Consider the following 57,671-nt stretch of genomic DNA (forward strand, 5'->3'; position numbering starts at 1 on the left):
CGGCAAATTGCCTCCGTACCTTCGGAAGAAGGAGGCCCCACATCAAGGCAACTTTTTGTGGGGGGCACAGGCCAGGGGGTAGCGACTGTTTAGCAAAAACACAGGGCTCTGCTAAGTCGGCTTCAAGACGACGTATAGGGCCTGACGCCTGCCCGGTGCCTGAAGGTTAAGAGGAGGAGTGCAAGCTCTGAATTGAAGCCCAGGTAAACGGCGGCCGTAACTATAACGGTCCTAAGGTAGCGAAATTCCTTGTCGGGTAAGTTCCGACCTGCACGAATGGCGTAACGACTTCCCCACTGTCTCCAGGATATGCTCAGCGAAATTGAATTCTCCGTGAAGATGCGGAGTACCCGCGGTTAGACGGAAAGACCCCGTGCACCTTTACTGCAGCTTCAGAGTGGCATTAGGAAAGAACTGTGTAGCATAGGTGGGAGGCTTTGAAGCGATGACGCCAGTTGTCGTGGAGCCATAGGTGAAATACCACCCTGTTGTTTTCTGATGTCTAACCTCGCACCGTTATCCGGTGCAGGGACCCTCTGTGGCGGGTAGTTTGACTGGGGCGGTCGCCTCCTAAAGAGTAACGGAGGCGCGCGATGGTGGGCTCAGGACGGTTGGAAACCGTCTGTTAGAGTGCAATGGCATAAGCCCGCCTGACTGCGAGACTGACAAGTCGAGCAGAGACGAAAGTCGGTCATAGTGATCCGGTGGTCCCTCGTGGAAGGGCCATCGCTCAACGGATAAAAGGTACGCCGGGGATAACAGGCTGATGATTCCCAAGAGCTCATATCGACGGAATCGTTTGGCACCTCGATGTCGGCTCATCACATCCTGGGGCTGGAGCAGGTCCCAAGGGTTTGGCTGTTCGCCAATTAAAGTGGTACGTGAGCTGGGTTCAGAACGTCGCGAGACAGTTTGGTCCCTATCTGCCGTGGGCGTCGAAATTTGAGAGGAGTTGACCCTAGTACGAGAGGACCGGGTTGAACATACCTCTGGTGTACCTGTCGTCCTGCCAAGGGCGCAGCAGGGTAGCTATGTATGGACGGGATAACCGCTGAAAGCATCTAAGCGGGAAGCCTCCCTCAAGATAAGATTTCTTCGAGCGGTCGTAGACCACGACCTTGATAGGCCGGATGTAGAAGTGTGGTAACATATGGAGCTAACCGGTCCTAATTGCTCTGATCGCGCCTGAGAGTCCCACCATCAATGACAATGCTGGAAACAGCGTCAGCGTGGCGGTGATGACCTCAAGCCAGATAACAAATAGACTTACCAATAGTGCACGGCATCGATTAACAACCCAAAGCGCAAGCTTCATTGCTTGGTGACCATAGCGTCTGTGACCCACCCGATCCCATCCCGAACTCGGCCGTGAAACCAGTCTGCGCCGATGGTACTGTGGCTCAAGCCCCGGAAGAGTAGGGCGTCGCCAGGCATTGAAGCTTGCGCTTTAGGAAATAAAACCCATCACATGTCTCACAAAAGGGCGGCCCATAAAGCCGCCCTTTTGCCTTTGGTGACGCGGGATGGAGCAGCCCGGTAGCTCGTCAGGCTCATAACCTGAAGGTCGCAGGTTCAAATCCTGCTCCCGCAACCAAACGACATCAAACGCCCCCCGGAGAAACATCCCCGGGGGGCTTCGTCGTTTATGTGGCGCGCGAACCCAAGGGCAACACATTCGCGACCACTTCTGCCGCGGGTCCATCGGGTCCTGCGGGATAGATCGTTATGACGTACCCCCCGCCTTTCATCCAGCGGCAACCAGAGACTGGCCATTATTGTCGCGCAGGAGCGCGGTTGAAGTAATTGGCGGGTTTAAACCCAGCCATTGCTTTTCGAATTCGGCGGCGAACGCCGCCGGTGTGGCATAGCCGAGCGAAGAGTGCGGCCGCTCGGTGTTGTAGTCATCGACCCAGTTGGCGAAGATCGATCGGGCCTGACGAACCGTGAAGAACAGCGTTTCTTTGAGAAACTCGTCGCGCATGCGGCCATTGAAACTCTCGACGAAGCCGTTCTGCGTGGGCTTGCCCGGCGCGATATAGTGCCACTCGATGCCGACATCGCCTGCAGGCAAGCACTGCGTTCGATGTCAATTCGGTTCCGTTGTCGCTGCTGCGCCAACTCGCGCAACCGCGACCGCAAATCGGCATCATCGGGGCGGCACGAGCGATAGCGCATGCTCTTGCGATCCGCTGAAATCACCCGGCACGCGCGCCGCTCGCTCATCCCCAACGTCATTTGAAGATGCGCGACCGCCTCGCGGTGTGCGGCGGGCGTCACCACTTTTTTGACAGCAGGTCTTTCAACCCCGCATTGTCCAGCATCGTGTCTGCGAGCAACCGTTTGAGTCTGGCGTTCTCCTTCTTCAGCGCCCGCCGTCGCTTCGCGTCCGACACCTCCAAACCGCCATACTTGGCCTTCCACGCATAATAGGTCGCGCTCGACATGCCGTGTTTGCGGCATAAATCCGTCACAACAGCACCCGCCTCGGCTTCCTTCAAAATGCCGATAATCTACTCTTCCGAAAACTGCTTCCGCTTCATTCCGTCCGTCCGTCCCTTCGTTCGGTCGGACGCTAGCGCCAACTGGAGGAGAAATCGGGGGTCACGTCATTTGGAGTCCCCGCCGAAATTTACTCCGCGCAGGATTACGTGAGGGCCTGCACGATCGCGGAAGGTCGTCCCATCGACATCGATTTGCTAACCATTGATGTCATCGGATCGAAAGCTGCGCCATGGCTTTCGAATAGCGCTTCGCCTCAACGGATGCCGCGAATGAAGAATGCGCTGACCCCCGCAGCGAGCGCCATCACGGCGCCGAACAGATAGAGCGCGTTATAGCCGAAGGTGAGGATCAGGGTCCCGGAGATGGCAGGCGACACAAGCTGCGGCGCTGCTGTTGCGACCGCCAGCAAACCCATGTCGCGGCCGGCCGCCTCTTCTTCGGGCAGAACAAAGGACATGAGCGCCATGTCGATTGCCATATAGGTGCCGAAAAAGATGCCGTTCAATATGGAGTAGAGCAGCATGCCATGCCAGTCGGGCGAGATGATCGGCACCATCAGCGAAAGTCCCATACCGATGGCGGAGATACCGACGATCAACTTGTGCCGCTGAAGCCGATCGGCCAGCCAGCCAGACAAGAAGATTGCGCCGATCCATGATATCATGTTGACGGTGCTCAATATGCTGATCGCGACCTTCACGCTTCGTTGCGGCAGGGTCGCTATGCCGACGCGATCCTGGACGAAATAGAACAGAAAGCCGCTTACCGAAAAATAGGCGATGAAGAGCAGTGCGCGAGACAGGAATGCGAAGGTGAAATCGGGCGAGCGGAAACTGGCGAAAAAGTTGGCGATACGGCGCGACAGTCCCAGCTTTTTCACCGCTGGGACGACCTTTTCCGACCAATAGGGTCCTTCCGGCGCGCAAATAAGAAAGGTGGCGGTTAGCGCCACGAGTGCCGCGGCGATGATAGCATAGCTTGCGGTTGCGTCGGCACGCGCGGCAATATTCACGCCAAGAACAATCCCCAGAGGTACGCTGAGGCCGACCATGGCCGAGGCGATGCCCCGCTTTTCGGGTGGGATACGATCCGGAAGCACGGCGGTAAGCGCGCCCTGGTAAAAATTCGCCGTGAACCACAGCGCGATATAGATGAGGGCGAACGTTACTAACGAAACCGCCTGGCTCATCAGGATCATCAACAGCGCGGACGCCAGTGCCATTGAAGCAAGCCAGGGCGTGCGGCGTCCCCAGCGGGAGCGCGTGCGATCCGACACCGCGCCGCCCATGGGCAGTGAAATTACGGCAGATATGGCACTGAGCGTCGTCAAGAGGCCAAGATTGGCCACCTTATTGGCGGGGTCCATCGCCTCCATCTGGGCAGGGATCAGTATCTGTTGCAGCCCCTGAAAGGTCGCGTACATCGCGACACCGGGCAGGATCAGCAGACCAATCAGGCGCCGATCAGCGCCCTTTGATGTAGCGCGGGCGGGATGGTCGGGGCGCGGGCCTGCATTGGCCGGTTCGATCACGGCACCCTCATTCCGAACCTGGCTGTGTCCGACAGTCATAAACAGATTTTCCTTGCACCGCTTCAGACAGCTTGTCCGCCCCTGTTCCGCGACTGCGTAGAGCTAATCATTAATTTGTGTTGCGCGCTGGCTGCCTGACGCGGCTGCGCGCAACACAAGCTATGCCGGAGAGAATTTAACTGCCTCCCCGATTTGTCTAGAGCGCGCTGGGTTTAATCGGATGCAGGTCGCGCGCTCCAGTTTTTTGTTATCGCATCCTTTCAAGCGCAAAACCGGTTCCCACTTTTGCGCACGATGCTCTAGAAATTACGTTTCACGGTAACGCCATATTCGCGCGGATCGCTCCACCATGCGAAGGCAATGCCGAAGGCGGAGTTGTACAAATCATTTGCCCACAACTTGTACCGCTTGTTGGTGAGGTTCCGGACATAGCCGGAAATCTCCCAGTCGTCGTTGTCAGATTTGTAGGATAGGCGGGCGTTGACCAAGCTAATCGCATTTTGCGTATTGTAGTTGGTCGGTGTGGGATTGAACGCAACCTTGTCCCGGTAGGAATAATCAACGCGCGCGACGACTGCGCCGTTCAGCGATGGCGCAGGGATAGTATATTGTGCACCCACTGAAGCTGTCCATTTGGGCACGAACGTCACGACGCTATCAAGCGTGATGTCGGTCACCGACGGATCGATGTCAGTAAACTTTGCGTCGGTATAGCCGACATTGGCCTCGATCTGGAATTGCGGCGTCAGCAGTGCCGTCAATTCAGCTTCGAACCCTTTTATATCCACGGCGGCCGCATTCGCGACAATCGGCGCAAAAGTGGTGGTGCCGGGTACGAACCGAAGGATGGTTTGCTGCCGGTCCTTATAGTCTGACTTGAACGCCGCCAGATTGAGCCGGACGTTATTGTTGAAGAACTGCGATTTCAGACCGAGTTCGTAGCTCCAAACATATTCCGGGTTATAAGGCGTGCTGACTGCGAGGACTGATTCCGCACGGCCATTAAACCCGCCCGACCGGTAGCCCCGCGATGCGGAAGCGTAGACAAGCGCATTGGGGCCGACCTTGTAATCGAGGCCGAACTTCGGCGTCCAAACACCCCAGCTGGCGGGAGTGGTAGTCAGTGGAACCTGATCGAATGTGAGAGAATTGACCGACTTGCGACCGCCGGTGAACAGCTTCTTGTCCTTTGTATAACGAATGTCGGCGGTAACCCGTAGCGCGTCCGTAACCGCGTAACTTGTGTGGAGGAAGCCAGCATAGGACTTCGAGACTTGTCGATTGTCATGCTCCCAGCCGCCGGTGCCGCCCAAGCCGTCGAACACATAGGGGACCAGTACGGATTCGAAGGTCGAACCCCGTTCCCAGAAATAATAGATGCCCGCGACATAATCGAGACGGCCATCCAATGCCTTGCCGTCCACGCGAAGCTCTTGGCTGAACTGCCGGGCTTTGGTGAAGCTGGGCACTTCGGCATATTCGGCCCGCGACCCGTCGGAATTTTCGATCGAACGTGCGCTGACACGGCGGAATGCCGAAATCGAATGCAGCGTCGCGCCGCCAAGTTCATATTGAAGATGCAAGGAGGCGCCAAACCCGTTGAGGGTAGCATCCGTTGGCTGATTGCCTTCAGTCGCGTAAGGATTGCTCGACGCGATTTCCGGATTGCTGTTCAGCAATTGAGGCCCCGGTGCCGTCCCTGCAATCACCCTGGCATTATAGTCCTGAATGCCCGCGGCATCGGGATTATAGGCAAGGATGCCATGGGGCAGGGCATGCTGGCGGCTGCGCGTCACATCAAGGATGAGATCGGCTGTAAAGGCGCCTTCCGGCTTGTATCGCAGAAAGGTTCGGCCCGATTGGATCGAGGTATCGCCATAGCAAGCGCGGTCGCTCGCGCGATTATAAAGGCATCCGCGATTGCGTGAAAGGCCGCTGACCTTTACCGCGAGACCATCTGCAAGGCCGATATCTACCGAACCTCCGGCATCGATGCGGCCATAATTGCCTGCCGTCAGCGACAATTGGCCTGAGCCGTCGCCAACCGGTGCTCGGCTTACAATATTCACGGCGCCGCCGATCGTGTTCTTGCCGAACAAGGTGCCCTGCGGCCCGCGCAGCACCTCCACGCGTTCCAGGTCGAGCAGGTCCATGATGCCGCCCTGCGAACGACCGTAATAGACGCCGTCCACATAAATTCCGACGCCTGGATCACCGGTGATCATGCCTTCGGCCTGGCCGATGCCGCGAATGAACACCGCCGACTGGTGCGGGCTTGCAGAACCGATGTTGGAAAAGTAGACGTTCGGCGTGAACCGGCCCACGTCACGCAGATCGGCCATCGACCGGCTTTCCAGGTCTTCGCTGCTGAGGGCGGTAATGGCGACCGGAACGTCTTGTAGACGTTCTTCCGTCTTGCGCGCAGTAACGACAATGTCGGACAGGCCCGTTGATGAGGCGGTATCCGTTGCTGCCGTCGTTTGTGCAAAGCCGGAAACCGGCAACATAGCAGAGCCGACCAACAGCGCCGCCTTTAGCCCCAAACCCATATGGTTAATTATTTTCTGCGTCATCCCCTACACCTCTCCCAAAGCGTATTTTTTACGTGGTTCAGAATATATAAACCGAATAACGAATAAATGGAAGTACAATTCTCATTTCCGACGCTCTAAACCATCATTTTTGAGGAAAGGGGCGCGCATGATGGGGGTGTGGCCGAGATGGAATGATATTTGGAATTCAAATATTCCATCAGGTGGATCGAGAATATCGCCCACTCGCCAAGGTGCTTTCAGCGATCGGGCGCCAGATAATGGTGGCCTTCGACGGGGGATGCGGACGAGATGCGCCGATTCGGCGCGTCGGCCTGGTTAGGAGTCGATCGATGAAAAATGCAGATGCAATGTATCGACCGCTTTGACCGCCCGGATATCGATCTTTCATCGGAAAGCTGGAATTGTTTTTTACGCCGGGAAATGTAAATTCCAGGCAAGGATCCATGAAGGGCATTAACGATATGGTCCCGAACGGTCCAATACCGATATTCCAGGAGAAGGGCGTCAATGCCAGAGAATATAGTACAGCCGCGCGAGCTGGAGGAGTTTCTTGAAGCGATCCGGGCGCGCTATGATGAACTGAGCGATCGTCTGCAACGCATAGCTCGCCATATTCTCGACGAGCCCAATGACATCGCGTTCGAGACGCTGGCAGTGATCGCGGAGCGCAGCAACGTGCAGCCCTCCGCCATCGTCCGCTTTGCCCAGGCTTTCGGTTTTTCCGGCGCCAGCCCGATGCAGCGCCTCGTCCGCGACGGTTTGCTGCGCGAGGATCGATCTTTGGGTTATGCTGAGCGCATCAGGCAGCATCGCTACTCCGTGTCCGGAGAGGCGGAAGGGCCGCGCGAGTTGCTCTCGGAATTTGTCCAAGGCAATATTTTTGCTTTGGAAAATCTAAATCATGCACTGGGGCCGAGAGAACTGTCTGAAGCGATAGATTTGCTTCATCAGGCGGACACCGTGTTCATTGCCGGTTTTCGCCGGTCCTTCCCGGTTGCAAGCTATCTCGCCTACATGTTGGGGCAGGCGGGTAAGCGAACCGTCCTTGTCGATGGACTGGCCGGCCTGCACATTCAGCAGATCGGCGGGCTGCGCGCCAGCGACCTGATGCTCGCTATCAGTTTTTCGCCCTATAGTCAGGAGACGTTGAGTCTCGTGGAGGCGGCGAAGGGCCACTGCCCACTTATAGCCATCACCGACAGCGTTATCAGTCCGATCGCCAAAGAGGCAGATCTCATCCTTCAGGTGCGCGAAGCGGAGGTGCGGGGCTTCCGGTCTCTTGCCGCGTCCATGTGCCTGGCGCAGTCGCTTGCCATCGGCATGGCCGCACGGCGTGACGAAGCGACGCTCGCAGATCAATCGATAAAAACTTCCTCACCCTCCACTTGACCGCTTGCATATGGCATTCCGAACATATATCACATGGAACATAATTTCCATGGGAGAGGAATGGTGGGGCAGCGGATTGGCGTTGGCGCTGATATTGCGGAGAATGTTGGAGCTGCCCCAGTCACGGATTGGCGGCCGGTGGACGCTCTCTTCGAAAAAGCCATAGAAGCCGGGTTTTTGGCCGGTGCGGTAACGGCGGCCTGGCGTGGTGATGCTGCTGCTCATGGCTCCGCGATGGGATGGCGAGATGTGGCTGCGCGCGATCCAATGCGGGCGGACAGTATCTTTCGGCTTTATTCTATGACCAAGCCGGTGACAGCAGTCGCGATGATGATCCTTTGGGACGAAGGCAAATGGTTGCCTTCCGACCGGATCGCCGATCATCTGCCGGAGCTTGCCGATCTCAAGGTGCTGGAAGCAGGATCAACCGCCAATGCTCCTGTGCTGGTGTCTGCTGCCGTCCAGCCGACGCTGGAGCATCTGATGACGCATCAGGCTGGCTTCACCTACGGTTTCACCGACGAAGCCGTAGATTGCCTGTTCCGCGCGGCGCAGGTGCCGATCATTCCGCATGATGTCAGTGCCGAGGATTATCTGGGGCGGCTGGCGCGTGTGCCGCTGGCTTTTCAGCCTGGCACGGGGTGGCGTTATGGCGTTTCGATGGACATCCAGGGCATCATCGTCGAACGTCTGAGTGGCATGAGCCTTCAAGACTTCATGCGCGAGCGCATCTTTGAGCCGCTGGCTATGGTTGATACCGACTTCATCGTGCCGGAAGAAAAGCGTCACCGGCTTGCCACGCTCTATACGCTCTCGGGCGATGCGCTGGTGGCGATGGACCGTAATGCGGAGAAGCTGGAATATGAAAATGTTGCCGCTCTATCCCCGCGCGACTTGATCCCTCCATTGGATCGCGTGCCCCTGCTGGCTTCGGGTGGAGGAGGCCTTGCCTCGACAGCGGCCGACTATCTGCGCTTTGGTCGCATGCTTCTGGGGCAAGGCGAACTGGACGGACAGCGGATCATCAGCCGCGAAGCAGCTGGCTTGATGATGCGCAGCCACACCCCGGACCATCTGTTGACCGGAGGATTTGGCACCGCTCCGCACTGGCTTCGTCCTGGCTATGAATATGCCTATAACGGCATAGTTATCACCGATCCGGAAAAGGCGGATGTGCGTCTTGGGAGCGGCACCTATTTCTGGGATGGTGCGGCAGGTTGCTGGTTCTGGTCCGATCCGCAGAATGACCTTGTTTTCGTGTGCATGGTTCAGCTGTTGACGGATGCCGAACGGCTGGCGCTTCAGTTCCAAAGTCGGGGGATCGTCGCCGATGTTTTGGAAGGGTTGGACCGGCCGGAAGCTGCATCAACCACTACGATCCACGTGGCAGGTGAGCAATGAGCGGGGGAGCAAACAGCGTGCGCGCTCTGGACCTCATCACTCTGGGCCGATCGGGTGTGGACCTGTATGGCGAGCAGGTCGGCGGCCTGCTGGAAGATATGGGCTCTTTCGCCAAATATGTGGGCGGCAGTCCGACGAACAGCGCCATTGGCGCGGCGCGGCTGGGGTTGGATACCGGCATCATTACCCGGGTCGGTTCGGATCATATGGGGCGTTTCATCCGCCATCAGCTGGAGGCGGAGGGCGTTGACGTTGCGGGCATCGTCGATGATCCGGATCGGCTGACGGCGCTCGTCATTCTGGGCATCCGCGATCCGGAAAGCTTCCCGCTGATCTTCTACCGCGAAAACTGCGCCGACATGGCGTTGTGCGAAGAGGATATCGATCCTGGCTATGTGGCGTCTGCCCGGGCGTTGCTGATTAACGGCACCCACCTGTCGCAACCCAATGTCCGCGCCGCGACGCTAAAGGCAGTGCGGGCGATAAAGGATGCGGGCGGGCGCGTCGTCTTCGACATTGATTACCGCCCGGTTCTGTGGGGCCTGGCGACGAAGGATAATGGCGAGGACCGTTTCGTTTCCAGCGAGCAGGTCACGCAGCAGCTTCAGCAAGTCCTGCCGCTATGCGATCTGATCGTTGGAACGGAAGAGGAAATCCATATCCTGGGCGGAACGACCGATACGGTCGCCGCCTTGCGCAAGATCCGCGAGAACAGCGGCGCGCTGCTGGTGTGCAAGCGAGGTCCCGATGGATGCGTCGCTTTCCCGGCGGCGGTGCCCGATCAGTTGGATCAAGGTGTTGTCGGCAAGGGCTTTGCGATCGAGGTTTTCAACGTTTTGGGCGCTGGGGACGCGTTCATGGCTGGGTTCCTGCGCGGCTGGCTGCGCGACGAGAGCATTGAGCAATGTTGCACCTATGGCAATGCGTGCGGCGCCATCGTGGTGTCACGCCATGGCTGCGCTCCGGCTCAGCCGAGCGCGGAGGAGTTGCGCGTGTTTCTCTCCCGCAATGACTGGCCGCTGCGGTTACGCGACAGCGCGGCGCTGGAACATGTCCATTGGGCGACCAATCGTCTGACCGGCTATGATGAGCTGACCGTGCTGGCGATCGACCATCGCGCCCAGTTCGATGAGCTTGTCGAAGAGCTTGGCACCAACAATCTGGATCGCGTGACCGAGTTCAAGGAACTGGCGTTGCGCGCCATGGCGCAGGTTGCGGAGGGCGAAGACGGCTTCGGCCTGCTCGCTGACGGACGTTATGGCCGGTCCGCGCTGGAGAAGGCCGCTGGCGGCCGCTACTGGATTGGCCGTCCGATCGAGCTGCCGGGGTCGCGACCGCTGCGGTTCGAAGGCGGGCAGGAAGCCGCGACGATCCTTGCCGACTGGCCGCTCGACCATGTCGTCAAATGTCTGGTCTTCTATCATCCCGACGATCCGGCGGACCTTCGCGCGGAACAGGATCGGCAAATCTTGCGCCTGTTCGAAGCGTGCCGGGCAACCCGTCACGAGCTGTTGCTGGAGGTCATTGCGTCCAAGCACGGCCCGGTCGGAATTGATACCATCGCGCAGGTGATCGAACACATATACGGCCTGGGCGTTTATCCCGATTGGTGGAAGCTGGAACCCGCGGTCGATCCTGCCACCTGGACGGCGATTGAAAAGGTCATAGCGGCGAACGACCCCTATTGCCGGGGCATATTGCTGCTAGGGCTGGCATCTGATGAAAAGTCGCTGCTGGCCGGCTTTGCCGCAGCGGCCGGCAGTCCGATGGTCAAGGGCTTTGCCGTTGGCCGCACCATATGGGTGGAGCCCGCCATGCGTTGGTTCAAGGACGAGATTGACGACGACACGGCCATCGCCCAGATGGCGGCCAGCTTCAGCGTGCTGGCGCGGGCATGGCGCGACGCAAGGCAGGACCCAGCATCATGAGCGGAGAAACCATTAGGTTGACGATGGCGCAGGCGCTGGTCCGATGGATGGCGGCGCAGCGTGTCGAGATTGACGGCACGGAGCAACCCTTCTTCGCCGGGGTGTGGGCGATCTTCGGACATGGCAATGTCGCGGGCGTCGGAGAGGCGCTGGCGGAGATCGGCGACGCCCTTCCCACCTATCGCGCGCATAATGAGCAGGGGATGGCCCATGCCGCCATCGCCTTTGCCAAGGCCAACCGCCGCCAGCGCGTGATGGCGTGCACGACGTCGATCGGGCCGGGCGCCACGAATATGGTGACCGCCGCCGCACTCGCGCATGTGAACCGCTTGCCCGCGCTGTTCCTGCCCGGCGACGTCTATGGCAGTCGCCTGCCCGATCCGGTGCTTCAGCAGATCGAGGATTTCGGTGACGGCACGGTGAGCGCAAGCGACTGCTTCCGCCCGGTCAGCCGCTATTTCGACCGCATCACCCGGCCTGAACAGATATTGGACGCCGCGCCGCGTGCCATGGCAGTGATGATGGACCCGGCCCGGTGCGGCCCGGTCACGCTGTCGCTTTGCCAGGATGTTCAGGTGGAGGCTTTCGACTGCCCGGTCAGCTTCCTTGAGCCGCGCGTGTGGCGGCAGCGGCGTCCTCATCCGGACGTGGGCGAGTTCAGTGCGCTGGTGCAGGCAATCCGCGCGGCGCAGCGGCCGCTGATCGTCGCGGGTGGCGGTGTTCTTTATTCCCGGGCTGAAGAGGCGCTCGCGGCGCTGGCGCAAGCCACCGGCATTCCGGTCGCGGAAACTCAGGCGGGCAAGGGCAGTCTGGTCGCCAGCCACGCGCAGGCGCTGGGATCGATCGGCGTTACCGGCACCAGCGCCGCAAATCGCGCGGCGCGGGAGGCTGATCTGGTGATTGGCCTTGGCACCCGGTTGCAGGATTTCACCACCGGATCGCGCACGTTGCTTCCGGCGCAGCTGTTTCAGGTCAATGTGGCCGCGCACGATGCGCACAAGCATGGGGCCAAGAGCGTCGTAGGCGATGCGCGCGAAGTGATAGAGGAGCTGGCATTATCGCTGGGCAAGTGGCGTGTGCCACAGGCTTGGGAGGACGCTAACGAAACCGCGCGGGCCGAATGGAACCATGCGGCGGACGCTGTCATGGCGTCCTCCGACGCGCTGCCTTCCGATGCGCAGGTGATCGGCGCCGTTACCCGCAATGCGCCCGACAACGCCGTGGTGGTCTGTGCCGCTGGGGGTCTGCCGGGTGAACTGCACAAGCTGTGGCGCGTTCGCAAGCCGGGCGGTTATCATGTCGAATATGGCTTTTCCTGCATGGGCTATGAGATTGCGGGTGGCCTGGGCGTCAAGATGGCCGATCCCAGCCGGGAGGTCTTCGTACTCGTCGGTGACGGCAGCTATTTGATGCTGAATTCCGAGTTAGCGACTTCGGTCATGCTGGGAATGAAGATCACCGTCGTGCTGCTCGACAATGGCGGTTATGGCTGCATCAACCGCTTGCAACAGGCGACTGGCGGCAGGCCGTTCAACAATCTGCTCGCGGATTCCAGGCAAGAGGTTCTGCCGCCTGTCGATTTCGCCGCCCATGCCCGCAGCCTGGGCGCGCAGGCGGAAAAGGTGTCGGGCATCGCGGCGCTGGAAGAGGCGCTGGGTCGCGCCGCCGCGTCACGCAGCAGCTATGTCATCGTGCTGGAAACCGACCCCGCAATCACGACGCAATCGGGGGGGCACTGGTGGGATGTCGCGGTGCCGCAGGTGTCGGCTCGCGCGGAAGTCATTGAGGCGCGTGCCCGCTATGAGGATATGAAGAAGAGGCAAATGCCATGACGATACGTTGGGGCGTTAGCCCGATCGCCTGGGCGAATGACGACATGCCCGAACTTGGGGGCGACATCACGCTGGACACGCTGCTGAACGAAGTACGGCAGATCGGTTTCGAGGGGGTGGAACTTGGCTGCAAGTTCCCGCGTGATGCCGCCACCCTTCAGCCTATCATGGTATCGCACCGGCTGAAAATCATAGGCGGCTGGTATTCCACCAATCTGCTGGTCCGGGATGCCGACGCCGAGATCGAGGCGATGGCCGACCACCTCGCCCTGCTGGAGGCGATGGGGTCACAGGTCTTCATCGCAGCCGAGACATCGAACGCGATCCACTGCGATCGCTCCCGGCCGCTCGACGCCCATCCCCGGATCGACGATCAGGCGTGGGAACAGTTTGGAGCGCGGCTGAACGCTGTCGCCGCCTATGTGAATGAGCGCGGGCTGCGTTTTGCCTATCATCATCATCTGGGCACGGTGGTGGAGACAGGCGATGAACTGCGGCGCTTCTTCGAAGTGACGGGCGATCATGTCGGCCTGACGCTCGACACGGGTCATTCTCTGTGCGGCGGCATCGATCCGCTGAAGGTCATAAGCGAACGGCCCGAGCGGGTGAGCCACGTCCATTGCAAGGATGTGCGGCGGAACCGGTACAATCGCCTACGGGCTGGCGGCGCGAGCTTCCTTGATGGCGTGGTGAGCGGAATGTTCACGGCGCCCGGTGATGGCATCTATGATTACGAGCCGTTCCTCGGCGCTCTCGCCAGCGTGGGCTATGATGGCTGGATCGTCATCGAGGCGGAACAGGATCCGGCTCTGGCCAATCCCTATACTTATCAGCAGCTGGGCCTGCGTACGCTGCAAAATATCGCGGCCGAAGTGGGGCTGGCGGCATGAGCCTCAAGGTCCCAAGCCATGAGCCTGATGCACAGGGCGTGGTGCTCGACATCACGCCGGAAAGCGCGGGATGGCGCTATGTTGGCTTCAAGGTTGTTCGTCTTGCCGCGGGGCAAGTCTATGATGGGGGTGAAGAAGGCCGCGAAGCATGCCTGGTCATCCTGTCCGGCATCGTTGATGTGACCGCCGGAGAGGAGCGGTTCGAGCGGATTGGTGGGCGGGTTGATGTATTCGCCGGACCTGCGACCTCGGCCTATGTCCCCGCAGGGACCATCTACAGCATCCGGGCAGCGAGCGATGCGGAAGTCGCGATCTGCACTGCTCCGGGCGGTGGCAATCATCGTCCGCGTGTCATCGCGCCCGAAGACGTAAGGTTGGAGACGCGAGGGCAGGGCACAAACCAGCGCTTCGTGCGCAACATATTGGATGACGCAGGCGACGCGGAAAGCCTGCTGGTCGTGGAAGTCATCACTCCCGGCGGCCATTGGTCGAGCTATCCGCCGCACAAGCATGATCGAGACGCCTGGCCGCAGGAAACCTTCCTTGAGGAAACCTATTATCACCGCCTGTCGCCGCCGCAGGGCTTTGCCTTCCAGCGAGTCTACACCGACGACCGCTCGATCGACGAGACCATGGCCGTTGAAGACGGTGACGTGGTGCAGGTGCCGCGCGGCTATCATCCCGTCGGCGCGCCGCACGGCTACGACCTTTATTATTTGAACGTCATGGCTGGCCCGCGTCGCGACTGGGTGTTCGCCAATGACCCCGCGCATGAGTGGATCGCGCGCGGCGCGCCGTCAGGGCCTGACACGGGAGAATGAGTTGCTGACCTTCGTTCGTGTGCTTGCCGGGCGAAGTGAACCAAAAGTTTTGACGTCTATCGCCTGTCCAGCCCCGCCGGTGGAGATCTGCACTTTATCCATGGCGGTGGCTGGGCGTCCGTGAGGGCAGGGAGCATCCCCGCCCTCAATCTACGCGACGGCGTTGTGCAAGATGATGAGGAAGATTTGACCATGACCGTAGAAGCCGAAACGCGAAACATTCCCCACTTCATCGGGGGGCGTGCGGTGACTGCTACCGCGTCTCGCACCAGTGATGTGTTCGACCCGAATAGCGGACAGGTGCAGGCACGGGTGGCGCTGGGAACCGCCAGCGAATTGCAGCAGGCGGTCGATGCCGCTCAAGCGGCGCAGCCCGCATGGGCGGCCGTCAATCCTCAGCGCCGGGCTCGCGTCATGTTCGAGTTCAAGCGGCTGGTCGAACGCGACATGGACGATCTCGCCCGCCTGCTGGCCTCCGAACATGGCAAGGTGGTCGCCGACGCCAAGGGCGACATTCAGCGCGGCCTTGATGTCGTGGAGTTCGCTTGCGGCATTCCCCATTTGCTTAAGGGTGAATATACGCAGGGCGCTGGCCCCGGCATCGACGTCTATTCGATGCGCCAGCCCATCGGCATCGGTGCAGGGATCACCCCCTTCAATTTCCCGGCGATGATCCCGCTGTGGATGAGCGCGGTGGCGATGGCCTGCGGCAACGCCTTCATCCTGAAGCCGTCCGAACGCGATCCGTCGGTTCCGATCCGGCTCGCCGAACTCTTCATGGAGGCCGGGCTGCCTGCGGGCATTTTCCAGGTCGTTCAGGGCGACAAGGAAATGGTGGATGCCATCCTTGATCATCCGGCGATCAGCGCGGTCAGCTTCGTCGGTTCTTCCGACATCGCCCATTATGTCTACCGGCGCGGGGTCGACAACGGCAAGCGGGTGCAGGCCATGGGCGGCGCCAAGAACCACGGCATCGTCATGCCCGACGCCGATCTCGACCAGGCGGTGGCTGATCTTTGCGGAGCGGCCTTTGGGTCGGCGGGCGAACGCTGCATGGCTTTGCCCGTCGTGGTTCCGGTTGGGCAGGACACAGCCGAGCGACTGAAGGCAAAGCTGGTCCCCGCCATGGAGGCCCTGCGTGTGGGCGTCTCCACCGATGCGGAGGCGCATTATGGTCCTGTAGTGACCGCGCAGCACAAGGCGCGCATCGAACAGTGGATTCAGACCGGCGTGGATGAAGGGGCCGAACTGGTTGTCGATGGGCGCGGCTTCTCGCTTCAGGGGCATGAGGACGGCTTTTTCGTTGGCCCGACCCTGTTCGATCATGTGACGCCGGACATGAGCGCTTACCGGGAGGAGATTTTCGGCCCCGTGTTGCAGATGGTTCGGGCCGACAGCTTTGAAGACGCGCTGGCTCTCCCGTCCAGACATCAATATGGCAATGGCGTTGCCATCTTCACGCGCAATGGTCACGCCGCACGGGAGTTTGCCGCGCGGGTGAATGTCGGCATGGTTGGCATCAACGTGCCGATCCCGGTGCCGGTCGCCTATCACAGCTTTGGCGGCTGGAAGCGTTCGGGCTTTGGTGACCATAACCAGCATGGCGAAGAAGGCGTGCGTTTCTGGACGAAGGTGAAGACCGTGACGCAGCGCTGGCCGAACGCATCGGGCGCCGCTTCGGGATCGTCGCTGTCCGATGCCTTCATGATCCCGACGATGAAATGACGTTTCCGCAGGCCCGGTTCACGCCGGGTCGGCAATCAGGTGGAGCAGCTTCTCATGACCACGCAAGAACTCAGCCAAGTTGTCGGAGCTTCGGAGCCTTGCCTGCGTGACGACACGATCGGCGAAGCACTCGACCGCGCCGCACAGCGCTGGCCGGATGAGGATGCGCTCGTCGCACGGCACGACAACGTCCGCTACAGCTGGTCGGAACTGAAGGCCGCCACGGATGACTTCGCCGCAGGCCTGCTCGCGTTGGGGGTGAGGCCGGGCGATCGGGTTGGCATATGGGCGCCTAACTGCGCCGAATGGACCATCGCGCAGCTGGCGACTGCCCGTGCGGGTATGATCCTGGTCAATATCAACCCGGCCTATCGCGTCACGGAGTTGGAATATACGCTGGCCAAGGTGGAAGTGACGGCGCTGATCTGCGCGGCCTCGTTCAAGACCAGTGATTATCTGGCCATGACGGAGACGTTCGTCACGCACTTTGGCGAGCGACCGGGAGAGATTGTGTCGGTTGGCCTTCCAGCGTTCCGCTATGCCATCAAGATCGGCGGTGATCCGCGTCCGGGCTGGTTGGATTTTAGAGAGGTTGCGGACCTGCGGACAGCAGCGTCTGAAGCGGAACTCATCGGTATCGCTGCAACGTTGAAGGCGGACGATCCGATCAACATCCAGTTCACCAGTGGAACCACAGGGGCGCCAAAAGGCGTGACCCTTTCGCACCACAACATTCTCAACAACGCGTTCATGTGTGGCCGTGAGATGGGCCTGGTGCCAGGCGACCGCATTTGCATAGCGGTGCCGCTTTACCATTGCTTTGGGATGGTGATGGGCAACCTTATGAGCATGCTCCACGGCGTCACCATGGTCTATCCCTCACCCGGCTTCGATCCGCTCGCGGTGCTGGAAACCGTGGAAGCGGAACGCTGCACGATATTGCACGGCGTGCCCACGATGTTCATCGCGGAACTGGAGCATCCTGAATTTGCGCGCTTCGATCTGTCCTCCTTGCGAACCGGGTTGATGGCAGGCTCGCCCTGTCCAGAAGAACTGATGCGCAAGGTGATGACGCGGATGCACATGCGGGACATCGGCATCGGCTACGGCATGACGGAAACCAGTCCGTTGAGCTTTCAGACCTCGCTGGACGATCCGGTCGAAGCCAGGGTCGCCACGATCGGGCGCATTCAGCCCCATATCGAAGCCAAGATCGTGCATCCCGAAACCGGCGAGATTGTCGCGCGCGGGGAGCCGGGTGAGCTTTGTATTCGCGGCTATTCCGTGATGCTCGGCTATTGGGGCGATCCTGAAAGGACGGCGGAGGCAGTGCGCGACGGCTGGATGCACACCGGCGACCTCGCCACCATCGATGACGCGGGTTATGCGCGGATCGTTGGGCGCATCAAGGACATGATCATCCGTGGCGGCGAAAATATCTATCCCCGCGAACTGGAAGAGCTGCTTTACCTCCACCCATCCGTGCTGGACGTGCAGGTCGTCGGCATCGTGGACGATCGGTTCGGCGAAGAGGTAATGGCCTGTGTGAAGCTCCGCCACGGCGAGCAGGAAGATGCTGAATCGATTATCACATTCTGCCGGGAGCGCGTGGCCCATCATAAGGTGCCGCGCTACGTCCGCTTCATCGACAGTTTTCCCATGACCGTATCCGGAAAAGTGCAGAAGGCCCGGCTGCGCGAGATGATGGAGGATGAGCTGGCGAAAGCCCGCCAATAGAGAAAATGAGCGCTGTGTTTCAGCGCGCAAACAACAATATCCTGTTTTAGGAAAGGTATTCCATGTCTGAAATCGCTCTGATTGGCGCTGGCAGGATTGGCAAGATCCACGCTGCGAACATCGCCGCCAATCCTCGCTTGACGTTGTCGCGCGTCGTTGATCCGTTCGGTGGGGCGGAAGAACTGGCCGGGCGCTACGGCGCGCGTGTTTCGACGGTGGAGGACGTCTGGGCTGACCCTGCGATCAGCGGCGTGGTGATCGCCAGCGCGACTGACACCCATCTCGACTATACACTGGAATCGATCCGCGCAGGTAAGCATGTCTTCTGCGAAAAGCCGCTGGACCAGGATGCGGGCCGCGCTGCGCAGGTCCAGCAGGCCGTGGCCGGAAGCGACCGGCATGTCCTGCTCGGCTTCAACCGGCGGTTCGATCCCAGCTTTGCCAGCCTGCAGCGACGCTTGAAGCAGGGTGAGATCGGCGCGCTCGAGACGCTGCACATCATCAGTCACGATCCAGCGCCGCCGCCCGCATCCTATGTCGCTGTATCGGGCGGCATCTTCAAGGACATGTCGATCCATGATTTTGACATGGCCAGCTGGCTTCTGGATGAAGAGATTGAAAGCGTCTTTGCTTCAGGCGCGGTGCTGATCGATCCTGAAATCGGAGCGGCGGGCGATTTCGACACCGCCAAGATTCTGCTGCGCACGGTTAGCGGCAAGATCTGCGTCATCTCCAACAGCCGCCGCAGCGGCTATGGCTATGACCAGCGGATCGAGGCGTTCGGGTCGAAGGGCATGATCCGGGCCGAGAACAAGCTGGAAAGCAGCGTCCAGACCTGGACCAAGGGCGGGGCACGGTCGGACTGCTTCCAGAATTTCTTCCTCGATCGCTACGCCGAAGCCTATGCGATTGAGGTAGAGCATTTTGCCGATATCATTGAGGGCAAGGCAACGCCCGTCGCCGATGAAAGCGACGGCATCAAGGCGCTCATCCTTGCCGAAGCCGCAGAGCAGTCCGCCCGCGGCGGGGCGGTGGTCAAGCTGACCGGTCACGCAGACCGTTGAAAAGCAAAAAGATCAAGGAGCCACTGATATGGCGTTAGATCCAGTCCTGCAGCAGATCATCGCACAGCTTCCGGTGCCCGCGTCCGACAAGATCGACCATGAGGTCATGCGCCATGATATGGATGCCATGGTCGCGGTTTTTCACGGGCCGGACGGCCCCATTGAGGTCGCATCGGTCGAGAACATGGATATTGCAGGCGATGGCGGGCCGGTGCCGCTTCGCATCATCCGCCCTCTGACCGCTCCTACCGGAACCTTGCATCTGCTGCATGGCGGCGGCTGGGCATTCGGCAGCATTGAATTCATAGAGCCGCTGGCGCGGCGCCTCGCGAGGGATCTCTCGATGGTCGTTGTGGCGAGCGGATATCGGCTCGCTCCTGAAAATCCCTTTCCTGCCGGGTTCAACGATTGCCTTGCCGCTGCGTGCTGGACGATGGAGCATGCCGCTGAGCTCGGAGGCGCGGGGAACCCGGCCGTGATTGCTGGAGAGAGCGCCGGAGCGAACCTGGCCGCGGCAGTGGTGCTGGCGCTAGCCGAGGAAGGGCGCGCGAATTTCGACGCCCAACTGTTGTTCTACCCGGCGGTTGATCTGCGAGATGAAGCAGTGAACTATCCGTCCCGTATCGCCAATGCAGATCCGACCTTGCGCACTGAGTTTCTGCCTCAACTCGCGGGCGATTATTGCGGTGCGCACGACCCGGCAGATCCCCATATATCGCCGCTTATGTCAGGACAGCTGGATACAGCACCGCCTGCGGTCATCGTCGTGCTGGAGGTCGATCCGCTCCGCGACGAAGCCGTCGCTTATGCCGATCGGTTGCGAGAGGCGGGCGTCGATGTCGAATTGGTGGAGTTCGACAATCTGACCCATGGTTTCCCCAATTTGTCCGCAATGGTGCCAGCGGCGGCGGAGGCGACCGAGTTGGTCGGGCAGCGCCTCAAGACTTTGCTGGCCCGAACTGTCCACGGCTGAAACGCATACCGGCAGTAAATACGCAAAACCTGTGTCGATTGAAGACACGATATTCTTGTTGAGGAGGTCCTTCATGGACGACGGGGCACAATATAAGGGCCTGCCCAGCAGCAATGGTTCCACGTTCGATTTGTCGCAGGCGCTGGCGGTGCTGGATTTTTGATCGGCGGTGCTCGCTTGACCTATGATGAAGTGGATATCCAATATTCATCGGATGGGTTGGGAGCGCCAATCCAAATCATTCCTGTAGCTAACACTCCGACCGTCGAGCAGCACAATACGGACCTGTCCTGGCGCGGGACGCTGCAATATGACGTGACGCGTGACCACATGATTTATGCCACTGCTTCCCGAGGTTATAAGGGTCCGGGTTTCGCGCAGTTCTCGACGATCTATGTACGGCCCGAAATTTCCCGGCACTATGAATTGGGGTTGAAGTCGCAGTTCTTTGACAGACGCTTAACCTTCAACGCTGCGGTATATCATACTTCCTTCCGTGATTTTCAGGCGCAAGCCTTTGATCCGCGAACGCTCTCCATTTTTGTCCAAAATGCCGGCGAGCTCGTGACGAAAGGCTTTGAGCTGCAACTGGCGGCGCAGCCAGTTGATGGGCTAACGATATCGGGCGGGCTTTCCCATGCCAATGCAAGGTTCAAAGAGTTCAAGGGAGATATCTGCTATACTGGTCAGCCCGATTGTGTCGGCGGGGTGACCGATTCGAGCGGACGGCGACTTCCCAATGCCCCTGCCTGGACTGGATTGCTGAGCGTACGATATGAGCGGCCGGTTACAGCGGGTTTGGTGGCGAGCATCGGAAGCTCCCTATATTCACGCTCTGCCGTCAACTACACGTCGAATGGCAATCCGGGCACGAAACAAGAGGGTTATACGACGGCTGACTTCGATCTGGGTCTGAGGGCCGCTGACAGCAAATGGCGCTTTAGCGTGTTCTGTCGCAACTGCACCGACAAACGTTTCGTCGGTTATATCCAGGGCGCTCCTCTGACTGGAGGTGTTCTGACTCAGCAGTTTACGTACGGATCATTCAGATCGATCGGCCTATCTGCCGAGCTGAACTTCTAAAGGGCGTTGTTGTTATCTTCTCTCCGCCACAACGGCGGAGAGAAGATGGCGCTAGAGCGCGCTGCGTTTAATCGGACGCAGGTCGGCGCTCTAGTTTTTTGTTATCGCATCCTTTTAAGCGCAAAACCGGTTCCCACTTTTGCCCACGATGCTTTAAAGGCGGTGCGAGGTGACAGAAGAATGGCAATTTTTCGTCTTGAGCAAACTGGATGACAAAGTGCTTCTTGTAAATTGCGTCGAAACCCGCCTCATCACTGATCCTGCCGATGCGCGGTCAAGGCGAAGTTTACTGTGACCTTCGCAGCGATCGTTTCATCAGTGGGTGAACCGACATCAAACATGTTCCGGTCGAGATCCGCTCGGCCTTCGGCTCTGGCGGTGTCCCCATCCTGATGCAGCGTGAAGCGTAGCGTGACCGGGCGGCGGCGTCCGTTCAGGTCCAGCGTGCCTCTGGCTTCGTACAGGTCGCCGCCCCGTGGCCGGAAACCCTTGGCGCGGAACACAGCATGCGGATGCGCCGATATGTCGAAGTAGTCGGGGCCTCGCAGCGTTTCGTCGCGTTGTGCGTCGCCCGTGACGGCGGAGGCCAGGTCGATCGTCACGAGGATTGCGCTGCCGGGCATATCGTCCGGGCTGTAGCGGATGTCCGATTTCCAGTGAAGGAAGGATCCGTCCACCGTCGCGCCGCTCCACATGGCGATAAAGCCGAGCTTTCCCTGTCCCACGACGCGCCACCGGGACAATGGAAGCTGTTGTGAATTGGCTGTGGGCACTGGCGTAGCCTTTGGGGTCGTTGGGGCTGTCGGGGTCGTGGCAGGCCGCTGCGCTGGGGTGGAACCGGGTGAAGGGGGCGCTATCTTGATCGGCGCGGGCGTCCCTTTCTGCTGGGCCACGGCTATGGTGGGCGTTCCGGTAAGAAAGAATGATGCCGAACCTGCCAATGCCATTGTTCCCAGCGCAGCCAGCAGCGCAAGTCCCGGCGCCAAGCCCGGGATCATGCGAGCAAGCAAATCCTCGCGCTTGTAGAATTGATGGCGAATAGCTCCAGCGACATGCAGCACGACCAATCCGGCCAGGACATAAGCCGCCAGGCGGTGCGTGTCATAGGCTATTCCATTGAGGTCAAAAGGGATCGGCAGATGCGGCCAGGCAATCGTGCCGAACAGCAGCGTCGGCACCCGCAGCTTGCTGGTTGAGACCAGCGCCCAGCCGCTGAGCGGGGCGAGCAGCATGACGGCGTAGAGCAATTGATGCGTCACCTTCGCCGCGAACGCAGATATCCGATCATCCGCCAGTGCCGGGGGGCGGGGGTGGGCCAGGCGGATGCCAACGCGCAAAAGGGTGAGCAGCAGGATGACGATCCCGATCGACTTGTGCAGCTGATAGGCGGCAAACTGGCCCAGCCCCGGCGCGATGCCGGACAATTGCCAGCCCAGGACGAGTTGAAAGATCAGGGCTGCCGCGATCGACCAATGCAACGCGATAGCCGTCATGGAATAGCGCTGTGGCGACATGGGCAGTCTTTCCTCCTTATGGTTATTTCAAAGAAGAGCGCGAGCGGCAGGCGGCCAATGACGGAACGATGTTTCATTCGTGAAGCTTGGACGAATTGCTGTCCCGTCCTCCAGTCACGAGAAGGGCTAACGCGCATGCCGCGATCAGCGACCCTGATGCCATGGTCAACGCCACGGCGGGAAGCTTGAAATCGAGAGTGAAAAGGAAACCAGCAAGGATGGGACCCAAAGCAGCTCCTCCACGGCCGAGGCCGATCACTATTCCCGTGCCGCCTGCCCGAACCGCCGTTGGGAAAGAATGCGCAATGATGGCGTAGAGGCCGACGACGGCCGCGTTGGTGAAATATCCCGCGGCCGCAGCTACCAGGGCCAAGCCGAAAAGGCTGGCTTGTCCCTGTCCGAAGACAGTCACCATTGCCATCGACAGTAAGAGGGCGGCGATCACCAATATGCGGACGTCCAGCCGCCAACTGAGGGCACTGAGCGAAAGCGCTCCCAGCAAGCCGCCTACATTGGCCCATACCAGCACGCCACCAGCGGACGACGGTGCATAACCCATGTCCACGACGATCTTGGGCACCCATTTGAGGATGAAGTAAAAGGTCATGATGTGAAAGAAATAGGCGGCCGTCAGCAGCACCGTCGTGCGTGCGAGGCCGGGACTGAACAGCGCGGCAAAGGACGCCTCGGGCGCCGCTGCATTTGAAGCGGGCAAAGCATCCAGCGCATTGTGTCCCATCCGGCCTATCAACTGATTGATCCGGTCCAGCGCATTGGCCGGGCGTCGTTGAAGGAGAAATCCGATCGATTCAGGGAGCAGCAGGAACGTCAGTGGCAAGAAGATTGCTGTGACGACTCCTCCAAGCAGGAATATGTCGCGCCATTCGCCCGACACCAGCAGCATCGAAGCGGCCGAGCCGCCAAGGATCGCGCCGATCGGATAGCCCGCCGCCATGAGGGCAACGGCCAGGCTGCGGGTGCGCGCGTTGGCAAGTTCTGCGACGATGGCGTTGGTGCAAGCCAGCATGCCGCCGATGCCGAGGCCAGTCACAAGCCGTATCACCGACAGGGAGACAACGCTGAATGAAAAGGTCGCGGCCAACATACCCGTCGCCATGACCAGGAGGCAGAACAGGATGGTGGGCCGACGGCCGATGCGATCAGCCAGGCCGCCGAGCAGCACGGACCCCACAGCCATGCCGATCAGTTCCATCGAAAGCACGACGCCCAATGCGGCGCGGTCAATGCCCCACTCTGCGGCAATGCCGGGCGAGGCGAAGCTGATCGCCAGAACATCAAAGCCATCAAGCGCGTTCAGCATGATGCACAGCACTATAGCTGCGATTTGCAGGCGGCCCATGGGCGCTTCATCAAGTAATTGCCTGATGTCCGTTCCGTTCTGCGCCATCCTCTCCTCCCCTGAAATGATTGTCGATCTGGTTATTGCCTTGTTGGTCAGGCGTCTTACGGGGCTGTCAGCATGAGGGCGTCGAGGGCGATTGCGCCTTTACCCTGCGGATAGACGATGACCGGATTAAGATCGATCTCCCGAATTGAAGGTTCGGCGAGAAGGATGCGGCCAAGCCTATGGATAATCCCCGCTGCCTCCTCTACATCCAGCGCGGGCGATCCGCGAAAGCCGCGCAGCAGCGGCGCTTGCTTGAGCTTATGCAGTTCAGCGGCGATGGCGTCGATCGAGAGGCCGGGGGGTATCAGGCGCACGTCCTGCAGGATTTCGGCCGTGACGCCGCCGAACCCGCACAGGATGACTGGTCCCCAGTCTGGATCGTTCTTTGCACCGATGATAAGTTCGACGCCGCGCTCGCCCATGGTTTCGAGCAGGACACCGTCGAGTGCGATGGTCGCATCATAGGCGGCGACATCGGCATATAACCGGTCCCAGCCCGCGCGCAGTTCGTCGGCGTTGGGGAGGTTCAACACCACGCCGCCCGCATCGCTCTTGTGGCTTAGACGGGCGGATTGTGCCTTGAGCGCGACCGGATAGCCGACCGCTTGCGCAGCGCGGAGCACGTCGTCGATGCTGGTGCAGAAGGCGCCCTTTGGGAAGGGGATGCCGAGCGGGGCGAGGATTGCCTTGGCGCGATATTCGGGGATGACGCCGCTGTGCCCGGCGAGGCCGGAGGCGGGTAGAGGGGTGGTCGGCGCTTCGCTGAAGTCGCGGCGCGCATGGTCGTTGAGCCGCTTCAGCGCACGAAATGCGCGTTCGGTCGAAGGGAAATAGGGAATGCCGAGCGCGCGCAGATGATCAATATGATGGGACGGAACCGGCGCGCCTTCGTCCAGCCCGGCGAAGATGATCGGCTTGTCCGGCCGCAATTCGTCAACGGCGCGCAGGATCGGCGGTAGTTTGATGCCGACCGTCACGGGATCGGTCTGGATGATGCCCGTGACGATGCTGCCGAACCGGTCGTCGGTGAACAGCGCCGCCAGTGTCCGGCGATAGAGGTCGGGATCGACCAGCCCTTGCGCGGTCAGGTCCAGCGGGTTGGAGACGGGCACGAAGTCGGGCAGCGCCGCACGCAGGGCAGGGGCATTGCCGTCATTCACCTGCGGCAGGTCGAGGCCGATCACTTCGCACAGGTCCAGGGTAAGCGCCTTGAACGCGCCGCTTTCGCCCAGCACCGCGACGCCGCCAGCCGGAATGGTGGGGCAGCGCACGGCGATCTCGGCAATGTCGCCCAGCTCTTCCAGCGTCTCGGCGAGGATGACGCCCGCGCGCTCCACCTTGACGCGCATCACCTGATAGTCGCCTGCCATCGCGCCGGTGTGGGTGGCAGCGGATTCACGCGCGGCGGCAGAGCGGCCAGGGTGCAGGAGGACTATCGTCTTGCCCAGCGCGCGCGCGCGGCGGGCGGCGGCCAGGAAACGCTGCGGGTTGCGGAACTGCTCCACGATCATCGCGATCACTTGGGTGGAACTGTCCTCCAGAAGGTAATCGACATAATCCTCGACGCCCGATGCTGCTTCGTTGCCGGTCGAGATCGAGAAGGACAGGCCCAAATCGCGCGAAGCGAGCGTGGTGCACAACACGCAAGCCATCGCCCCGCTTTGCGACACGACGCCTATGCCGGGACGATCGCTCAATGGCTTGGCATCGGTCTCCACGAAGGTCAGCGGCACACGGTCGATGAAGTTCGTCATGCCAAGACAGTTTGGACCTTCGACCACCATGCCGGTCTCGGCAGCGATGCGGCCAATCTCCCGTTGCTCTGCCAGACCTTCCTCACCGCCTTCGGCGAATCCGGCGGAAAAGATGACGGCAGCGCCCACATTGCGCGCGGCCAACGCCCTCACAGTATCGAGCACCGCCGCGCGCGGTATGGCGAGAACGGCGGCGTCCACGCCATCGGGCAAGGCATCGACCGATGGCAGGCACGGTCGCCCTCCGATCTCCCCCCGCTTGGGATTGATGAGGTGGATGTCGCCGGAAAAGCTGTTGCGCGTCAGGTTGGACAGGACGGATGCGCCCAGCGCGCCCGGCTTGTCCGATGCGCCGACGATCGCCACCGATCGCGGGCGGAGCAGCCGGTCGAGCGCATTGCCGGTGCGGGCAGCGGTGACGACGGGCGGATTTAGGGTATCGGCCGTCATGGGTCCGTCTCTCCAAAACTCTGTGGGGCAGGCCGCCTTTCGGGGCGATCCTGCCAGTCTGTCGCGGTTCAGGCCTGCTGTTTCGACTTATCGTAAGCGCCAAGGCCGGGCTTGTAGCTTTTGTCGTCGATAAACTGCTTGATGCCTTCCTTGCGGCCCTCATTGTCGAAGCTGTTGGCCGCTTCCTGCGCGCGGATCAGATAATCCTCGGCATTGTCATAGGTCATCTCGCGCACCCGGCGGATGGCGTCCTTGGTCGCCTTGAGCGCAACGGGATTCTTCGTCAGCAATGTCTGCGCAACCTGTGACACGCGGTCCCTGAGCGCCCCGATCGGCAGCGCTTCGTTGACGAAGCCCCATTCCGCCGCCGTCCTGCCGTCCACATTCTCGCCCATCAGCGCATGATACATGGCGTTGCGGAAGCTGGTCAGTTCCGTCGCCACCTTGGCCGCGCCGCCGCCGGGCAGGATGCCCCAGTTGATTTCGCTGAGGCCGAACTGCGCCTCTTCCGCCGCGAAGGCGAGGTCGCAGGCAAAGAGCGGGCCGTAGCCGCCGCCAAAGCACCATCCGTTGACCATCGCGATGGTCGGTTTCTGATACCAGCGCAAGCGGCGCCACCAGCCATAGCTTTCCCGCTGCGCGTCGCGCGTGCCCTTCAGGCCCTGCGCCTCGGTCTCCCGGAAATATTCCTTGAGGTCCATGCCAGCGCTCCACGCCGCGCCCTCGCCCGTCAGGACGAGGACGCCAACATCGGCGCGAAACTCCAGCTCGTCGAGCACGCGCATCATCTGGCGGTTGAGGCGCGGCGACATGCAATTGCGCTTGTCCGGGCGGTTGAGACTGACCCAGGCGACGCCGTCCTCCACGGTGAAGGCGACGGTTTCGATTTCGGCCTGCTCGACGCCATCGGCATGCAGGAAGTTCGTCATGGTGAAGTCCTTGTTCTGGTCGTCATGCCAGCGAAAGTTGGCATCTCGGGCGGCCAAGTCATGCCTATCCGCCTGAGATCCCGGCTTTCGCTGGGATGACGCGTATGTGAATGCGGTTGGTTCAAATCGGATAATGACCGGGCTGGGTCTCCATCGTGATCCAGCGCAGTTCAGTGAAGCTGTCGATCCCGGCGCGGCCACCGAACTTGCCATAGCCCGACGCCTTGACGCCGCCGAAGGGCATTTGCGCTTCGTCATGGACGGTCGGGCCATTTACATGGCAGATGCCGGACTGGATCTGCCGCGCGACCCTGAGCCCGCGCGCCGTGTCGCGGGTGAAGACCGATGCGGACAGGCCATATTCGGTATCGTTGGCCAGTTCGATCGCATGGGCTTCGTCGCGGGCGCGGACGATGCCAACGACCGGGCCGAAGCTTTCATCGCGGAACAGCTTCATCTGCGGCGTGACGCGGTCGATGACATGGGCGGGCATCAGCACACCCCCGCTCTCGCTCAACACCGCGCCGCCGTTCAACTGGGTCGCGCCCGCCGCCAGCGCATCATCGATGAGCGAACGGACATGGGAAACAGTCTTGCTGTCCACCACCGCGCCCAGCGGCGTCTTGCCCTCACGCGGGTCGCCCACCGCCATGGTGCCGACCTTTGCCTGAAACTTCACTACAAAGGCTTCGGCGATGGCGTCGACCACGATGATCCGTTCGGTCGACATGCAGATTTGACCCTGGTTCATGAAGGCGCCGAACGCGGCGGCCTTCACTGCTTCGTCAAGGTCAGCGTCCTCCAGAACGATCAGCGGCGCCTTGCCGCCCAGTTCCAGCACCACAGGCTTCAGATGTTCAGCGCAGCGTTTCGCGATGATCCGGCCGACCGGCGTCGATCCGGTGAAGTTCACGCGGCGCACGGCTGGATGGTCGATCATTGCGCCGACCACATCGGCCGCATCCTGCGGTGCGTTGGTGATGAGGTTGACGATGCCGCCCGTGAACCCCGCTTCCACAAAGGCCTGGACGATCAGGCCATGGGTGCGCGGGCATTGTTCCGATGCCTTGAGCACCACGCTGTTGCCGCAGGCGAGCGGCACGGCGATAGCTCGGGTGGCGAGGATGATCGGCGCGTTCCATGGTGCCATCGACAGCACCACGCCCGCCGGTTCACGGATCGCCATGGCGATGCAGCCGGGCTTGTCGGACGGAATGACCTCTCCGCCGATCTGGGTGGTGAGCGCCGCCGCTTCGCGCACCATCGAGCTTGAAAGCATCAGGTTGAAGCGCGCCCAGCCCTCGGTCGCGCCGATTTCCTCCATCATCGCGTTGATGAAATCGTCCACGCGGGCATCGAGCGCGTCGGCGGCCTTCATCAGCAAGGCGCGGCGGGCATTGGGGCCGGTTTGCGACCAGGCGGAGAATGCTGCCTTCGCGGCGTCGACCGCGGCAATGGCGTCTTCGATGCTGGCCGCCGCCGCGCGGGTGGCGACGGTGCCCGTAACCGGGTTCTTTCGTTCGAAAGCCAGATCGGCGCTGCGTGATTCGCCACCGATAATCAGGGAAATCTGTGATGCGGACATGTGTCAGGTCCTCTCCTAATGTTATGTTGCATATCAATGTTGATTGTTCTGAGCAATAACATTATGAGAGTGTCATGAGCATGAGTCCCTCCGGCCACAGATTGATCAATCCTGTCGCATCACGATTGGGATATCGGCTGCGGCGTTCCTCCTCCGCGATGATGGCGACGCTGGGCGCGGGGTTGGAACTGATCGGGCTGCGGCCGGTGGAAGCGACGATCCTCCTGACGATCGGTGCCAATCCGGGCTGCATCCAAAGCGACATCGGCCGCATGCTGGGGATCAAGCGCGCCAATATGGTGCCGCTGATCACGGGCCTCATCCAGAAGGATCTGGTGCAGAAGTCGCCGGTAGACGGACGCTCCTTCGCCCTGAGCCTGACCGCGGAGGGAGAGGATGTGCGCAGCGAGGCGGACGCGATCATGACCACGCATGAACGCCGTTACACACGCTTGCTGACGCCCGAATATCAGGATGCGCTGCGCATCGTGCTGGACGTTCTGGAACGGGAAGAAAATGCCACGCATGAGGAGAGGGAAGCGGCGGTCATGTAGGCCGCGCTATCCTCCCGGAGCGTAGCGTCATTTGGGAGCCTATCGCCGCAGCAAAAGCATTGCGCGGCAAGCAGGGAGGAATGCAATGGAGGCCAATCTCAGCACGCAGATACTGTCGTCGCTTTACGGATGTTGCGACCATCCGGAAAACTGGCGGCCGCTGCTGGACCAGATTTGCGCCGGGCTGGGCGCGCGTAGCGCGGCGGTACAGCTCTACCGGCGGGAAGGCGGCCATCTGATACAGCGATGGCAGGAACGGGACAGCTATTCCCATGCAAACGCGGCGCTGCATGACCGGTGGATCAACAATCCGGATAATCCCCGGCTCACCATCGTTCCAAATGGTCGCCTGGAAACGCAGCTCGCCGTCCGCACCGATGAACAGCGTTTCGATTCCAGATCGCCGCAATTGCAGGAGACACGGCATCGCCTGGCACAGATCGGGCTAAGGGGCGGGTCGGGCCTGCTGTTCGAATTCGAACCATCACGCTGGTTCAGCCTGATCCTGCACCGGCAGATTGGCGACACGGTGGAGCGGGACGGCAAGGATGCGGCTTTCCTGTCGGATATCGCGCCGCATCTTCTGACCCTGTCGCGCGTCTCGGCCACCGTGCAGGCGGCACGTGCCGCGCAAGCCACATTAGCCTCGATCATGGATCGTCTGCGCCCCGGTGTCATTCTCTGCACCGCCAGCGGCGAGGTCCGCTGGCACAATCGCGCGGCGGCCACGATGCTGGCGAACGGCGCGCCGCTGATGCTGGACCATGGCCAACTGCGCGGGGTTTCAGCCGAAAGCCGTCAGAGGCTGGCGCGGCTCCTGTCGCCTCCTTGCGATGACGACATGATCACGGCGGCATTCGGCGATCTGGACGACAGCATGGTGCAGGCGATTGCGCTGCCCAATGGCGCGTTCAAGGGGACGGTGGCGCACGGGTGGGACGATGATCAGAACGGCGTCGCGTTGATCCTTATCGATCCGTCGCAGGCGCCTTTCCTATCGGCCGGGCACGTCACGTCGCTATTTGGCCTGACGCCTGCGGAGGCGCGACTGGCCGTCGCCTTGTCACAGGGCACGTCGCTCAACGCCTATGCTGATCGCCGTGGCGTGTCGGTCGGCACAGTGCGCATACAGATGAAGCGCATCCTGGAAAAGACCGACAGTCGCCGTCAGGCGGACCTTGTCGCCAAGCTGTACGGTTCCGTCATCGCTCAGGTGCATGGCAATTTGCACTGAGCGGCGGCTGCGCGGCGTATCCCATTTGGGAGCCGCGATCTTCAAATCATCGGTCCAGAAAAAGCAGGAAGGGACCGACAATCATCATTCGTCCAAAGCAGAGGATGTGCGCGTGCACAAAGCATCAGGGTATCTTGTGAGTTTCGTTGCTGGCGCCATATGTGCGGCGGCTCAGCCTGTGTCGGCGCAGCAGACGTTGCCGCCCGTACTGGCCGACGGACAACCATCCACGGTGCCGGTCGCCGTCCAGATCGCCCGCTGGCACATGCTGGATGGCGACATCAATTCCTTGACCTTCCGCAGTATGGACCGGTTGTTCACCACGCGCACCGTCGCCCATGCGGGGACGCCCTGGCGGCTGCCGCGCGCCGACGCGCCGCTGAATGTCAGCTATACTTTCGGCGGCAAGCGCCACACGGCGCAGGATTTCCTCGATCGCACCTATACCAACGCGCTGCTGGTGATGAAGGACGGCAAGATCGTCAGCGAAATCTACCGCAACAACAGCGATGAAAACAGCCGCTTCATCGGCTGGTCCATGACGAAGTCGGTCACATCGCTGCTGGTCGGCTGTGCGCTGGCGGAAGGGCGGATCAAGTCGCTGGATGATGACATCACTGTTTACCTGCCCGAATTGAAGGGCGGCGGATATGATGGCGCGACCATCCGGCAGATCCTGCAGATGCGGTCTGGCGTTGATTATGAGGAACGGTACGACTTCGCCAATCCCGGCATCGCGGCGCGCAATCATGTCGACGCGCTGGTCAAGAATGTCGCGCGCTTTGCCGATGCCGCGCGGACGGTGAAGCGGCTGCACGCGCCGGGCAGCGTGTTCCAGTACAAGACGCTCGACACCGCTGTGCTTGGCTGGTTGATCGAACGTGTCAGCGGCACGACTGTCGCGGGCTATACCGCGCAGAAATTGTGGGAGCCGCTGGGTGCGGAGCAGGACGGCTTCTACATCATGGATGGGCAGCCGGGCACCGGCCGCGAATTCAGCGGCGCGGGCTTCAACGCCACGCTGCGCGACTATGGGCGGATCGGCCAGATGATGCTGGACGGTGGCCGCGCCAATGGGCGGCAAGTGGTGCCCGCCGACTGGGTCCACACATCGACGGCGCCGTCCGCCCCGGCCGATGACAAGATGCCGGGCATTCCGACCGGCTATGCAATGCAATGGTGGCTGCTGGACAATAGCGGTGCTTACAGCGCGGTGGGATTGCAAGGCCAATATATCTACGTCGATCCGCGATCCCGCACCGTCGTCGTCAAGATCAGCTATTTTCCGCCGGGCGATGAAAAGCCGACGGCGGAAACCGGCGCTTTCCTGAAGGCCGTGTCGGCCTGGTCTCCGAAATGACCGGAAGAACATCCAAAAAATAGGGAGGGAAGAATGAAACGCATATTGCTGACGGGCTCCACCGCCATAATGTCCTTGTGGACGTCATCCGCCTGGGCGCAGGAAGCGGCTCCGCAGGCGGGATCGTCCAACACGCTGGGCGAGATCGTCGTGACGGCCCAGCGCCGAACGGAAAATCTGCAGAAGGTGCCGGTTGCTGCCAGCGCGCTGGACGCCAACGACCTGAAAGCGAACGCCGTCGTTCGCCTCAACGACCTTCAAAATGCGACGCCTGCGCTGTCGATTTCCGACGCGGGTATCACGTCGGCGGTCAACATTCGCGGTATCGGCCTTGCCAGCAACTCGCCCAATGTGACGGCAGGCGTCGCTACCTATGTCGATGGGCTGTTCCAGCCGCCGATCGTCCAGGCGAACAGCTTCTACGATCTGGCGAGCGTTGAAGTGTTGCGCGGTCCGCAGGGCACGTTGGTCGGCAGCAACTCGACTGGTGGCGCGATCTTCATCAATTCGCGCAATCCTGATCTGAATGGCATCAATGGTTATGCCGAAGGCAGTGCAGGCAACCGAGGCAATTTCGGATTGGAAGGCGCGGTGAACGTGCCGCTGTCCTCCACTCTCGCGGTGCGTGGTGCGGGATTCTATCGTGGCCATGACAGCTATTTCAACGATGTCGGCCCCTTCAATAACAAGGCGGGCAAGCTCGATGAAAAGGGCGGACGGCTGGGCGTGCTGTGGCAGCCGGGCGATTTCCGCGCGCTGCTGAAGGTTCAGTATAATGATCGGGACATTGGCGGCTATGCCTATCGTCCGATTGAGGGCACGGAATTTGGTTCCTACCGGACCGGCGACATTTACACGCTGAACTACGACACACCGGTGGCGATCCGTGAAAAGGCGTTTATCTCCAGCCTGGAACTGCGGCAGGAATTCGCCAGCGGCATCGTGCTGCGGTCGATCAGCGGTTATCAGAGCAAGAAGATCGAAGGTGTCAACGATGTCGATGCCTCGCCTGCTCCTAACGGCATCGCCCAGGATTATTATGCTCGCGAACGGCAATATAGTCAGGAAATCAACCTGATCTCTCCCACCGGCGAAACGCTGGAATGGATATTGGGCGGCTATTTCCAACGGAACGAAATCAAGGTGCGTATCCGCGAAACGACCTTTGGCTTTCCGACCGACATCGATCCGGACAACAAGCGCACCACGACGGGCATCTTCGCGCAGGGCAGCTACCGCGTGACGCCTGATGTCCAGTTGCAGCTGGGCGCGCGCTATTCGCACTATAAGGCAAGCGGCGTGGGCGATGTGCGCATTGGCGCTGGCATCCCCGGCTTCCCGCCCGGCGGTTTGCCGGTGGCGAGCCTTGCGGGATCGCATAAGGATGGTCGCGTGACGGGTAAGGCGGCGATCAACTGGACGGTCAATGACGACCATCTGCTCTACGCCTTCGTTGCTCGCGGCTATAAGCCCGGCGGCTTCAACGCGGTGGATTCCGAGTTCCGGCCGGAAATGGTGTGGAACTATGAAATAGGCTGGAAGGCGAGCCTGTTCGACAAGCATGTCCGCACGCAGATTTCGGCTTTCTACAATGACTATTCCGATTTCCAGTTCGAAGTAATCGAACCGACGACCGGCTTCAACGGCGTCCAGAATATCTCGCAAGGCAAGATCAAGGGCATTGAAGCCCAGTTGCAGAGCAAGTTCGGCGGCTTCAGTCTCGACGCCAATGTCGCTTATGTCCATTCGAAGCTGGCCGGCCTGACCTTCATCAATATCCGCGCCCTTCCGCCCGGGAGCTTGGGTCCGCAGTGCCCGCCGGGCGTCGGCTCGGCGCCTCCGGCTTGCTACAACTATACTCCCGACATCGTCACCACCGATGGCGGCCCCAACCTCTATTCGCCCAAATGGACCTACGGCGGCACGGCGGCCTATGAATTCCAGCTGGGAGACGAGGTGACTTTGACCCCGCGCGTCAGCTATTCCTATGTCGGCCCGCGCTTCACTAATCTCGCTTATTCACCGGTGACCGACCGGATCAAGGGCTATGGCCTGCTGTCCGGCCTCGTCACACTGCGCACCGGCCAGTTCCATATCGAGGCCTATGGCACCAATCTGACCGGCAAGCGCTATGTCAGCGGCCAGTTTGGTCTCAATGAATTTTACGGTGCGCCGCGCGAATATGGCATTCGCGCAGGCTTCACCTTCTGAAGTTGAGGGAAACCCGTCGCCATCGGGTGGCGGGTTTCAGTATTGGTGCTTTGGGGCTTGTTCGATCAGGCCAGATTGAACAAGCTCGGCATCGCTGCAAGAAATGCTAGTCAAGAAATCGTGCCTTGGTCAGGCACTCCTCCCATTCCGCGAGGGGATCGGAGTCAGCGACGATGCCGGACCCGAGGTCGATCGTCAGCCGCCGTTCTGCCGGTGAGATGGTCAGGGTACGGATCGCGACGTTGAAACGCGCGTCACCGTCCGGGGTGAAATGGCCGATTGATCCTGTGTAGATGCCGCGCGGTCTGTCTTCCAGCTGTGCAATCACTTGCGCCGCGCGGATCTTGGGCGCTCCAGTGATTGAGCCGCAGGGGAACAGGGCAGCGAGGATGTCGAAGGCGTCCACATCCTCGCGGCGGCGCCCCGTGACGGCCGAGACCATCTGGTGGACCGTCGGATAGGTTTCGACCGAAAAAAGCTGTGGCACCGTTACCGATCCAGGCTCCGCCACCCGCGACAGGTCATTGCGCATCAGATCGACGATCATCAGATTTTCGGCACGTTGTTTGGGATCGGTGGCCAGCGACTGCGCGGCAGCGGCATCCGCTGTGGGATCGCCGTGTCGCTCCGCCGTACCCTTCATCGGACGACAGGCGATGTCGTGCCCCGTCACCGTGAAGAACAACTCCGGCGAGAAGGAGAAGATGAGGTCTGCGCCGGTCGATATGATCGCGCCATAGGGGGCACGCTGGCGCTGCCGCAGCCGGGTGTAGAGCGCCAGCGGATCACCGTCGAAGTCCATCCCGGCGCGGAAAGTGAGATTGGCCTGATACAGATCGCCTGCACGAATGAGTTCGAGCAGGTCCTCGATCCGCCCCATATGCTGCCCTTGCGTGCTGGCGGGCGTCAGCGGCCCTATGTGGAACGCGGCATCCGTGGGGAGTAGGTTCGCGAACATTTGTGACGGCAGCACCAATGGGGTCCCGAATATCCCGAACCAGAGGAGCGGCCCGCAGGAGGGGGTAACCGGCATCGCGGGATCGAAGGCGGCGGCGGCATCATAGCTGACAAAACCGGCGGCGTGTGCGCCTTTTCTCGTGGCTGCGCGCACCGCTTCCAGCGCAGGTGCGACTTCCGAGAGCGTCGCAGCCTCGATCACTTGCATCGGATGGGTGAAGAGCGTGACGTCGCCGTTGGGCGAGGATGCGTCGTCTAAAAGCACATAGGGTTGATCGAAGGGCGGCAGGAAACCCATGGCCTTCACACCACATTCTGGTCGGGCCGATTGCGGTGGCACAGTAAGAAGATGGTTCATTGCACGCTCCACGTCGCACGCGCCGAGAAATCTTCGGCCTCTGAACGAGCTTTAGGTCTGCTGTGGCCCCACATCGTGCCGTGGCGATCATTCGAACTGATCCGCAGATATTCATTTTTTCTAAGTCTTGGTCCGAAGCTACATTCCACGGGAGGGAATGAACGGAGATAAAATTAGATTTATCAGTCTCTTGACGATGCTTATGACCCCGTCACCTGCGATGAGCCGGATGAAGGCCAGGGGATGACGACCGCCACTATTTCCTTTTCATAATTTATGTGAAACTGTTCCAGTCAGGAGAGCGGTGGATGATCGAGCAATTCTCGACGCAGGACGTCGCCAGGCGTGATCGCTTGGCCTACTGGAACAGGATCGCCTCTGGCCGGTCCGCCGGGCTGATGATCGACAGTTCCAATCGCGAATTTCTAGGTCAGCTTGGCTGTTGGACGCTGGGCGATCTCACCATTTTCAAGGCGCGGGCGGAATCTTCGGTCGTGTCGCGCAGCGCCCGCCACCATGGCGAAGAGCGGCTTCTGGTGCACCTCCAGACCCTTGGCCTCAGCGAGCAGCGCCAATCCGGCCGCGAATGCGTACTGAGGCCCGGCGACCTTTCCATCTGCACCACCGCAGCGCCGATGCGGATCGAGGTTGCATCCCATGAAATGATGGTGGTCGACGTCGCCCGCCATGAACTGGAACAGCGGGTGCCGCAGCTGGACCTCCATATCGGCAGTCCGACGCCCGGCAATTCGCCGACCGTCCACAGTTTTCACCAACTCGCTCTTGCCCTGTGGCGAGAGGCGGAGAGCCGTGCCGCGCCGCCTGATCCAAGCTGGGCCGAGGGTGCCGAAACGCTGATGCTCGACCTGCTGGGCCTCGCCTTGCGCAGCGCTGTGCGCGGCGGTCCCAATGTCGATGGCCGGGGGCTGGCGCGGGTCAAGGCGATCGTGGAGGCACGGCTGGGCGATCCTGATCTCGACACGGAATCCATCGCGCGCGAAGTCGGCATATCGCCGCGAACGATCCAGACCTGGTTCGCGGCCGAAAGCACGACGCTACGCGCCTATATATTGGACAGGCGGCTGGAAAGGGCGCTGGAAATGATCGCGGCCGACCGGGCGGTGAACATCACCGCGATCGCCCTCGAACTCGGCTTCAACGATCCTGCTTATTTCGCGCGCTGCTTCCGCAAGCGGCACGGCTATTCACCCCGCGAAGGGCGCCAGATCGCGCGCGCCTGACCAGCGGATTGCTCGCCGGGGAAACGGGCTTTGTCACTGGCGCTGCCAGCGGCATCGGGCGCGGCATCGCCAAGGTGCTGGCGGCGGAAGGGGCGCGTCGTGTTGAGGGACCTTGCCTCCTCAGCCGAGGAAGGCGCGCAGGCGGTCGCGGAGATCAAAGCGGCGGGCGGCACCGCCTGCTTTATGGCGGCCGACGTGACCAGCGCGGCCGATATCGACGCGCTGATTGCGCAGACGCGCGCGATCAACGGGCGTATCGACTTCGCCGTCAACAATGCGGGCATCGGCCTTAAAGCCATGTTGGCGGAAAGCAGCGATGATCTGTGGGACCGGGCGAATGATGTGAACCTCAAAAGCTGCTTCCGGATCATGCGCGGCGCTCTGACCGTCATGCGGGAGCAGGGTGGCGGCAGCATCGTCAACGTTTCATCCATCGCGGGAGCGGTGGGCTTGCGCGAAGCAGGCGTCTATTCGGCGACCAAGCATGCGATCCTTGGTCTGACGCGAACGGCGGCAGGGGAGAATGGCGAGGTCAATGTGCGCGTTAATGCCATCCTGCCCAACGCGATCCGCTCCAAGCTGCTCGACGGCACTTCGCCCGAGTTCCTGGAAGCGCTGCTTGCGCCCCAGGCGATCAAGCGGCTGGGCGAGCCGGAGGAGTGCGGCCACCTTACGGCCTTCCTGCTGTCGGACAGGGCTGCCTTCATCACCGGCGCGTGCATCCCGATCGATGGCGGCTATCTGGCAAACTGATTAAGGCGATAATTCGCATTCGTGACAAATTCATGGAAATGAATCAAATTGCGCTGGAGTCCTGTTCGGCAGCGCTCCAGTGCAAGCGGGAGAGGCGGGTTTCTGTCATTTCGATGGTGAGCGCGAAAAGCGTCCATTGTCGAGGGGAGGAACCATGATCAAGATTATTGCCGCTTTGCCGGTTGCGTCGGTGCTAGCCATAGCGGCCGGGACTTTGGCGCCCGCTTTAGCGCAGGAAACGACGCCTGCGGCAGTTCCTGCCACGGAAGAAGCGCCCCAGAGCGGCGGCATCCAGGACATCGTCGTCACCGCCCAGCGCCGTTCGGAAAATGTGCAGAAGGTTCCGATCGCGATTTCCGCCTTCACCAATGATGCGTTGCAGGAACGGGCGGTGCAGAGCGTCGCCGCGCTTTCGGGGCTTGCTCCCAACGTCACCTTTGACGCCGGTACGCCTTTTTCTGGATCGTCGTCGGTGCTTGCCGCCTATGTCCGTGGCATCGGGTCCAACGACTTTGCCTTCAATATAGATCCGGGCGTCGGTGTCTATCTGGACGGCGTTTATCTGGCTCGATCGGTCGGCGCGAACCAGGAACTGGGCGATGTCGAGCGGATCGAAGTACTTAAAGGTCCGCAAGGCACGCTGTTCGGTCGCAACACCATCGGCGGCGCGATTTCGATCGTCACGCATGATCCGGGCGACAAGTTCCGTTTCATCGGCGATGCGACGACGGGCAGCTACAAGCTGTTCCAGGCGCGCGGCACGGCGGACATTCCGATCGCGGATGGGCTGTCGAGCTCGGTGTCATTCTCGGTCAAGACGCGAGACGGCTATTTCAAGCGCAAGCCCTTTCCGGGTGCGCAGCCGGGCACCTATCAGGTCGAACCTTCCACCGCCTATGCCGGAGCGGGTTATGAAAATACCGGGATAGGCCGCGAAGGCGGCGAAGACGCCTGGAGCGTGCGCACCAAGCTGCGCTGGGAACCGAGCGATGCGGTGCGGGTGACGCTGACGGGGGACTATAGCAACAGCAGGCAGGAACAGCTTCCCAATACGTTGCTCGCGACCACGCCTAATGTCGCGGGCGGCGCGTTCGATGTTTTCGCGGGCAGCTATAACTGCGCCATTGCGGGCCAATCAACGGGCTGCGGCAACGGTCCACCGTCCTTCGCCTATGGTTACCGTCGCGCCGGTCGCACCGGCATGTTCGACCTGCCTGCGATCTTCGGCGTCAATGCCGACGCGAACCCCGATAATAATCGCCTGCCTTATGACAATCGCTTCGTCACTGGAGACAAGGATAGCAGTTATGCGACGGGGCTGAACTTCGCCCGCATGCAATCCTATGGCGGCGCGGGTACTATCGAATATGACCTGTCGGATAGCCTGACGGTCAAATCCATCACCTCCTATCGCGAACTGCACTGGAAGGTGGGCATGGACAATGACGGTTCGCCGCTCAACATGCTCCAGATCAGCTTCGAGATGAACCAGAAGCAGTTCAGCCAGGAATTCCAGCTTCTGGGTAAAGCGCTGGATGATCGCCTGAAATATGTGCTGGGTGCCTATTATTTCAAGGAATCGGGTAATCTTCACGATTATGTGACCTTTGCAGAAGGATTGTTGCAGGTCGATGGAAACAATATCCTGAGCACCAAGAATGGCGCTCTTTTCGGCCAACTGGACTTCAAGCCGATCGACCTGATCGGCATCACGGTCGGTGCGCGCTATACAAAGGAAAAGAAGTCGTTCGAAGGGTTCCAATCCGATCTCAATGGCCTAACCTACAAGATATTGAACGGCTTTGGCGTCCCGCCCTGCGCGTCGCTGACGCCGATCAGCGACGATTGCCGCATCGCTGCGGGCTTCCCCAATGCCGATGCGCCGCTGCAGCTTTATCCTGGTGGCGTGAACCGCAAGACCTTCGACAATTTCTCGCCCAAGATCGGCGTCCAACTTTATCCCAGCGATGACCTCATGGCCTATGCGTCCTGGTCGAAGGGATACAAGACCGGCGGCTGGACCACGCGTCTGTCGAACCCGTTGCCCGATGCGCCGAGCTTTGATGAGGAAAAGGCGACGACCTGGGAAGTCGGTTTCAAGTCGAAGCTGCTCGACCGGCGTCTGCAACTGAACTTCGCGGCCTTTACGACCGACTATAAGGGCATCCAGCTGAACTTCCAGCAGGGCGTGTCGCCGACGATCCAGAATGCGGGCGACGCCCGGATCCGGGGCTTTGAGGCCGAAGCGGTGTTCGCGCCCATCCGCGCTTTCGCACTGACGACATCGGTCGGCTATATCGACGCCAAATATACATCGGTACTGCCGGGCGCGGTGGTCGCGCCCAGCGTGATCCAGGGCGGTGTGTTCGTGGGAGCCGAACTGCCCAAGACGCCGCATTGGAAGGTCAATGTCAGCCCGCGCGTCGAGCTGGATGTGGGCAGCAGCGGCGCGAAGCTCATCATGTTGGCCGACTGGACCTACACGGCCCGGATGCGCAACGATACCGAAGGTACATTCCTGCTCGACCGAAAGGCGTCGAACGTCGTCAATGCCAATGTGACGCTGCGGCTGCCCGACGACCGCTACAGCGTCACGGTAGGCGGCACCAACGTCTTCAACGAACGCTTCCTGACCACGGGTCAGGCGCAGATCGCCGGGGGACAATTCTACGGCACCTATAATCGTCCGGCCGAATGGTACGCCAGGCTGGGCGTGAAGTTCTGATCAACCCCACATAACGCAAACAGGATCGCACCATCATGTCCACTGTAATGACTGCCCCGCCGTCGACCGCCTTCAAGATCGTCGATGTTCCCGAAAATCTGTCCCATGTGATCGACGCGCGCGGGGTAAAGGGCAGCTTCGTCGGGCCGTCAGAGGCGGAAAGCCCCTGGGTGCCCTTTGGTGACAATGCCGCCATCCGTCACCTGGCCTTCGACGTCCGCCAGAACATCTATTGCAACGTGCTCTGGCTGAAGGGGCCGGGCGTGCTCGGCACCCACAAGCATCGCGGGCGGCTGGTCATGATGTGCCTGGAAGGCAGTCTGCGTTATCTGGAACATGACTGGGTGGCAGGTCCCGGCGACTTCTTCCTGGAAGTCCCCGGCGAACGCCACACGTTGGTCAGCGAACATCCGCAGGGCGGCAAGCTTTGGGGATGGATGCAAGGTCCGATCGAGTTCTACGACGAGGATGGCAAGTTCATCGAAACCTGCGACGTATGGTGGTTCATCAACCATTACGAGACGTACTGCCGGGAGAATAACTTGCCCATCAACCCGCAACTCTACCTCTGAGCGGGGGCGTCCGCCCGGGAGGAGCAGCCCGACTCCCGGCGGATGGATTGCAAAATGATCAAGAGCAGGTCTCTGCCACGCAAAGCCACACACGCCGCAGGCCTCATGAGCTTCCCAACCCCGGACCAACGCCGCGCAATCGAGTGGGACTGTACTCGGCTCGTCCATCACTATGCCAATCTGAACGATGCGGCGAAATGGGAAGCCGCAGCCAACTTGTTCACGGACGATGGCCGTTTATCCCGGCCAACCGCGCCCGATCAGCCGATTGTTGGCCGCGAAGCTATATTGGCCGCCTTCCTCGCCCGACCGCCGCGTATCACCCGCCATGTCTGCGCCAATGTCGTCATCGACATACTCAGCACAGATGAGGCCACAGGCGAAAGCGCTATGCTGTTGTTCGTCGGCCCAGACACGCCGTTGGTGGGATCATTCAAGGACAGGTTCATCCGCACCACTGGAGGATGGCGTTTCCTGGAACGCAGGGGTTCGCTCATCTTTTCATCGTGAGGCTATGCCATTTCATTCCTGATGCTACAGTCGGGCCATGAACGAACAGACGCTATCGCCCACCGTCAAATCCGCCATGCGCACGATCGACATCATCGAATATGTCGTGTCGTGCCGCCGCCCACTAGTGGCGCAGGAGATCGCGCAGGCGCTGTCGATCCCGGTCAGCAGCCTGTCCTACCTGCTCGCGACGCTGACGGAGCGCGGCTATCTGCAACGCGAAGGTCGCCGCTACAACCCGGGTCCGGGGCTGGCCCGCCTGCAAGGACCAGCGCCCGCCTTCTCGCTCGCTGAACGCGCCGCGCCACTTGTTCGGTCGCTCCGCGTCCAGCTGAACGAAACCAGTTCCTTTTTCGTGCGTAAGGGGTGGGAGATGGAGGCGCTGGTCACCGAGACAAGCGACCATGCACTGCGCTATGCCGTGCAGACCGGCCGCCGCACGCCGCTTCACTGCTTTTCGGCGGGCAAGGCCTTGCTGGCGGCGATGCCGGACGAAGAGTTCGAACGCTATCTGGAGGAAAGCCGTCGCGAGGCGCTGACTCCCACGACGATCACGAACGCTGACGCCCTGCGGCAGGAGATCAGGCTGGTGCGGCAGACGGGCGTGGCGCGCACACGGGAAGAAAGCACCCCCGGCATCTACGGCTTGGCTTATGTGGCGCGCGCGGATGGGGAAGTGGCCGGAGCGTTCAGTGTCGCCGTGCCGGTAGTGCGGTTCGATGAGGAACTCGACCGGCGCGTCGTGTCCGCGCTGACGCGGACGGCTGAACTGTTCGATATTGCTTGAAATATGCCGCTGATCCCGGCGCCGTTCGCCCTCAGGGCAAACGGGTGAGGTCGTGCTCCTGCCTTCGCAGGAGCACAGCAGCACTGCCCCCCAAAAAATCCGGCGGGGTGCCGGGAGAAAAACACCCCGCCGGTTGGATGATCAGGCGGTTTTGCGGGTCCGCCATCCATCCGCATAGCTGTCACGCGCGACTTCGGAATAGGGCGCGGGGCTGACAGTGGCGTGGATTTCGACCTGGATGTGCGGCTCGACGGTCGGCTTGCTGGTGCCGCCATCGGGTTCGCCCCACAGCAGCGTCACCTTCGTGCCCGGCTCCGCATATTCGGCGTCCAGCATCGCCAGCGTCAGCATGCGGCCTTCATTGGCGCTGTAGCCTACCCAGGTGGACAGGCCCACCTGATTGCCGTCGACCAGCACCGCGTCATAGGGGTGCATCGAATAGACCGCCGAGGGAAATTCGAAATATTTCGCGCGGTCGCCCTTCTGGAAAGCGGAGCTGATCACGCGGGCGACGTCTTCGCTGTCGAGCGCCAGTGTCACCTTCTTGCGGTGCGGGCCAGCTGCGATCTTCTCCAGCGCTTCGCGGCCGATGAAGTCATGGTCGAACTTGACGAACGGACCATAGCCGAGATCCCAGGGGGTGAGATAATAGCCATCGATGCTGTCGGGAACATAGCTGCCGCCGATCGACGCCTTGGCTTCGTAGGAGTTGGCGGTCAGCCATTCGCGATAGGGCTTGAGCGCTTCGCCGCTGTAGACGGCGGGCAGCGGGGAGGGGATCCAGCCTGATTCAAGCGTGTTCGATGAATAGGTCCGGCCGCCCACCAGCGTTAGCCCGAAGGGTTCGCCTGCCTTGATCAGCGCCTGGCGTACCGTTTCCCGATCGGTCCAAGGTCCGAAAAGTTCATAGCCCGGTTGGCCCGCCATGCCGTGGCGTAGGGCGCGCACCTTACACCCTGCAATGTCGAGCGTGGTCATGTGGAAGAATTTGAGGTCGGGCGGTGTCTCACCCATTGCTGCCTCAAGCGTCTGCATCGCATTCGGCCCTTGCAGCTGATAGCGGTAGGACTTGCGGTTTTCCGGGTCCGGGCGAACGGCGGTGCGCTCGTCGCGTTCGACGGTGACGTTCCACTTGCCGGTCTGGGCATGATATTCCACCCATTCGATCGCGGGAGCACGGCCGACCAGGTTGAAGCGGTTTTCCTCAAGGTAGAAAAGGATCACGTCGCCGATGACATAGCCGTCGGGCGTGACCGGCACCCACTGTTTGGCGCGATCGGGGATGAAGCCCTTGAAGCTGTTGATGCCGAGATGGTTAAGCATTGCGAAGGCGTCCGGCCCGCTGACTTCCAGATCGACCATGTGATAGGACTGGTTGAACAGCACGGCCTTCTGCGCCCATGCGGTCTGTTCGTTGCGCCAGTTGGAATATTCCGCCGGAACGCCCGGATAGGCGTTGGGTCCGGTCTGCTGGTTGCGCAGGAAGTGAACGAGGTCACCCTTGCCTTCGACCAGATTTTGCAGGCTTTCAGTCATTCATCGTCTCCCATCATGATGTTGGAACCGGCGGGCATGTCCAGCCAGTCGGCTATGGCTTCGTTAAGGGCATCAGGCGCCTCGGCGGGTAGCATGTGGCCCGCCTTGGCGATGATCTTGAGGTGCGCACCGGCGATGCGCGCAGCGATGGAGCGGTGCTGTTCAGACGGGCTCCATTCATCGTCCTCGCCCACCGCGACCAGCGTCGGACAGGCGATGTTGGGCAGCAGCGATTCGACCTCCGGGCGGCCGAGAAGGGCGGCGATCTGCGCCTCATAGGTTTCGATGCCCGCCTGCGTCGCCATCAGGTGCAGCGGCGCGATCAACTCCTGATCGGCGCGGCGGGCGGGCGCGACCATGGGGGGAAGCCAGCGGTCCACCAGTGCGGCCATGCCCTCCGCCCGGCCGAGCGTGAGCAGGACGTGGCGCTTCTCCGCCTCTCCTTCACGGACGATGTGTGTGCCGGTGCTAATCAGAGCGAGCTTTTCCACGCGCTCAGGGGCAAGCCGCACAACCTCCAGCGCGACCCGTGCGCCCATAGAATGGCCGAGCAGCGCCATCTTCTCGGGGCCAGAGTCGATCACGCGCCGGGCCATTTCAACGATGCTGTCGCACGCGCCGAAGCCATCGATCGCCAAGGCGTCGGGGAAACGATCCAACTGCGCGGCAAACACACGGGAATCGCAAAGAAGGCCGGGCAGAAGGACAAGATTTGCGGTGGAAGCGGACACGATGAAATCGCCTTAATTCGTATTCGTGAAATTTCCTATATACGAATTAACGGAAAGGCGCTAGAGAAGAAATGGCAAAAAGATCGAGCGGCGGACGCTGCTCGGCAAAGCCCAAACACTTCAGGAGAGCGGTCATGGCGGGCGCGGCGACGATCCACCCGAACTGGGAACAGCATATCCCCAAGCGGATCACCGATGGCTATTCGATCGAGATGACGGCCAAGGATTGCGACGCCCTGCGTACTGCCGCGTCGATGCTGGCGCCGGAAACGCCCATCGCCATCACTTTCCTGCCGGGCGAGACGATCGATGCGCGGATCGACGCGGCGAAGCTGGTCCGTGACCTTGGCTTTGAACCCATGTCGCATCTGTCGGCGCGGCGGATCGGGTCCTACGAGGAGCTGGAACAGACGGTTCGCCGCTCGGTCGAGGAAGCGGGCGTGCGCCGCATGTTCCTGGTGGCAGGCGATCCTCCTGTTCCTGCCGGGCCGTTCGAGGATGCGCTTTCATTGCTTCGCACCGGCCTGTTCGAAACGCATGGCGTGAAGGCGATTGGCATTGCCGGGCACCCGGAAGGCCATCCCGTGATGGATGAGGAAGCGCGGTGGAGCGCACTTCTGGCGAAGTGCGTGGAGGTGTCGGATCGCGGCATGGCCCCGCTGATCGTCACGCAGTTCGGCTTCGATGCTGCTCCAGTACTCGACTGGCTGCTCGAACTGCGGCGGCGGGGCATCGATGCGCCGGTGCGGATCGGTGTGCCGGGGCCAGCGGGGATCAAGACGCTGCTGCGCTTTGCTGCCCATTGCGGGGTCGGCGCGTCTGCGTCGGTGCTGGCCAAATACGGTATTTCCCTGTCGCGACTGCTGGGCGCTGCTGGCCCAGACCGGCTGGTGGGCGACATCGCCGCTGGCCTGCATTCTGGTCACGGCCCCGTGCGGCTGCACTTCTATCCTTTCGGCGGCCTGGCGCGGACGGCGGAGTGGATTGGGCAACACCGATCAAACTAGAATTGACGCACATCATCCATAGGGGGATCGATTGACCCAGACCTGCATCCTCACCTTGTCCTGCGCCGACCGGCCGGGACTGGTCGCCACCGTCGCCGCCTTCCTGGCCTCGCATGGCGGGAATATCCTTGAAGCCCAGCAGTTCGACGATCGCGAAAGCGGGCTGTTCTTCATGCGCGTTGTGGCCGAACTGGCGGAGCCATGGAATGACATCGGCAAGCTGAGCGCAGCGTTTCAGCCGGTAGCGGACGACCATGGCATGGAATGGAGCCTGCGCGATGCGGCGGAGCGGCGGCGGGTGTTGTTGCTGGTGTCGAAGTTCGACCATTGCCTGGGCGACCTGCTCTACCGCCACCGCATCGGCGAACTGCCGATGGATGTGGTCGGCATCGTGTCCAACCATCCGATGGCCGCGCTGAACACCACGATGATCGGCGATATTCCCTATCATCACCTGCCCGTCACCAAAGACACGAAGGCGCAGCAGGAAGCGCAGATCAAGGCGGTAGTCGAGGATACCGGCGCGGAACTGATCGTTCTGGCGCGCTACATGCAGATATTGTCGGACGATCTCGCCGCTTATCTGTCTGGCCGCTGCATCAACATCCATCACAGCTTCCTGCCCGGTTTCAAGGGCGCCAAGCCCTATCACCAGGCCCATGCGCGCGGCGTCAAGATGATCGGCGCGACCGCGCATTATGTGACCGCCGACCTCGATGAAGGGCCGATCATCCATCAGGATGTCGAGCGGATCAGCCATGCCGACAGCCCCGACGATCTGGTTCGCAAGGGCCGCGACATCGAACGGCGCGTGCTGGCGACGGCGGTCGCCTATCATCTGGAAGACAGGGTATTGGTCAATGACAGCCGCACAGTCGTTTTCCGCAACTGATCCGCGCGTGGCCCGGACCATCGACGGTAAGGCGCTCGCCCGCACGATCGGCGTGGAGACGGCGCGCCAGGCGGCCGAGCTGCACGCGCGAACCGGGATACTGCCGACGCTCGCCGTCGTGCTGGTGGGCGAGGACCCGGCAAGCCAGGTCTATGTCCGCCGCAAGGTCAAGGAGACGAAAGCAGCGGGCATGCGGTCGATCGAGCATCGGCTGGACGCTTCCATCGCGCAAGCCGAGTTGCTGTCGCTGATCGGGTTGCTGAACGTCGATCCGAGCGTCCACGGCATATTAGTGCAGCTGCCTCTCCCTCGCCAGATCGACGCGACGCGGATGCTGGACGCGATCGATCCGGCCAAGGATGTGGATGGGTTCCATCCCGTCAATGTCGGGCGGCTGTCGACCGGGATCGGTGGGTTGGTGCCGTGTACGCCGCTCGGCTGCATGCGCCTGCTCGACACGGTTGTGGATGACTATCGCGGCCTCAACGCCGTGGTGATCGGCAAGTCCAACATCGTCGGCAAGCCTGTCGCCATGCTGCTGCTGGAACGCGAATGCACGGTCACCGTCACGCATGTCGCGACGAAGGGCCTGGCCGACATGGTGCGCATGGCTGACATCGTTGTTGCCGCCGCCGGCAGTCCGCGCCTTGTGCGGGGGGATTGGGTGAAGCCCGGCGCGATCGTGATCGATGTCGGCATCACCCGAGTGACCGATCAAGACGGAAAGGAACGGCTGGTGGGTGATTGCGCCTTTGACGAACTGGGCCACGCTGGGGCCGTGACGCCAGTGCCGGGCGGGGTGGGGCCGATGACCATCGCCTGCCTGCTTGCCAATACGGTGCAGGCGGCGAAGCGGGCGGCGGCTCTTGGCTGAGTCCTGCTCCACCACGCGGGTCGCTGTGCGCGAGCTGCCGCTGATGGCGGACATCGGTATCAACCCGGACGAGATCGGCACGTTCCAGCCGCTGGTGGTCAGCATCACGCTGCTGGTCGATCCGGTGACGGAGGACATGCTGGGCGCGACGATCGACTATCGCCGCGTCCATGAACTGGCGCGGATGCTGGCGGAAAAGCGCATCGGGCTGATCGAGACGTTCGGCGCGGAACTGGCGCGATCCTGCCTAGCCTTCGACCATGTGCGGCAGGCCGAGGTAGTGATCGACAAACCCCGCGCGCTGCCCTCGGGTATGGCGTCGGTCACGATATCGATGTCGAAGTGAAGGGCGGGCAGGACCCAAATCCTTCGTCACCCCTTCCGAAAAGACGTCGGCGAACGCCCAAATTCCTGCGCGAAACAGCGGGCGAGATAGCCTGGATCATTGAAGCCGCATGCATAAGCGATTTCGCTGACGGTCAGGCTGCGGCACGCCCTGTCCTCCAGCATTGCGCGGACGCGGCCCAAGCGGATCGTGCGCAGTTCGCGCCCGACGCTGCTGCCCGTCGCGGCGAACAGGCTGTGGAGATAGCGGACTGAGATCCCGTGCTGCGCGGCGATGGCCGCAGGCGTCAGGTCCGGGTCCGCGAAGCCGCTGGCCAGCGTCCGGCGGATTTGGTGCATCAGGCGGCGGCGATGTGTGGTTTCCTCGCCCGCCATCCCATCGCACATCAGCGCGAGGCAGCCGCCAAGCTGGTCAGCGATCAGGTGAGCGGGCAGGGGCCGTCCTTCCTCCACGGCATGGGCGACGCTGTGCAACAGCCCGTCGATCGCGGCGCCCCATGGCGATGATCCGATCAGCGGGCGGATGGTGCAGGCATAGGGATCGGCCAGCCAGCGTTCGATCCAGGCACTGGGCAGGGCGACCAGATAGGCTTCCGAAAATGCGGATGTGACAAAGCTGAAATTATCGAGATGGCTGAACAACAGGGCCTCGCCCGCGCCCAGTGTGGCTTCGCGCCCGTCCTGACGCAGGGTGATGCCGCCGCTGCGCATATAGACAAGGTCGAAGCGCGGCGAGGCGCCGTGGCGCCCGCTGGCGTCGTGCACGCCTTCCTGGCTGGTCGCGTTGATGACGGAGAATTGCACGTCGCCGATATGCTGCTGCCGCAACTCACCGCGGAATGTAGCGCGATCCGGCACGCGAATGTCGATGGGCGTCACATGCGCCTGCACCTGCCCGTGCCAATGGTCAAAGGCTGGCGCGCCGTCCAACGCGGCGGTCGATACGTGATAGCCGGGGCCATTCACCCGCAGTCCGTTTCCTTCCCGCGCCGTCGATCGCGCTTTCGGCCGCGACGATAGCGGGAAAGGCGGGCGCGCGCCACAAGGACGTTAGGTTAGAGGTCGAGAAGCAACAGCGGCGATAGCGCCCGTGAGCAGCAGGGGGTGAAGAGCTTTCCTTCGTCCCGTTCCTCGTCGGTCAGATAGCTGTCGCGATGGTCGGGCGCCCCTTCCAGCACGCCGGTGACGCAAGTGCCGCACACGCCTTGTTCGCAACTGATCGGCACGTCGATCCCCGCATCGGCCAGAATGCTGGCAACCGACGCGCCGGGTGCGATTGTGAAGGTCGCGCCCGTGCTGGCAATGCGCACATCGAAGGGCTGGTCGCCTACCTGGACCAGCGGTTCGGCGGCTTCGAACAGTTCGCGATGGATGCTGGCATCCGCCCAGCCAAGCCGCTGAGCCTCGTCCCGCACGGCGTTCATGAAGCCTGCCGGGCCGCACACATAAACATGAGTGTCTGGGCCGGGTGACCCAAGCGCTGCCCCCGGATCGAAGCGAGGCGATCCGTCATGCCGACTGAAATAGGTGCGTCCGTCCGCCGCGTCCACGGCGCTGCCGAAGGCGGCGTTTGCCGGGTTCCGGCAGCAATAATGCAAGTCAAAAGACTTCCCTTCGCTCGCCAGCGCCGCCGCCATGGACATGATCGGGGTGATGCCAATGCCCCCGCCGATCAATATGTGGCGGCTGCCTCCTTTGGCGAGCGCGAACAGGTTGCGCGGGGTGCCGACGCTCACCTGCCGCCCCGGATGGAAGGCGTCATGCACTCGCACAGATCCGCCCCGCGATTGCGGTTCGCGCAGCACCGCGATCTGGTAGCGGTGCCGCTCTGCCGGATCGTTGCACAGCGAATATTGCCGCACCAATCCTTCATCCACCACGATGTCGATATGTGCCCCTGCCGCGAAGGGCGGTAGCTCGCCGCCGTCGGCCCGCCCGAGGTCGATCCGCACGATATCCGGAGCTAGCAGCACGCGTCCGGTGATTTCGAGCGTCAGCCCATCAGCCAGCTTTGCCATGACCTCAGACCACAGGTTCGACCGGCAGCCGGGTGCCAGCCTTTCGCGTCAGCAGGTCGACCGGCGATTCCGCGCCGGGCTGCGGCAGGGCGCCTTGCGCCTCGTCGGCGATCAGCTTCTTCATGATCCGGCGGGCGCGGGTTGCCGCGACGTCGGCTGACGCCATGACCGGTCCCATCTCATCGAGCGTCCGGGTCCCCATCATGCGCTGCTGTTCTTCCAGGATCGGCTTGTCCTGCCCGACGAAGGCGATCTCGATCGCGGCGCGCCACATCTCGTCGACCGACGGATCGTCCACCTTGTAGTTGCGGGCGAAGGACCAGAAATACCAGCTGGAGGTCGCATCCTTGGGCGTCAACAGGTCGCACCCATAGAGCCAGACGCCCTCATCTCGCGTCTTGCCCACCGGGGTGACGCCGACGTCGAGCAGCAGGTTGCCCGGCGGGTCCCAGCGCATATAGGCCCAATGATCGACATTCTCCGCATAGTTGTCGAAGGCAGCGGCCCAGGCGGGCGGCGCTGCGCCGTCATGCGCCCAGCGGTTGGACCAGACGGTGGTGCCGCTTTGGAGTGTCTCCAACTTGCTGCGAGTCAGCGCCTCGCTGTTCAAAACGCCTTCATGCACGAATTCGGCATGGGTCAGGTCGAGCAGGTTGTCGCTGATTAGCTCGTAGTTGGCCGCGACCTCCATCATGCCTTCGATCCGGCGGAAGGACGGGTGATTGTTGCAGGAAAAATCCGGGATCGTGCTTTCGTCGGCATGATCCGCATTGCCGAGCCACAGCCAGATCATGTCGTAGCGTTCAACCACGGCATAGCGCTTCACCCGCATCTTCGCGGGAATGACGCCATCGATCAGCGGCGTTCTGGTGCAGCCGCCGGAGGTGCCGAAACGGAAGCCATGATAACCGCACTGGACATCATCGCCGATCAGCTTTCCGGCGCTTAGCGGGGCAAAGCGGTGCGGGCAGACATTGCCGAGAGCGACTGGATCGCCATTTTCCGTGCGGTAGAAGACGATCGATTCATTGCAGATCTGACGTTCCAGCAGGGCGCGCCCGATCTCGCTGCTCCAAGCGGCTACATACCAGCAATTCTTAAGGAACATCTGCCTCTCCGCATTATTTCAGCCCGTCGTCGGGCCGCTTCTCTCTGTCAGGATAGATCAGCGCGTCCGGGCTTGCGCGGACAGGAGAGCATAAAAGTTGGGACTAGGAAGCAGCGCCGTAAGGGCGCGCGCATGGGGACTTCCCCGGATCAGGACTGCGATTTTTAAGAACCGGCTCCCGTTGAGCATTTCGGCCGTAAACTAATCGACAGCCATTTCCTCGGGCCAGTACAGCCGGGTGGGATTGGCGACGAGCAGACTATGCTGGAGGCTGGCGGTGGGCGCGATGCGCGGGATCATATCGACCAGCGCGCCGTCGTCTGGAATTGCCTTTTCCATGTTCGGGTGCGGCCAATCGGTGCCCCAAAGCACGCGGGTCGGATAATCCGTGACCAGAGGGGCGACGGTCCTTGCGAAATCGTCCCACGGGGGGCCTTGCGGGTCTAACCGATCGGGACATGTGACCTTGGTCCAGATGTCGTCCCTGCTGTCGAGCAGGGCGCGAAAAGCGCGCATGTCGATGCCGTCCGGCCCTTGGGTGACGTCCGGACGGCCCATATGATCAATGACGATAAGGGTGGGAATGGCGTTCAGGAAAGGGCGCAGTTCTTCCAGAAGGTCGGGTTCAAAATAGACGACCACATGCCATCCAAGCGGCTGGATGCGGCGGGCGACTTCGAGGAACTTGTCCTTCGGCGCATCATCGACGAGGCGCTTGAGGAAGTTGAACCGCACTCCGCGGATGCCGCCTTCATGCAGCGTTTCAAGTTCTGCGTCGCTGATTTTCGGGTCAACCACCGCGACGCCGCGCGCCTTGCCGTTTGACTGCGCTATCGCATTAAGGGTCGCGGCATTATCCGTTCCGTGGCAACTCGCCTGGACGATGACGTTGCGAGAGAAGCCAAGCCGGTCCCGAAGCGCGAAGAGCATATCCGGCCCTGCGTCCTCTGGAAGATATTTCGCCTTGGGACTGAATGGAAAGCGCGCCATTGGTCCAAAGACATGGCAATGCGCATCGACCGCGCCCGGCGGTGGCGTGAAGCGAGGCACTGACGGAGTGGAGTGCCAGCTAACAACTCTATCCGTCATGCAAAAATCTCTCCGTCCATCAGCTTTCGGGCGGTGCGTAGCAAGGCGGCGCTGACGACCCTGTTCTGATCATCCAGTTCTATGACGCAGGTGGTTTCGCCCGTGGGATGTTCTACGGAAAGGCTTTTGATCCTGCCATCGGGAATGGCGGCAAGGTCTGCGGCTGGCGTGCCTTGAATGAGGCAGGCGGTGGCGACACTGACCGCGCCCAGTACGCCGATCGATGCATGAGCGCGATGGGGAATGAAACTGCGCACCGTGATCGCGCCGCCGTGGCGCGGGGGTGCTACCAGCATCATCTTGGGCACCGACTTTTCCTTTACATCGCCCAGGTTCATTCGTTCTCCAACGGCGAGACGGATTTTCTCTATGCGAGCCTTCAGGGCGATATCCTTGTCCAACGCGTCGCGATCTTCATAGCCGGTTATGCCCAAGTCCTGCGCCTTCATGACGACGCAAGGCATCCCATTATCGATCAGGGTGACGCGAACGCCTTCGACCTCGTCAAAGACATTGCCGGTTGGGAGCAAGGCGCCGCAGGAAGAACCGGCGGTGTCGCGGAATTCCAGCGGGATAGGGGCAGCGGTGCCGGGGACTCCGTCGATCTTCGCGTCGCCGTCATAGCGGACGATACGGCTCGGGGTTTGCACTGTCGCGATCGCGGTCTGGCCGGTATTTTCCATGTAGATGGCGACGCGGGTCTCCCCATCCTGCGCCTCGACGAGGCCGCGTTCGATGGCGAAAGGGCCAACGCCAGCGAGGATGTTGCCGCAATTCTGCGCGTCGGTGACGATGGCTTGATCAACGAAGACCTGGAGAAAAAGATAGTCGACATCCACGCCGGTTTGCATCGACTTCCTGACGACCGCAACCTTGCTCGTCAGCGGGTCGGCGCCGCCCATACCGTCGATCTGACGGGGATCGGGTGAACCCATGATGCGCAGAAGGAAGCTGTCGCGAATGGCGGGGTCGGCGGGCAAGTCCTCGGCGAGGAAATAGGCGCCCTTTGACGTGCCGCCGCGCATCCACATGACACGGGCGGAGTCAGACATATTTGAGACCCATTTCTTCAAGGCGCGGGCGCATGTTGTAGATGTCGAGACCAAGTTCGCCAGCAGCCAGGCGAACACGCTTGGCTTCTTCGGCGGCTTCCCGGGCCTGGGCCTTTTCGAGGACAGCGGCGGCGTTGGCGCGGGGGACGATGCAGACGCCGTCATCGTCGGCGATGATGATGTCGCCCGGATTGACGAGGGCGTTGGCGCAGACGACGGGGATGTTCACGCTGCCGAGCGTCGCCTTTATCGTGCCCTGGGCATGGACCGCCTTCGACCAGACGGGGAAGTTCATTTGGGCGAGGTCGCGGATATCGCGGACGCCTGCGTCGATGACGAGGCCGCGACAGCCGCGCGCCTGGGCTGAGGTTGCGAGGAGGTCGCCGAAATAGCCATCGGTGCAGGGACTGGTGGGCGCGAGGAGGAGGATGTCGCCTTCGCGGAGCTGTTCGATCGCGACGTGGATCATCCAGTTGTCGCCGGGAGGGGCGGAGATGGTGACGGCGCTGCCAGCAATGCGGGCGCCGGGATAGATGGGGCGCATGTAAGGAGCGAGGAGTCCGGTGCGGCTCTGGGATTCGTGGACAGTGGCGACGCCGCAATGGGCGAGGGCGTCAATGATGGAAAGGTCCGCCCGGTCGATATTTTGGACGACGATGCCGGACATGCGATTTGCTCCTTTGGCGAAAGCATGAAGGAAGTGGCGAGAAAAAGCGGTTTGAACAAATTTGATCTGTGTGATTGGCATTAGTTTTTGCTAAGTGTTCGTGATGTCACCTGATCAGTTCAATATCCGGCACTTGTCCGCCGTCGCCGCCGTGGTCGCGCAGGGGACCGTCAGCCTGGCGGCGCGCGCGGTCAATCTGACGCAGCCTGCCGTGACGCAGGGGATCGCCAAATTGGAGGCGCAGCTGGGCCTGTCTCTGTTCGAGCGGCATCCGGGCGGCATGACGCCTACGGAAGCCGCGACAAGACTTGCCCCCCGGCTGGAGGCTGCGTTGCGGCTGATTGGTAGCAACCGGGCGACGGCGGCGCAGATACGGGCCTTTGTCGCGCTGGCCCGAGCGGGGAGCTATGCGGCGGCGGCGGCCGAGGCAGGCGTGACGGAGCCGTCGCTGCACCGGGCGGTGGGCGACCTTGGCCTCGCGATGGGATACAGGTTGGCGGAACGGCGCGGGCGAGGCGTGGCGCTGACGAATGCGGGGGCAGCGCTGGCGCGGCGGTTGCGGCTGGCACTGGCGGAATTGCGGTCGGGGCTGGAAGAAATCGAGGCGCTGAAGGGGCAGGAGAGCGGGCGTGTCGTGGTGGGTGCAATGCCGCTGTCGCGTGCCCGGCTGCTGCCCCGGGTGATCAGCCGGTTCCGGCGCGAGTTCCCGCATGTGCATATCAGCGTCCATGAAGGATCACATGCCGAACTGGTCGGCCCGCTGCGCGATGGCGAGGTGGACATGATGATCGGCGCGATGCGCGATGCGTCGGTGGGGCAGGACCTGGTGCAAAAGCCCCTGTTCGAGGATCGGCCGACGATCATGGCGCGGGCAGGGCATCCCCTGGTGGGGGGATGGGACGCGGATACTTTGCGGCGTTTTCCATGGATATTGCCACCGGAAGGGACGCCGTTGCGGCAGTTGTGGCGGGAGATGGTGGAGACGCTGGGCGGCGAATTGCCTGCCGTGCCGATCGAATGCGGATCGGTGATGACGATCCGCGAGCTGCTGGTGAACGGCGATTATCTGACGATGCTGTCGGTCGATCAACTGGCGCTGGAGCTGAACGCAGGGATGGTGATCGACATCGGTCCCGCGCCCGGTGCGATCAGCCGCATGATCGGGCTGACCACCAGGGTGGATTGGCGTCCGACCCGCTTGCAACAATGTTTCATGGCAGCGATCGATCAGGAAGTTGAAGGCATAAGTTCGTAAAAACTTATGACGGTGCCGGGGATTCGATTGGCGGCGCTGACAGGGATGGGCCATCCCCTGGCGCATGGAGCAGGAAGTCGGTCTGATCGGATTTGGCGAGGCGGGTTCGACCTTTGCATTGGCAGGGGGCTGGGCCGCGCGGGCGCATGTGTTCGACAGCAAGACCGAAGACGCCGCAGTGCTTGACGCGATGATAGCGACCTATGCGGACGCCCATGTGCTGGGCGCGCGCTTTCTGGAAGATGCGCTTTCCGGCGTGGGTTTGGTGATTTCGCTGGTGACGGCGGATCAGGCATTGGCGGTTGCCGAGGCGGCGGCGGAGTGCATCGCGCCGGGCACCATCTATTGCGACATGAACAGCGTGGCGCCGCAGACGAAGCAGGAGGCCGCGCGGACAATCGAGGCGGCGGGCGGACGATATGTCGACGTGGCCGTCATGGCGCCGGTTCGCCCGACGGCGCTGTCCGTGCCGTTGTTGTTGAGCGGGGGAGTGGCCGAAGAGGCCGCAGCGCGGTTGCAAGCGTTGGGCTTTACCAATGTGCGCGTTGTCGGTGACGGGGTGGGCCGTGCGTCCGCGATCAAGATGATCCGGTCGGTGATGGTCAAGGGCCTTGAGGCGCTGACCGCTGAGTGCGTGCTGGCGGCGGAAGCGGCGGGCGTGCGCGACGAGGTGCTGGCGTCGCTGGATGCAAGCGAGAAGGCGCGACCTTGGGGCGAGCGGGCGGATTATAATCTCGACCGGATGCTGGTGCATGGACTGCGCCGCGCGGCGGAGATGGAAGAGGTGGTGAAGACGCTGGAGGCGCTTGGCACCGGAGCTGCGATGACGCGTGGGGCGGTGGAGCGGCAGCGGGCGATCGGGGCGCTGGGCGTGACGGATGTGCCGGAGGGGTTGAGCGGGAAGCTTGAGGTGGTTTTGGCGCGGGGTGAGGTGGTGTGATTTGCTGGGGCGGCGGCTGAACTGCGAGCTTTAGTGAAGTTCGTCATCCCAGCGCAGGCTGGGATCTCAGGCGGTCCGAGGTTCGGTCTGGAGGCACGAAATCCCAGCTTTCGCTGGGATGACGGCAGATGTTGGTATGACGGCAGATGCTGGGATGACGGGAGTTAGGGAGCGTGGCTGTCGGTGACCGAGGTTTGATGGGGGTGCTTATCCCCTCCGTCACCCCGGACTTGATCCGGGGTCTCGCTGGCTGGGTCGGGCTTCCGTGAATGGAAAGCGGGACCCCGGGTCAGGCCCGGGGTGACGGTTTGGTGAAGTGGGTGAAGGCCTGAGATCCCAGCTTTCGCTGGGATGACGGTAAGGATGGGTGGTGTGAGAAGGATGAGGATAGGAACGCAATGAGCCTGATAATCGACTGCCATGGCCATTATACCGTGCTCCCCAAGGGGCATGATGCCTGGCGGGAGGAGCAGAAGGCGGCGTTCAAGGCGGGCGTTGCTGCGCCGCCTTATCCCGAGATCAGCGACGACGAAATTCGCGATACGATCGAGTCCAATCAGTTGCGCCTTATCAAGGAACGGGGCGCGGACCTGACGATCTTTTCTCCGCGTGCTTCGGCGATGGCGCCGCATGTTGGGGATGCGGAGGTCGCCCGGGAATGGGCGATGCGGTGCAATGACCTGATCGCGCGGGTGGTGGCTCTGTATCCCGAGACTTTCGCTGGCGTTTGCATGCTGCCGCAGTCGCCAAAGGCCGACATGCGCAACAGCATCGCCGAGCTGGAGCGCTGCGTCACGCAACTGGGCTTTATTGGCTGCAACCTCAATCCCGATCCGGGCGGCGGGCATTTTCAGCATCCGCCGCTGACCGATCGTTACTGGTATCCCTTTTACGAGAAGATGGTCGAGCTGGACGTTCCGGCGATGATCCATGTGTCGGGCAGCTGCAACCCGGCGATGCATGCGACCGGGGGCTATTATATCGCGGCGGACACGATCGCCTTCATGCAGTTGCTGGAGGGGGATTTGTTCGCGGATTTCCCGACGCTGCGCTTCATCATTCCGCATGGCGGCGGCGCGGCGCCCTATCATTGGGGGCGGTATCGGGGGCTGGCCGACATGCTGAAGAAGCCGAGCCTCGACACGCATCTGATGAACAACATCTTTTTCGACACATGCGTCTATCATCAGCCGGGCGTCGATCTGCTGGCCGATGTGATCGACAACAAGAATATCCTGTTCGGATCGGAAATGGTCGGCGCGGTGCGTGGGATCGATCCGACGACCGGCCATTATTTCGATGATACCAAGCGCTATGTCGATGCGCTGGATATCAGCGATGCGGAACGACACGCGATATTCGAGGGCAATGCCCGTCGCGTCTTCCCCCGTCTGGACGCGCAACTGAAGGCGCGCGGCCTGTGAGCTTCCACACCCCCCATTTATCCCTGTGGGGGGTGGCTCCATCTCCCGTCCTTGCTGTGGAAGGACGGGGCGGGAGATGGATTTTTCTTTGTCTGGAGAACCGCCGATGAGCGTTGATATCCATGAATATCTGGCCGAATTTGACGATATCCCCGGCACGCGCGTCTATACGGGAAAGCGCGCGCGGCAGGGATATTGGATGAACCAGTTCGCGATGAGCCTGATGAAAGGCGATAATCGCGAACGGTGGAAGGCGGACGAGCGCGCCTATCTGAACGAATGGCCGATGACTGAAGATCAGCGGCAGGCGATTTTGGATCGCGACTATAATCGTTGCCTGGATCTGGGCGGCAATATCTATTTCCTGGCCAAGGTATTTTCGACCGACGGCATGTCCTTT

At 61.5% G+C, this 57,671-nt stretch carries 45 protein-coding genes, 1 tRNA gene, 2 rRNA genes and 1 pseudogene (2 of these 49 only partly in view); 32 read left to right on the plus strand and 17 right to left on the minus strand.

All coding sequences use genetic code 11. The features are described 5' to 3' along the window. The 3 genes from AC6JBC_RS17100 to AC6JBC_RS17110 all read left to right on the plus strand — a co-directional run. Positions 1–1,190, plus strand: a 23S ribosomal RNA gene (locus AC6JBC_RS17100) (it extends 1,623 nt beyond the left edge of the window). 127 nt (positions 1,191–1,317) lie between these two features. Further along, positions 1,318–1,432 (plus strand): 5S ribosomal RNA (gene rrf / locus AC6JBC_RS17105). Positions 1,433–1,517: 85 nt separating this feature from the next. Then, a tRNA-Met gene (locus AC6JBC_RS17110) sits at positions 1,518–1,594 on the plus strand. A 150-nt stretch (positions 1,595–1,744) separates the two neighbouring features. Here AC6JBC_RS17110 and AC6JBC_RS17115 read toward each other — a convergent pair. From AC6JBC_RS17115 to AC6JBC_RS17125, 3 genes and pseudogenes are all read right to left on the minus strand, one after another. Beyond that, positions 1,745–2,510: pseudogene (locus tag AC6JBC_RS17115) on the minus strand (integrase core domain-containing protein). 245 nt (positions 2,511–2,755) lie between these two features. Then, a complete protein-coding gene (locus tag AC6JBC_RS17120; RefSeq protein ID WP_498026657.1) occupies positions 2,756–4,072 on the minus strand; it encodes an MFS transporter in 1,317 nt (438 codons plus the stop codon). Positions 4,073–4,332: 260 nt separating this feature from the next. Then, on the minus strand, positions 4,333–6,606 hold the full coding sequence (locus tag AC6JBC_RS17125) for a TonB-dependent receptor (RefSeq protein WP_498026658.1): 2,274 nt from the start codon (positions 6,604–6,606) through the stop codon (positions 4,333–4,335). A gap of 489 nt (positions 6,607–7,095) precedes the next feature. Between AC6JBC_RS17125 and AC6JBC_RS17130 the strand changes: the two genes are divergently transcribed. The 11 genes from AC6JBC_RS17130 to AC6JBC_RS17180 all read left to right on the plus strand — a co-directional run bounded on the left by AC6JBC_RS17130 (position 7,096) and on the right by AC6JBC_RS17180 (position 21,431). Continuing rightward, positions 7,096–7,977 (plus strand): MurR/RpiR family transcriptional regulator, encoded by an 882-nt coding sequence (locus AC6JBC_RS17130; protein WP_498026659.1) that lies wholly within the window; start codon positions 7,096–7,098, stop codon positions 7,975–7,977. A gap of 33 nt (positions 7,978–8,010) precedes the next feature. After that, positions 8,011–9,378 (plus strand): serine hydrolase domain-containing protein, encoded by a 1,368-nt coding sequence (locus tag AC6JBC_RS17135; protein WP_498026660.1) that lies wholly within the window; start codon positions 8,011–8,013, stop codon positions 9,376–9,378. Further along, positions 9,375–11,306, plus strand: coding sequence for a bifunctional 5-dehydro-2-deoxygluconokinase/5-dehydro-2-deoxyphosphogluconate aldolase (locus AC6JBC_RS17140; protein ID WP_498026661.1), 1,932 nt, complete (start codon positions 9,375–9,377; stop codon positions 11,304–11,306). The genes AC6JBC_RS17135 and AC6JBC_RS17140 overlap by 4 nt, the downstream gene beginning before the upstream one ends. Beyond that, on the plus strand, positions 11,303–13,138 hold the full coding sequence (iolD, locus tag AC6JBC_RS17145; RefSeq protein WP_498026662.1) for a 3D-(3,5/4)-trihydroxycyclohexane-1,2-dione acylhydrolase (decyclizing): 1,836 nt from the start codon (positions 11,303–11,305) through the stop codon (positions 13,136–13,138). Before AC6JBC_RS17140 ends, iolD begins: the two co-directional genes overlap by 4 nt. After that, positions 13,135–14,028, plus strand: a complete 894-nt coding sequence (iolE, locus tag AC6JBC_RS17150) for a myo-inosose-2 dehydratase (protein WP_498026663.1) — start codon at positions 13,135–13,137, stop codon at positions 14,026–14,028. Before iolD ends, iolE begins: the two co-directional genes overlap by 4 nt. After that, positions 14,025–14,849: a 5-deoxy-glucuronate isomerase gene (gene iolB, locus AC6JBC_RS17155; protein ID WP_498026664.1), complete on the plus strand. Its 825-nt coding sequence runs from the start codon at positions 14,025–14,027 to the stop codon at positions 14,847–14,849. Before iolE ends, iolB begins: the two co-directional genes overlap by 4 nt. 192 nt (positions 14,850–15,041) lie before the next feature. Beyond that, positions 15,042–16,574 (plus strand): CoA-acylating methylmalonate-semialdehyde dehydrogenase, encoded by a 1,533-nt coding sequence (locus AC6JBC_RS17160; protein WP_498026665.1) that lies wholly within the window; start codon positions 15,042–15,044, stop codon positions 16,572–16,574. A gap of 54 nt (positions 16,575–16,628) precedes the next feature. Beyond that, the gene (locus AC6JBC_RS17165) at positions 16,629–18,311 is read left to right on the plus strand and encodes an AMP-binding protein (RefSeq protein ID WP_498026666.1); all 1,683 of its coding nucleotides are present in this window, start codon (positions 16,629–16,631) and stop codon (positions 18,309–18,311) included. Positions 18,312–18,373: 62 nt separating this feature from the next. After that, entirely contained in the window at positions 18,374–19,375 is a 1,002-nt protein-coding gene (gene iolG / locus AC6JBC_RS17170; protein ID WP_498026667.1) for an inositol 2-dehydrogenase, read from the plus strand. A gap of 28 nt (positions 19,376–19,403) precedes the next feature. Then, positions 19,404–20,348, plus strand: a complete 945-nt coding sequence (locus AC6JBC_RS17175; RefSeq protein WP_498026668.1) for an alpha/beta hydrolase — start codon at positions 19,404–19,406, stop codon at positions 20,346–20,348. Positions 20,349–20,525: 177 nt separating this feature from the next. Next, positions 20,526–21,431 (plus strand): TonB-dependent receptor, encoded by a 906-nt coding sequence (locus AC6JBC_RS17180; protein ID WP_498026669.1) that lies wholly within the window; start codon positions 20,526–20,528, stop codon positions 21,429–21,431. A gap of 251 nt (positions 21,432–21,682) precedes the next feature. Here AC6JBC_RS17180 and AC6JBC_RS17185 read toward each other — a convergent pair whose 3' ends face one another. The 5 genes from AC6JBC_RS17185 to AC6JBC_RS17205 all read right to left on the minus strand — a co-directional run bounded on the left by AC6JBC_RS17185 (position 21,683) and on the right by AC6JBC_RS17205 (position 29,071). Then, a complete protein-coding gene (locus tag AC6JBC_RS17185) occupies positions 21,683–22,945 on the minus strand; it encodes a cytochrome b/b6 domain-containing protein (RefSeq protein ID WP_498026670.1) in 1,263 nt (420 codons plus the stop codon). Positions 22,946–23,018: 73 nt separating this feature from the next. After that, entirely contained in the window at positions 23,019–24,353 is a 1,335-nt protein-coding gene (locus tag AC6JBC_RS17190; RefSeq protein WP_498026671.1) for an MFS transporter, read from the minus strand. A 56-nt stretch (positions 24,354–24,409) separates the two neighbouring features. Beyond that, the gene (locus AC6JBC_RS17195) at positions 24,410–26,557 is read right to left on the minus strand and encodes an acetate--CoA ligase family protein (protein ID WP_498026672.1); all 2,148 of its coding nucleotides are present in this window, start codon (positions 26,555–26,557) and stop codon (positions 24,410–24,412) included. 68 nt (positions 26,558–26,625) lie between these two features. Beyond that, on the minus strand, positions 26,626–27,486 hold the full coding sequence (locus AC6JBC_RS17200) for a p-hydroxycinnamoyl CoA hydratase/lyase (protein ID WP_498026846.1): 861 nt from the start codon (positions 27,484–27,486) through the stop codon (positions 26,626–26,628). 121 nt (positions 27,487–27,607) lie between these two features. Further along, on the minus strand, positions 27,608–29,071 hold the full coding sequence (locus AC6JBC_RS17205) for an aldehyde dehydrogenase (RefSeq protein WP_498026673.1): 1,464 nt from the start codon (positions 29,069–29,071) through the stop codon (positions 27,608–27,610). 74 nt (positions 29,072–29,145) lie between these two features. On the opposite strand from AC6JBC_RS17205, the gene AC6JBC_RS17210 reads away from it, so the two are divergent. The 4 genes from AC6JBC_RS17210 to AC6JBC_RS17225 all read left to right on the plus strand — a co-directional run bounded on the left by AC6JBC_RS17210 (position 29,146) and on the right by AC6JBC_RS17225 (position 34,430). Beyond that, positions 29,146–29,625: a MarR family winged helix-turn-helix transcriptional regulator gene (locus AC6JBC_RS17210; protein ID WP_498026674.1), complete on the plus strand. Its 480-nt coding sequence runs from the start codon at positions 29,146–29,148 to the stop codon at positions 29,623–29,625. Positions 29,626–29,710: 85 nt separating this feature from the next. After that, positions 29,711–30,859, plus strand: coding sequence for a helix-turn-helix transcriptional regulator (locus AC6JBC_RS17215; RefSeq protein ID WP_498026675.1), 1,149 nt, complete (start codon positions 29,711–29,713; stop codon positions 30,857–30,859). Continuing rightward, complete coding sequence (locus tag AC6JBC_RS17220) at positions 30,843–32,219, plus strand: serine hydrolase domain-containing protein (protein ID WP_498026676.1); 1,377 nt, start codon at positions 30,843–30,845, stop codon at positions 32,217–32,219. The genes AC6JBC_RS17215 and AC6JBC_RS17220 overlap by 17 nt, the downstream gene beginning before the upstream one ends. A gap of 33 nt (positions 32,220–32,252) precedes the next feature. Further along, a complete protein-coding gene (locus tag AC6JBC_RS17225) occupies positions 32,253–34,430 on the plus strand; it encodes a TonB-dependent receptor (protein ID WP_498026677.1) in 2,178 nt (725 codons plus the stop codon). A 106-nt stretch (positions 34,431–34,536) separates the two neighbouring features. Here the strand turns inward: AC6JBC_RS17225 and pabB are convergent, their stop codons facing one another. Beyond that, positions 34,537–35,745, minus strand: a complete 1,209-nt coding sequence (gene pabB / locus AC6JBC_RS17230) for an aminodeoxychorismate synthase component I (protein WP_498026678.1) — start codon at positions 35,743–35,745, stop codon at positions 34,537–34,539. Positions 35,746–36,053: 308 nt separating this feature from the next. Between pabB and AC6JBC_RS17235 the strand changes: the two genes are divergently transcribed. From AC6JBC_RS17235 to AC6JBC_RS17260, 6 genes are all read left to right on the plus strand, one after another. Then, positions 36,054–36,986 carry an AraC family transcriptional regulator gene (locus AC6JBC_RS17235; RefSeq protein WP_498026679.1) on the plus strand — a complete coding sequence of 311 codons (933 nt, stop codon included), beginning with the start codon at positions 36,054–36,056 and terminating at the stop codon, positions 36,984–36,986. Between the two features lie 99 nt (positions 36,987–37,085). Then, entirely contained in the window at positions 37,086–37,739 is a 654-nt protein-coding gene (locus AC6JBC_RS17240) for an SDR family NAD(P)-dependent oxidoreductase (RefSeq protein WP_498026680.1), read from the plus strand. Positions 37,740–37,893: 154 nt separating this feature from the next. After that, complete coding sequence (locus tag AC6JBC_RS17245) at positions 37,894–40,464, plus strand: TonB-dependent receptor (RefSeq protein WP_498026681.1); 2,571 nt, start codon at positions 37,894–37,896, stop codon at positions 40,462–40,464. A gap of 35 nt (positions 40,465–40,499) precedes the next feature. After that, on the plus strand, positions 40,500–41,036 hold the full coding sequence (locus tag AC6JBC_RS17250) for a 2,4'-dihydroxyacetophenone dioxygenase family protein (RefSeq protein WP_498026682.1): 537 nt from the start codon (positions 40,500–40,502) through the stop codon (positions 41,034–41,036). 105 nt (positions 41,037–41,141) lie between these two features. After that, positions 41,142–41,546, plus strand: a complete 405-nt coding sequence (locus AC6JBC_RS17255; protein WP_498026683.1) for a nuclear transport factor 2 family protein — start codon at positions 41,142–41,144, stop codon at positions 41,544–41,546. Positions 41,547–41,583: 37 nt separating this feature from the next. Continuing rightward, on the plus strand, positions 41,584–42,333 hold the full coding sequence (locus AC6JBC_RS17260) for an IclR family transcriptional regulator (RefSeq protein ID WP_498026684.1): 750 nt from the start codon (positions 41,584–41,586) through the stop codon (positions 42,331–42,333). A 141-nt stretch (positions 42,334–42,474) separates the two neighbouring features. Here the strand turns inward: AC6JBC_RS17260 and desA are convergent, their stop codons facing one another. Both desA and AC6JBC_RS17270 read right to left on the minus strand, forming a co-directional pair. Then, entirely contained in the window at positions 42,475–43,869 is a 1,395-nt protein-coding gene (gene desA / locus AC6JBC_RS17265; RefSeq protein ID WP_498026685.1) for a syringate O-demethylase, read from the minus strand. Beyond that, on the minus strand, positions 43,866–44,600 hold the full coding sequence (locus tag AC6JBC_RS17270; RefSeq protein WP_498026686.1) for an alpha/beta fold hydrolase: 735 nt from the start codon (positions 44,598–44,600) through the stop codon (positions 43,866–43,868). The genes desA and AC6JBC_RS17270 overlap by 4 nt, the downstream gene beginning before the upstream one ends. Positions 44,601–44,734: 134 nt before the next feature. On the opposite strand from AC6JBC_RS17270, the gene AC6JBC_RS17275 reads away from it, so the two are divergent. Genes AC6JBC_RS17275 through AC6JBC_RS17290 form a run of 4 tightly spaced genes read left to right on the plus strand, consistent with a single transcriptional unit; the run spans position 44,735 to position 47,719 of the window. Next, positions 44,735–45,607 (plus strand): methylenetetrahydrofolate reductase, encoded by an 873-nt coding sequence (locus tag AC6JBC_RS17275; protein WP_498026687.1) that lies wholly within the window; start codon positions 44,735–44,737, stop codon positions 45,605–45,607. A gap of 31 nt (positions 45,608–45,638) precedes the next feature. Next, the gene (gene purU, locus AC6JBC_RS17280) at positions 45,639–46,499 is read left to right on the plus strand and encodes a formyltetrahydrofolate deformylase (RefSeq protein WP_464788485.1); all 861 of its coding nucleotides are present in this window, start codon (positions 45,639–45,641) and stop codon (positions 46,497–46,499) included. Then, positions 46,468–47,373, plus strand: a complete 906-nt coding sequence (locus AC6JBC_RS17285; protein ID WP_498026688.1) for a bifunctional 5,10-methylenetetrahydrofolate dehydrogenase/5,10-methenyltetrahydrofolate cyclohydrolase — start codon at positions 46,468–46,470, stop codon at positions 47,371–47,373. The genes purU and AC6JBC_RS17285 overlap by 32 nt, the downstream gene beginning before the upstream one ends. Further along, positions 47,366–47,719 carry a dihydroneopterin aldolase gene (locus AC6JBC_RS17290; protein ID WP_449471754.1) on the plus strand — a complete coding sequence of 118 codons (354 nt, stop codon included), beginning with the start codon at positions 47,366–47,368 and terminating at the stop codon, positions 47,717–47,719. Before AC6JBC_RS17285 ends, AC6JBC_RS17290 begins: the two co-directional genes overlap by 8 nt. Positions 47,720–47,745: 26 nt before the next feature. Here AC6JBC_RS17290 and AC6JBC_RS17295 read toward each other — a convergent pair whose 3' ends face one another. The 6 genes from AC6JBC_RS17295 to ligK all read right to left on the minus strand — a co-directional run bounded on the left by AC6JBC_RS17295 (position 47,746) and on the right by ligK (position 53,652). After that, the gene (locus AC6JBC_RS17295) at positions 47,746–48,684 is read right to left on the minus strand and encodes a helix-turn-helix domain-containing protein (protein WP_498026689.1); all 939 of its coding nucleotides are present in this window, start codon (positions 48,682–48,684) and stop codon (positions 47,746–47,748) included. Between the two features lie 89 nt (positions 48,685–48,773). Beyond that, positions 48,774–49,736, minus strand: a complete 963-nt coding sequence (locus AC6JBC_RS17300; protein ID WP_498026690.1) for a PDR/VanB family oxidoreductase — start codon at positions 49,734–49,736, stop codon at positions 48,774–48,776. 4 nt (positions 49,737–49,740) lie between these two features. Beyond that, positions 49,741–50,844 carry a Rieske 2Fe-2S domain-containing protein gene (locus AC6JBC_RS17305; RefSeq protein ID WP_498026691.1) on the minus strand — a complete coding sequence of 368 codons (1,104 nt, stop codon included), beginning with the start codon at positions 50,842–50,844 and terminating at the stop codon, positions 49,741–49,743. 201 nt (positions 50,845–51,045) lie between these two features. Beyond that, complete coding sequence (locus AC6JBC_RS17310; protein ID WP_498026692.1) at positions 51,046–51,933, minus strand: amidohydrolase family protein; 888 nt, start codon at positions 51,931–51,933, stop codon at positions 51,046–51,048. Next, positions 51,930–52,985 (minus strand): 4-oxalomesaconate tautomerase, encoded by a 1,056-nt coding sequence (locus tag AC6JBC_RS17315; protein ID WP_498026693.1) that lies wholly within the window; start codon positions 52,983–52,985, stop codon positions 51,930–51,932. The genes AC6JBC_RS17310 and AC6JBC_RS17315 overlap by 4 nt, the downstream gene beginning before the upstream one ends. Next, a complete protein-coding gene (gene ligK / locus AC6JBC_RS17320; RefSeq protein WP_498026694.1) occupies positions 52,978–53,652 on the minus strand; it encodes a 4-carboxy-4-hydroxy-2-oxoadipate aldolase/oxaloacetate decarboxylase in 675 nt (224 codons plus the stop codon). The genes AC6JBC_RS17315 and ligK overlap by 8 nt, the downstream gene beginning before the upstream one ends. Positions 53,653–53,755: 103 nt before the next feature. Between ligK and AC6JBC_RS17325 the strand changes: the two genes are divergently transcribed. The 4 genes from AC6JBC_RS17325 to ligA all read left to right on the plus strand — a co-directional run. After that, complete coding sequence (locus tag AC6JBC_RS17325; protein WP_498026695.1) at positions 53,756–54,907, plus strand: LysR family transcriptional regulator; 1,152 nt, start codon at positions 53,756–53,758, stop codon at positions 54,905–54,907. Between the two features lie 64 nt (positions 54,908–54,971). Beyond that, on the plus strand, positions 54,972–55,847 hold the full coding sequence (locus AC6JBC_RS17330) for an NAD(P)-dependent oxidoreductase (protein WP_498026696.1): 876 nt from the start codon (positions 54,972–54,974) through the stop codon (positions 55,845–55,847). A 398-nt stretch (positions 55,848–56,245) separates the two neighbouring features. Further along, positions 56,246–57,271, plus strand: coding sequence for an amidohydrolase family protein (locus AC6JBC_RS17335; RefSeq protein ID WP_498026697.1), 1,026 nt, complete (start codon positions 56,246–56,248; stop codon positions 57,269–57,271). A gap of 106 nt (positions 57,272–57,377) precedes the next feature. Continuing rightward, on the plus strand, positions 57,378–57,671 hold the 5' portion of the coding sequence (gene ligA, locus AC6JBC_RS17340) for a protocatechuate 4,5-dioxygenase subunit alpha (protein ID WP_404954720.1). 111 nt of this gene lie beyond the right edge of the window; only the first 294 of its 405 coding nucleotides appear in the window; its start codon is at positions 57,378–57,380; its stop codon lies beyond the right edge, outside the window.

The organism is Sphingobium sp. RC1 (assembly GCF_059738765.1).

Bases quoted from the DNA above. Each gene is read 5' to 3' on its own strand.
- AC6JBC_RS17120 (WP_498026657.1), bottom strand. From the start codon at position 4,072: ATGACTGTCGGACACAGCCAGGTTCGGAATGAGGGTGCCGTGATCGAA.
- AC6JBC_RS17125 (WP_498026658.1), bottom strand. From the start codon at position 6,606: ATGACGCAGAAAATAATTAACCATATGGGTTTGGGGCTAAAGGCGGCG.
- AC6JBC_RS17130 (WP_498026659.1), top strand. From the start codon at position 7,096: ATGCCAGAGAATATAGTACAGCCGCGCGAGCTGGAGGAGTTTCTTGAA.
- AC6JBC_RS17135 (WP_498026660.1), top strand. From the start codon at position 8,011: ATGGAACATAATTTCCATGGGAGAGGAATGGTGGGGCAGCGGATTGGC.
- AC6JBC_RS17140 (WP_498026661.1), top strand. From the start codon at position 9,375: ATGAGCGGGGGAGCAAACAGCGTGCGCGCTCTGGACCTCATCACTCTG.
- iolD (WP_498026662.1), top strand. From the start codon at position 11,303: ATGAGCGGAGAAACCATTAGGTTGACGATGGCGCAGGCGCTGGTCCGA.
- iolE (WP_498026663.1), top strand. From the start codon at position 13,135: ATGACGATACGTTGGGGCGTTAGCCCGATCGCCTGGGCGAATGACGAC.
- iolB (WP_498026664.1), top strand. From the start codon at position 14,025: ATGAGCCTCAAGGTCCCAAGCCATGAGCCTGATGCACAGGGCGTGGTG.
- AC6JBC_RS17160 (WP_498026665.1), top strand. From the start codon at position 15,042: ATGACCGTAGAAGCCGAAACGCGAAACATTCCCCACTTCATCGGGGGG.
- AC6JBC_RS17165 (WP_498026666.1), top strand. From the start codon at position 16,629: ATGACCACGCAAGAACTCAGCCAAGTTGTCGGAGCTTCGGAGCCTTGC.
- iolG (WP_498026667.1), top strand. From the start codon at position 18,374: ATGTCTGAAATCGCTCTGATTGGCGCTGGCAGGATTGGCAAGATCCAC.
- AC6JBC_RS17175 (WP_498026668.1), top strand. From the start codon at position 19,404: ATGGCGTTAGATCCAGTCCTGCAGCAGATCATCGCACAGCTTCCGGTG.
- AC6JBC_RS17185 (WP_498026670.1), bottom strand. From the start codon at position 22,945: ATGTCGCCACAGCGCTATTCCATGACGGCTATCGCGTTGCATTGGTCG.
- AC6JBC_RS17190 (WP_498026671.1), bottom strand. From the start codon at position 24,353: ATGGCGCAGAACGGAACGGACATCAGGCAATTACTTGATGAAGCGCCC.
- AC6JBC_RS17195 (WP_498026672.1), bottom strand. From the start codon at position 26,557: ATGACGGCCGATACCCTAAATCCGCCCGTCGTCACCGCTGCCCGCACC.
- AC6JBC_RS17200 (WP_498026846.1), bottom strand. From the start codon at position 27,486: ATGACGAACTTCCTGCATGCCGATGGCGTCGAGCAGGCCGAAATCGAA.
- AC6JBC_RS17205 (WP_498026673.1), bottom strand. From the start codon at position 29,071: ATGTCCGCATCACAGATTTCCCTGATTATCGGTGGCGAATCACGCAGC.
- AC6JBC_RS17210 (WP_498026674.1), top strand. From the start codon at position 29,146: ATGAGCATGAGTCCCTCCGGCCACAGATTGATCAATCCTGTCGCATCA.
- AC6JBC_RS17215 (WP_498026675.1), top strand. From the start codon at position 29,711: ATGGAGGCCAATCTCAGCACGCAGATACTGTCGTCGCTTTACGGATGT.
- AC6JBC_RS17220 (WP_498026676.1), top strand. From the start codon at position 30,843: ATGGCAATTTGCACTGAGCGGCGGCTGCGCGGCGTATCCCATTTGGGA.
- AC6JBC_RS17225 (WP_498026677.1), top strand. From the start codon at position 32,253: ATGAAACGCATATTGCTGACGGGCTCCACCGCCATAATGTCCTTGTGG.
- pabB (WP_498026678.1), bottom strand. From the start codon at position 35,745: ATGAACCATCTTCTTACTGTGCCACCGCAATCGGCCCGACCAGAATGT.
- AC6JBC_RS17235 (WP_498026679.1), top strand. From the start codon at position 36,054: ATGATCGAGCAATTCTCGACGCAGGACGTCGCCAGGCGTGATCGCTTG.
- AC6JBC_RS17245 (WP_498026681.1), top strand. From the start codon at position 37,894: ATGATCAAGATTATTGCCGCTTTGCCGGTTGCGTCGGTGCTAGCCATA.
- AC6JBC_RS17250 (WP_498026682.1), top strand. From the start codon at position 40,500: ATGTCCACTGTAATGACTGCCCCGCCGTCGACCGCCTTCAAGATCGTC.
- AC6JBC_RS17255 (WP_498026683.1), top strand. From the start codon at position 41,142: ATGAGCTTCCCAACCCCGGACCAACGCCGCGCAATCGAGTGGGACTGT.
- AC6JBC_RS17260 (WP_498026684.1), top strand. From the start codon at position 41,584: ATGAACGAACAGACGCTATCGCCCACCGTCAAATCCGCCATGCGCACG.
- desA (WP_498026685.1), bottom strand. From the start codon at position 43,869: ATGACTGAAAGCCTGCAAAATCTGGTCGAAGGCAAGGGTGACCTCGTT.
- AC6JBC_RS17275 (WP_498026687.1), top strand. From the start codon at position 44,735: ATGGCGGGCGCGGCGACGATCCACCCGAACTGGGAACAGCATATCCCC.
- AC6JBC_RS17285 (WP_498026688.1), top strand. From the start codon at position 46,468: ATGACAGCCGCACAGTCGTTTTCCGCAACTGATCCGCGCGTGGCCCGG.
- AC6JBC_RS17300 (WP_498026690.1), bottom strand. From the start codon at position 49,736: ATGGCAAAGCTGGCTGATGGGCTGACGCTCGAAATCACCGGACGCGTG.
- AC6JBC_RS17305 (WP_498026691.1), bottom strand. From the start codon at position 50,844: ATGTTCCTTAAGAATTGCTGGTATGTAGCCGCTTGGAGCAGCGAGATC.
- AC6JBC_RS17310 (WP_498026692.1), bottom strand. From the start codon at position 51,933: ATGACGGATAGAGTTGTTAGCTGGCACTCCACTCCGTCAGTGCCTCGC.
- AC6JBC_RS17315 (WP_498026693.1), bottom strand. From the start codon at position 52,985: ATGTCTGACTCCGCCCGTGTCATGTGGATGCGCGGCGGCACGTCAAAG.
- ligK (WP_498026694.1), bottom strand. From the start codon at position 53,652: ATGTCCGGCATCGTCGTCCAAAATATCGACCGGGCGGACCTTTCCATC.
- AC6JBC_RS17325 (WP_498026695.1), top strand. From the start codon at position 53,756: ATGTCACCTGATCAGTTCAATATCCGGCACTTGTCCGCCGTCGCCGCC.
- AC6JBC_RS17330 (WP_498026696.1), top strand. From the start codon at position 54,972: ATGGAGCAGGAAGTCGGTCTGATCGGATTTGGCGAGGCGGGTTCGACC.
- AC6JBC_RS17335 (WP_498026697.1), top strand. From the start codon at position 56,246: ATGAGCCTGATAATCGACTGCCATGGCCATTATACCGTGCTCCCCAAG.